54 protein-coding genes (2 of these 54 running past the window's edge) are annotated in these 55,027 nt (G+C 69.0%); 40 read left to right on the top strand and 14 right to left on the bottom strand.

The features are described 5' to 3' along the window. The 12 genes from Bsp3421_RS32605 to pyrF all read left to right on the top strand — a co-directional run. Positions 1 to 761: the 3' end of a S10 family peptidase gene (locus tag Bsp3421_RS32605; RefSeq protein WP_274001087.1), read on the top strand. It extends 862 nt beyond the left edge of the window; the window shows 761 of its 1,623 coding nt (coding positions 863-1,623); its start codon lies off the left edge, out of view; its stop codon occupies positions 759 to 761. A 79-nt stretch (positions 762 to 840) separates the two neighbouring features. Further along, positions 841 to 1,239 carry an EF-hand domain-containing protein gene (locus Bsp3421_RS32610; RefSeq protein WP_274001088.1) on the top strand — a complete coding sequence of 133 codons (399 nt, stop codon included), beginning with the start codon at positions 841 to 843 and terminating at the stop codon, positions 1,237 to 1,239. Positions 1,240 to 1,592: 353 nt separating this feature from the next. After that, a complete protein-coding gene (locus Bsp3421_RS32615; RefSeq protein WP_274001090.1) occupies positions 1,593 to 2,498 on the top strand; it encodes an IclR family transcriptional regulator in 906 nt (301 codons plus the stop codon). Then, positions 2,495 to 3,496, top strand: coding sequence for a 2-dehydro-3-deoxygalactonokinase (locus Bsp3421_RS32620; protein ID WP_274001092.1), 1,002 nt, complete (start codon positions 2,495 to 2,497; stop codon positions 3,494 to 3,496). Before Bsp3421_RS32615 ends, Bsp3421_RS32620 begins: the two co-directional genes overlap by 4 nt. A gap of 26 nt (positions 3,497 to 3,522) precedes the next feature. Further along, positions 3,523 to 4,203 (top strand): 2-dehydro-3-deoxy-6-phosphogalactonate aldolase, encoded by a 681-nt coding sequence (locus Bsp3421_RS32625; RefSeq protein WP_274001094.1) that lies wholly within the window; start codon positions 3,523 to 3,525, stop codon positions 4,201 to 4,203. Beyond that, positions 4,200 to 4,979, top strand: a complete 780-nt coding sequence (locus Bsp3421_RS32630) for an SDR family oxidoreductase (protein ID WP_274001096.1) — start codon at positions 4,200 to 4,202, stop codon at positions 4,977 to 4,979. Before Bsp3421_RS32625 ends, Bsp3421_RS32630 begins: the two co-directional genes overlap by 4 nt. 117 nt (positions 4,980 to 5,096) lie before the next feature. Beyond that, positions 5,097 to 6,092: an arabinose ABC transporter substrate-binding protein gene (locus tag Bsp3421_RS32635; RefSeq protein WP_274001097.1), complete on the top strand. Its 996-nt coding sequence runs from the start codon at positions 5,097 to 5,099 to the stop codon at positions 6,090 to 6,092. 64 nt (positions 6,093 to 6,156) lie between these two features. Further along, positions 6,157 to 7,668 (top strand): L-arabinose ABC transporter ATP-binding protein AraG, encoded by a 1,512-nt coding sequence (gene araG / locus Bsp3421_RS32640; protein WP_274001098.1) that lies wholly within the window; start codon positions 6,157 to 6,159, stop codon positions 7,666 to 7,668. 79 nt (positions 7,669 to 7,747) lie between these two features. Continuing rightward, on the top strand, positions 7,748 to 8,758 hold the full coding sequence (araH, locus tag Bsp3421_RS32645) for an L-arabinose ABC transporter permease AraH (RefSeq protein ID WP_274001099.1): 1,011 nt from the start codon (positions 7,748 to 7,750) through the stop codon (positions 8,756 to 8,758). Between the two features lie 27 nt (positions 8,759 to 8,785). Beyond that, the gene (locus Bsp3421_RS32650; protein ID WP_274001100.1) at positions 8,786 to 9,565 is read left to right on the top strand and encodes an SDR family NAD(P)-dependent oxidoreductase; all 780 of its coding nucleotides are present in this window, start codon (positions 8,786 to 8,788) and stop codon (positions 9,563 to 9,565) included. 50 nt (positions 9,566 to 9,615) lie between these two features. Continuing rightward, complete coding sequence (locus tag Bsp3421_RS32655) at positions 9,616 to 10,674, top strand: aldose 1-epimerase (protein WP_274001101.1); 1,059 nt, start codon at positions 9,616 to 9,618, stop codon at positions 10,672 to 10,674. 41 nt (positions 10,675 to 10,715) lie between these two features. Further along, positions 10,716 to 11,549 (top strand): orotidine-5'-phosphate decarboxylase, encoded by an 834-nt coding sequence (gene pyrF, locus Bsp3421_RS32660; protein ID WP_274001102.1) that lies wholly within the window; start codon positions 10,716 to 10,718, stop codon positions 11,547 to 11,549. Between the two features lie 9 nt (positions 11,550 to 11,558). Here the strand turns inward: pyrF and Bsp3421_RS32665 are convergent, their stop codons facing one another. The 3 genes from Bsp3421_RS32665 to thiL are packed head-to-tail and all read right to left on the bottom strand — an operon-like array spanning position 11,559 to position 13,696. Beyond that, positions 11,559 to 12,059 (bottom strand): CinA family protein, encoded by a 501-nt coding sequence (locus tag Bsp3421_RS32665; RefSeq protein WP_274001103.1) that lies wholly within the window; start codon positions 12,057 to 12,059, stop codon positions 11,559 to 11,561. Between the two features lie 31 nt (positions 12,060 to 12,090). Next, on the bottom strand, positions 12,091 to 12,669 hold the full coding sequence (locus Bsp3421_RS32670; protein WP_274001104.1) for a phosphatidylglycerophosphatase A family protein: 579 nt from the start codon (positions 12,667 to 12,669) through the stop codon (positions 12,091 to 12,093). Then, on the bottom strand, positions 12,659 to 13,696 hold the full coding sequence (gene thiL / locus Bsp3421_RS32675) for a thiamine-phosphate kinase (protein WP_274001105.1): 1,038 nt from the start codon (positions 13,694 to 13,696) through the stop codon (positions 12,659 to 12,661). The genes Bsp3421_RS32670 and thiL overlap by 11 nt, the downstream gene beginning before the upstream one ends. 138 nt (positions 13,697 to 13,834) lie before the next feature. Here thiL and Bsp3421_RS32680 point away from each other — a divergent pair, with 138 nt between their 5' ends. From Bsp3421_RS32680 to Bsp3421_RS32690, 3 genes are all read left to right on the top strand, one after another. Then, positions 13,835 to 16,135, top strand: a complete 2,301-nt coding sequence (locus Bsp3421_RS32680) for an NADP-dependent malic enzyme (RefSeq protein ID WP_274001106.1) — start codon at positions 13,835 to 13,837, stop codon at positions 16,133 to 16,135. A 330-nt stretch (positions 16,136 to 16,465) separates the two neighbouring features. Then, positions 16,466 to 16,897, top strand: a complete 432-nt coding sequence (locus Bsp3421_RS32685; protein ID WP_274001108.1) for a ribonuclease — start codon at positions 16,466 to 16,468, stop codon at positions 16,895 to 16,897. 16 nt (positions 16,898 to 16,913) lie between these two features. Further along, positions 16,914 to 17,477, top strand: coding sequence for a barstar family protein (locus Bsp3421_RS32690; RefSeq protein WP_252982145.1), 564 nt, complete (start codon positions 16,914 to 16,916; stop codon positions 17,475 to 17,477). A gap of 86 nt (positions 17,478 to 17,563) precedes the next feature. Here Bsp3421_RS32690 and Bsp3421_RS32695 read toward each other — a convergent pair whose 3' ends face one another. Genes Bsp3421_RS32695 through speE form a run of 3 tightly spaced genes read right to left on the bottom strand, consistent with a single transcriptional unit; the run spans position 17,564 to position 19,648 of the window. Further along, positions 17,564 to 18,328 carry a 16S rRNA (uracil(1498)-N(3))-methyltransferase gene (locus Bsp3421_RS32695; RefSeq protein WP_274001109.1) on the bottom strand — a complete coding sequence of 255 codons (765 nt, stop codon included), beginning with the start codon at positions 18,326 to 18,328 and terminating at the stop codon, positions 17,564 to 17,566. Next, on the bottom strand, positions 18,325 to 18,741 hold the full coding sequence (locus Bsp3421_RS32700) for a VOC family protein (protein ID WP_274001111.1): 417 nt from the start codon (positions 18,739 to 18,741) through the stop codon (positions 18,325 to 18,327). The genes Bsp3421_RS32695 and Bsp3421_RS32700 overlap by 4 nt, the downstream gene beginning before the upstream one ends. Positions 18,742 to 18,790: 49 nt before the next feature. Next, positions 18,791 to 19,648: a polyamine aminopropyltransferase gene (speE, locus tag Bsp3421_RS32705; RefSeq protein WP_274001112.1), complete on the bottom strand. Its 858-nt coding sequence runs from the start codon at positions 19,646 to 19,648 to the stop codon at positions 18,791 to 18,793. A 259-nt stretch (positions 19,649 to 19,907) separates the two neighbouring features. Between speE and tkt the strand changes: the two genes are divergently transcribed. After that, positions 19,908 to 21,935, top strand: a complete 2,028-nt coding sequence (tkt, locus tag Bsp3421_RS32710) for a transketolase (protein ID WP_274001113.1) — start codon at positions 19,908 to 19,910, stop codon at positions 21,933 to 21,935. A gap of 105 nt (positions 21,936 to 22,040) precedes the next feature. Further along, entirely contained in the window at positions 22,041 to 23,051 is a 1,011-nt protein-coding gene (gene gap / locus Bsp3421_RS32715) for a type I glyceraldehyde-3-phosphate dehydrogenase (RefSeq protein ID WP_274001115.1), read from the top strand. Between the two features lie 96 nt (positions 23,052 to 23,147). Here gap and Bsp3421_RS32720 read toward each other — a convergent pair whose 3' ends face one another. The 3 genes from Bsp3421_RS32720 to Bsp3421_RS32730 all read right to left on the bottom strand — a co-directional run bounded on the left by Bsp3421_RS32720 (position 23,148) and on the right by Bsp3421_RS32730 (position 25,621). Then, positions 23,148 to 24,341, bottom strand: a complete 1,194-nt coding sequence (locus Bsp3421_RS32720) for an MFS transporter (protein ID WP_274001117.1) — start codon at positions 24,339 to 24,341, stop codon at positions 23,148 to 23,150. Between the two features lie 98 nt (positions 24,342 to 24,439). Beyond that, the gene (gene cynS, locus Bsp3421_RS32725; RefSeq protein WP_274001119.1) at positions 24,440 to 24,907 is read right to left on the bottom strand and encodes a cyanase; all 468 of its coding nucleotides are present in this window, start codon (positions 24,905 to 24,907) and stop codon (positions 24,440 to 24,442) included. 54 nt (positions 24,908 to 24,961) lie between these two features. Then, positions 24,962 to 25,621 carry a carbonic anhydrase gene (locus Bsp3421_RS32730; RefSeq protein ID WP_274001120.1) on the bottom strand — a complete coding sequence of 220 codons (660 nt, stop codon included), beginning with the start codon at positions 25,619 to 25,621 and terminating at the stop codon, positions 24,962 to 24,964. A 124-nt stretch (positions 25,622 to 25,745) separates the two neighbouring features. On the opposite strand from Bsp3421_RS32730, the gene cynR reads away from it, so the two are divergent. Next, the gene (gene cynR / locus Bsp3421_RS32735; protein WP_274001121.1) at positions 25,746 to 26,624 is read left to right on the top strand and encodes a transcriptional regulator CynR; all 879 of its coding nucleotides are present in this window, start codon (positions 25,746 to 25,748) and stop codon (positions 26,622 to 26,624) included. A gap of 12 nt (positions 26,625 to 26,636) precedes the next feature. On the opposite strand, the gene Bsp3421_RS32740 is transcribed toward cynR, so the two are convergent. Continuing rightward, positions 26,637 to 27,329 (bottom strand): FadR/GntR family transcriptional regulator, encoded by a 693-nt coding sequence (locus Bsp3421_RS32740; protein ID WP_274001122.1) that lies wholly within the window; start codon positions 27,327 to 27,329, stop codon positions 26,637 to 26,639. A 243-nt stretch (positions 27,330 to 27,572) separates the two neighbouring features. Between Bsp3421_RS32740 and Bsp3421_RS32745 the strand changes: the two genes are divergently transcribed. The 3 genes from Bsp3421_RS32745 to Bsp3421_RS32755 are packed head-to-tail and all read left to right on the top strand — an operon-like array spanning position 27,573 to position 30,483. Next, positions 27,573 to 28,901 (top strand): C4-dicarboxylate transporter DctA, encoded by a 1,329-nt coding sequence (locus Bsp3421_RS32745; protein WP_274001123.1) that lies wholly within the window; start codon positions 27,573 to 27,575, stop codon positions 28,899 to 28,901. A 44-nt stretch (positions 28,902 to 28,945) separates the two neighbouring features. After that, entirely contained in the window at positions 28,946 to 29,956 is a 1,011-nt protein-coding gene (gene alc, locus Bsp3421_RS32750; protein WP_274001124.1) for an allantoicase, read from the top strand. A gap of 11 nt (positions 29,957 to 29,967) precedes the next feature. Then, a complete protein-coding gene (locus tag Bsp3421_RS32755) occupies positions 29,968 to 30,483 on the top strand; it encodes an ureidoglycolate lyase (protein ID WP_274001126.1) in 516 nt (171 codons plus the stop codon). A gap of 102 nt (positions 30,484 to 30,585) precedes the next feature. Here the strand turns inward: Bsp3421_RS32755 and fur are convergent, their stop codons facing one another. After that, positions 30,586 to 31,014: a ferric iron uptake transcriptional regulator gene (gene fur / locus Bsp3421_RS32760; RefSeq protein ID WP_274001128.1), complete on the bottom strand. Its 429-nt coding sequence runs from the start codon at positions 31,012 to 31,014 to the stop codon at positions 30,586 to 30,588. Between the two features lie 154 nt (positions 31,015 to 31,168). On the opposite strand from fur, the gene Bsp3421_RS32765 reads away from it, so the two are divergent. The 9 genes from Bsp3421_RS32765 to Bsp3421_RS32805 all read left to right on the top strand — a co-directional run bounded on the left by Bsp3421_RS32765 (position 31,169) and on the right by Bsp3421_RS32805 (position 40,252). Then, the gene (locus tag Bsp3421_RS32765; RefSeq protein WP_274001129.1) at positions 31,169 to 31,957 is read left to right on the top strand and encodes an outer membrane protein assembly factor BamE; all 789 of its coding nucleotides are present in this window, start codon (positions 31,169 to 31,171) and stop codon (positions 31,955 to 31,957) included. A gap of 60 nt (positions 31,958 to 32,017) precedes the next feature. After that, on the top strand, positions 32,018 to 32,824 hold the full coding sequence (dapB, locus tag Bsp3421_RS32770; RefSeq protein WP_274001131.1) for a 4-hydroxy-tetrahydrodipicolinate reductase: 807 nt from the start codon (positions 32,018 to 32,020) through the stop codon (positions 32,822 to 32,824). Between the two features lie 11 nt (positions 32,825 to 32,835). Then, positions 32,836 to 33,507: a MotA/TolQ/ExbB proton channel family protein gene (locus Bsp3421_RS32775; RefSeq protein WP_274001133.1), complete on the top strand. Its 672-nt coding sequence runs from the start codon at positions 32,836 to 32,838 to the stop codon at positions 33,505 to 33,507. Between the two features lie 25 nt (positions 33,508 to 33,532). Further along, positions 33,533 to 33,970 carry an ExbD/TolR family protein gene (locus Bsp3421_RS32780; protein WP_274001135.1) on the top strand — a complete coding sequence of 146 codons (438 nt, stop codon included), beginning with the start codon at positions 33,533 to 33,535 and terminating at the stop codon, positions 33,968 to 33,970. A gap of 146 nt (positions 33,971 to 34,116) precedes the next feature. After that, on the top strand, positions 34,117 to 36,711 hold the full coding sequence (gene leuS, locus Bsp3421_RS32785; RefSeq protein WP_274001137.1) for a leucine--tRNA ligase: 2,595 nt from the start codon (positions 34,117 to 34,119) through the stop codon (positions 36,709 to 36,711). A gap of 22 nt (positions 36,712 to 36,733) precedes the next feature. Then, the gene (locus Bsp3421_RS32790; RefSeq protein WP_274001138.1) at positions 36,734 to 37,288 is read left to right on the top strand and encodes an LPS-assembly lipoprotein LptE; all 555 of its coding nucleotides are present in this window, start codon (positions 36,734 to 36,736) and stop codon (positions 37,286 to 37,288) included. A gap of 40 nt (positions 37,289 to 37,328) precedes the next feature. After that, positions 37,329 to 38,417, top strand: coding sequence for a DNA polymerase III subunit delta (holA, locus tag Bsp3421_RS32795; protein ID WP_274001140.1), 1,089 nt, complete (start codon positions 37,329 to 37,331; stop codon positions 38,415 to 38,417). Positions 38,418 to 38,539: 122 nt separating this feature from the next. Next, entirely contained in the window at positions 38,540 to 39,811 is a 1,272-nt protein-coding gene (locus Bsp3421_RS32800; protein ID WP_274001141.1) for a glutamate-5-semialdehyde dehydrogenase, read from the top strand. 18 nt (positions 39,812 to 39,829) lie between these two features. After that, positions 39,830 to 40,252 (top strand): CopD family protein, encoded by a 423-nt coding sequence (locus tag Bsp3421_RS32805; RefSeq protein ID WP_274001142.1) that lies wholly within the window; start codon positions 39,830 to 39,832, stop codon positions 40,250 to 40,252. Between the two features lie 96 nt (positions 40,253 to 40,348). Here Bsp3421_RS32805 and Bsp3421_RS32810 read toward each other — a convergent pair whose 3' ends face one another. Next, entirely contained in the window at positions 40,349 to 41,206 is an 858-nt protein-coding gene (locus tag Bsp3421_RS32810; protein WP_274001143.1) for a MurR/RpiR family transcriptional regulator, read from the bottom strand. A 294-nt stretch (positions 41,207 to 41,500) separates the two neighbouring features. Here Bsp3421_RS32810 and edd point away from each other — a divergent pair, with 294 nt between their 5' ends. The 6 genes from edd (at position 41,501) to Bsp3421_RS32840 (ending at position 47,482) form a co-directional block, all read left to right on the top strand. Next, positions 41,501 to 43,354 carry a phosphogluconate dehydratase gene (gene edd / locus Bsp3421_RS32815; RefSeq protein WP_274001144.1) on the top strand — a complete coding sequence of 618 codons (1,854 nt, stop codon included), beginning with the start codon at positions 41,501 to 41,503 and terminating at the stop codon, positions 43,352 to 43,354. 17 nt (positions 43,355 to 43,371) lie between these two features. Continuing rightward, positions 43,372 to 43,998 (top strand): bifunctional 4-hydroxy-2-oxoglutarate aldolase/2-dehydro-3-deoxy-phosphogluconate aldolase, encoded by a 627-nt coding sequence (eda, locus tag Bsp3421_RS32820; RefSeq protein WP_274001145.1) that lies wholly within the window; start codon positions 43,372 to 43,374, stop codon positions 43,996 to 43,998. Positions 43,999 to 44,559: 561 nt separating this feature from the next. Next, positions 44,560 to 44,892, top strand: a complete 333-nt coding sequence (locus Bsp3421_RS32825) for a type II toxin-antitoxin system RelE/ParE family toxin (RefSeq protein WP_274001146.1) — start codon at positions 44,560 to 44,562, stop codon at positions 44,890 to 44,892. Beyond that, positions 44,885 to 45,220 (top strand): helix-turn-helix domain-containing protein, encoded by a 336-nt coding sequence (locus tag Bsp3421_RS32830; RefSeq protein WP_274001148.1) that lies wholly within the window; start codon positions 44,885 to 44,887, stop codon positions 45,218 to 45,220. Before Bsp3421_RS32825 ends, Bsp3421_RS32830 begins: the two co-directional genes overlap by 8 nt. 377 nt (positions 45,221 to 45,597) lie before the next feature. Next, the gene (locus Bsp3421_RS32835; protein ID WP_274001150.1) at positions 45,598 to 46,962 is read left to right on the top strand and encodes a GntT/GntP/DsdX family permease; all 1,365 of its coding nucleotides are present in this window, start codon (positions 45,598 to 45,600) and stop codon (positions 46,960 to 46,962) included. 13 nt (positions 46,963 to 46,975) lie between these two features. Continuing rightward, positions 46,976 to 47,482, top strand: coding sequence for a gluconokinase (locus tag Bsp3421_RS32840; RefSeq protein ID WP_274001152.1), 507 nt, complete (start codon positions 46,976 to 46,978; stop codon positions 47,480 to 47,482). A 58-nt stretch (positions 47,483 to 47,540) separates the two neighbouring features. On the opposite strand, the gene Bsp3421_RS32845 is transcribed toward Bsp3421_RS32840, so the two are convergent. Beyond that, a complete protein-coding gene (locus Bsp3421_RS32845) occupies positions 47,541 to 48,206 on the bottom strand; it encodes a TetR/AcrR family transcriptional regulator (protein WP_274001154.1) in 666 nt (221 codons plus the stop codon). A 276-nt stretch (positions 48,207 to 48,482) separates the two neighbouring features. On the opposite strand from Bsp3421_RS32845, the gene Bsp3421_RS32850 reads away from it, so the two are divergent. Next, the gene (locus Bsp3421_RS32850) at positions 48,483 to 49,946 is read left to right on the top strand and encodes an NAD(P)/FAD-dependent oxidoreductase (RefSeq protein ID WP_274001156.1); all 1,464 of its coding nucleotides are present in this window, start codon (positions 48,483 to 48,485) and stop codon (positions 49,944 to 49,946) included. An 86-nt stretch (positions 49,947 to 50,032) separates the two neighbouring features. Here Bsp3421_RS32850 and purB read toward each other — a convergent pair whose 3' ends face one another. Then, positions 50,033 to 51,421 carry an adenylosuccinate lyase gene (gene purB, locus Bsp3421_RS32855; protein WP_274001158.1) on the bottom strand — a complete coding sequence of 463 codons (1,389 nt, stop codon included), beginning with the start codon at positions 51,419 to 51,421 and terminating at the stop codon, positions 50,033 to 50,035. A gap of 151 nt (positions 51,422 to 51,572) precedes the next feature. On the opposite strand from purB, the gene Bsp3421_RS32860 reads away from it, so the two are divergent. From Bsp3421_RS32860 to Bsp3421_RS32870, 3 genes are all read left to right on the top strand, one after another. After that, entirely contained in the window at positions 51,573 to 52,526 is a 954-nt protein-coding gene (locus Bsp3421_RS32860; protein ID WP_274001160.1) for a LysR substrate-binding domain-containing protein, read from the top strand. Positions 52,527 to 52,701: 175 nt separating this feature from the next. After that, positions 52,702 to 53,988 (top strand): Glu/Leu/Phe/Val family dehydrogenase, encoded by a 1,287-nt coding sequence (locus Bsp3421_RS32865; protein WP_274001161.1) that lies wholly within the window; start codon positions 52,702 to 52,704, stop codon positions 53,986 to 53,988. 204 nt (positions 53,989 to 54,192) lie between these two features. Then, positions 54,193 to 55,027, top strand: the 5' portion of a protein-coding gene (locus Bsp3421_RS32870; protein WP_274001162.1) for a glutamate/aspartate ABC transporter substrate-binding protein. It continues 59 nt past the right edge of the window; only the first 835 of its 894 coding nucleotides appear in the window; it begins with the start codon at positions 54,193 to 54,195; its stop codon lies off the right edge, out of view.

Consider the following 55,027-nt stretch of genomic DNA (forward strand, 5'->3'; position numbering starts at 1 on the left):
TCAGCTGCGCGGGCTACGCACCGAGCTACGGCGAGGTCGGCGCGTACTACCGGCTCGACAACCCGAACCCGGGCGACCCGGCGCAGTACGCGGACCAGATGCGGCTCCTGACGGCCGGCACCTACGTCCCGGCGGTGAACGCCTATCTCGCGAGCAACACGCCGCCGAGCGCGGCGCTCGTGACGACGATGGCGAACGCGACGGGCGCGCAGGCCGCGCTGTGGAGCGCCGACTTCAACCTGCTGCCGACGACCTACGACAACAGCTACCAACTGGCGTTGATCCCGGGCACGCTGATCGGCCGCTACGACGCGCGCGTGAACGTGCCGGTCAACAGCCCGCTGGCCTCGGAGGGTGATCCGTCGAGCACCTTCATCACGCAGCCGTTCACGAGCACGATCGGCACCTATCTGCCCAACGTGCTCAAGTACTCGGCGAAAACGGCCTATGCTGTAGAGAGCAACGCGATCAACACCTGGGACTGGAGCCACGACGGGCTGGCTATGCCGGACACGATTCCCGACCTGGCCGCGGCGCTCACGCTCAACCCGTCGCTCAAGGTCCTGTCCCTGAACGGATATCACGATCTCGCGACGCCGTTCTATCAGACGGAGCTGGATCTGGCCCGTCTCGGCACGCAGCCCAACCTGACCTTCCAGCACTACTCGGGCGGACACATGATCTATCTGGACGACACGTCGCGGCCGCTGGAGAAGGCGGACCTGGTGGCGTTCTACCAGGCGGCGCCCGCCGCGCGCTGACGCCCCGGCCGGCCGACGGACGCGCGCGCGGCGCGCGCCGTCGCACGGCCGACGACCTCATTTCCAATTGGAGCCTGACATGAAGAAACAATCGCTCATCGCCTGGTCGGCATTGTGCGTCGCGGGTCTGGCCATGGTCCCGGCGGCGCGTGCGCAGGACAGCGCGGACGCCGCGCCGGATCGCGCCGCCCAGGCGCAGCTCGGCGACCCGTACGTGCCGCCGGCGGCGCGCAAGCCGACGGCCGGCACCCAGACCACCGGCGCGGCGCTGCATGCGCAAGTGGTGGACAAGCTCGCGCGCCAGTTCGCCGCCGCCGACTCGCGCAACACCGGCAGCGTGACCGAGGCGCAGGCGCGCGCGGCCGGCCTCGGCTACGTCGCGAACAACTTCAAGCAGATCGATACGAACCGCAGCGGCCGCGTATCGTTCGCCGACGTGCAGCGCTACATGCAGACGCAAAGCGCGACGCAGAAATAAGCGCCGCATCGCTGCCCCTCGATGAACCCCTGGGGCGAACGGGCTCTGCCGCACCAGCGGCAGGGCCCGTTTTCATTGTCCCCCGATTTTTCGCGCGTACGATCGAAAATCCCAATATCTGACCAATCCATTCAGATATTGGATATCGAAATGACGCCCCCTACAATCCGGAGCACATCGAACTGCTTCGGTGGATTCGCGCCGCGCGGCGCGCCCGAGGCCGCATATGGAGATCGATCCATGACGCTTGCCGGGCCGCTCGCCCATCACCAGCCGCGCATCGCGCCCGCCCTCCGGCGACGCGATGCGACGCGCGGACGCGGGTCTGATCTCCGACGGAGTCCATTCGCATCATGAACAAATCCCATGTGACGCTTGCCGTGAACGGCGCCGCCCAATATCACGTCACGCCCGACGACGCGCTCGCCGACAGCATCGGCGCGACCGGCACGCCGCTCGACCTGGCGGCGCAGCAGGCCGGCACGCAGACCTTGCTGCGCGGCCTCGCGATCCTCGAAGCGGTCGCGGGCGGCGCGCGCGACATGCGCGCGATCGGCGCGGCGCTCGGCACGACCCGCAGCACCACGCACCGGCTCGTCAGCAGCCTCGTGCAGGCGCGCTACCTGCGCCAGGTGCAGGGCGGCTACCTGCTCGGGCCGAAGCTGATCGAACTCGGCACGATCGCGCTCGAGCAGATGCCGCTCACGGCCGTCGCGCGGCCGCACCTCGAGGCGCTCGCGGAAGCCACGCTCGACACCATCCACCTCGGCGTGCGCGACGGCGACGACGTGCTGTACATCGACAAGATTCCCGGCACGCGCGGCCTGGAAATGCGCTCGCGGATCGGCCACCGGATGCCGCTCGCGTCGACCGGCATCGGCAAGGCGATGATGCTCGACCTCGAACCGCAGGTCTGGGGCGACCTGTTCGACGCGTCGAAGCGCGCGCTGGCCGGCGTCAACTTCAAGCCCGACCGGCGGCCCGACACGCACACCTTCCTGCAGCGCATGGCGCATTACGCGGCGGGCGGCTACACGTTCGACCTGGAGGAGAACGAAACGTCGATCCGCTGCGTGGCCGCGCCGGTGCGCGACGCGTCGGGCGCGATCGTCGCGGCGCTGTCGGTGGCGAGCACGATTCCGTACATGCCGCTCGACCGCATGGACGAACTGATTCCGCTCGTGCAGCGCGAGGCGCGCGCGATCTCCGCGGATCTCGGCTGGAGCGCGCCGCAGACGACGCGCCGGATCAAGCGATGACGGCCCACGCCCGCGCCGCGGCGCCCGCGCTGATCGGCCTCGACTGGGGCACGACCTCGCTGCGCGCCTACCTGTTCGACGCCGACGGCGCGGTCATCGAGACCGATGCGCGCGCGGCCGGCGTGATGCGCCTGCCGCGCGCGGCCGATGCGCACGCGTTCGACGCGGTGTTCGAGGCGGTCTGCGGCGCGTGGCTCGATCGCGCGCCCGGCGTGCCGACGCTCGCGGCCGGCATGGTCGGCAGCGCGCAGGGCTGGCGCGAGGCGCCTTACGTGGCCGCGCCCGCCGATGCCGATGCGCTCGCGGCCGCGCTGGTGCGCGTCGAGACCACGCGCGGCGCGTCGTTCGCGATCGTGCCGGGCGTGCTGATGCCGGGCGCGCTGCCCGACGTGATGCGCGGCGAGGAAACCCAGATCCTCGGCGCGCTGGCGGGCGATCCGTCGCTGGGCGGCGACGCGGACGGCGCGCTGATCGGGCTGCCGGGCACGCACGCCAAATGGGCGTGGGTGCGCGGCGGCCGGATCGAACGCTTCCATACCTACATGACGGGCGAGCTGTTCGCGGCGCTGCGCGATCACACGATCCTCGGCCGCACCATGCAGGCGGATGCGCCGCCCGACGAGGCCGCGTTCCGGCGCGGCGTCGCGGTGGCCCGCGAGGCGCGCGACGCGGGCCTGCTCGCGACCGCGTTCAGCACCCGAACGCTGGGCCTGACCGGGCGGCTCGCGCCGTCCGCGCAGCCCGACTATCTGTCCGGCCTGCTGATCGGCCACGAACTGCATGCGCTCGACGCGATGCTGGCCGGCCACGCCGCGCCGCTCGCGCGCCAGCCGCTGCGCCTGATCGGCGAACCCGCGCTGTGCGCGCGCTACCGGATCGCGCTGGCCGAGTTCGGCTGCGCGGGCGCGCGCGTGGTGGAGCACGCGGCCGAGGCCGGCCTGTGGCGCGTCGCCGTGCAGGCGGGGCTCGTCGACGCGGCGCGCTGCGCGACCCAATGAGCCGTCTTTCCCGAGGATCCTAAACGATGTCAGCCGAACCGAACCTGCCCGCGCCGTACGCGCCGCACGCGGGCCTGATGCAAGCCTTCGCCGCGTGCCCGCTGATCGCGATCCTGCGCGGCGTCACGCCGGGCGAGGCCGCGCAGCATGGCGTCGCGCTGTACGAAGCAGGTTTCCGTCTCATCGAGGTGCCGCTCAATTCGCCCGAACCGCTCGCGAGCATCGCCGCGCTGCGCGCCGCGCTGCCGGCCGATGCGCTGATCGGCGCGGGCACCGTGCTGCGCGTCGAGCAGGTCGATGCGGTGCGCGACGCGGGCGGCGCGCTGATCGTGATGCCGCACGCGGACCTCGACGTGATTCGTCGCGCGAAGGCGCTCGGGCTCGCGTGCACGCCCGGCGTCGCGACGCCGACCGAGGCGTTCGCGGCGCTCAAGGCCGGCGCGGACGCGCTGAAGATGTTCCCGGCCGAGCTGCTGGGCCCGGTCGCGGTGAAGGCGTGGCGCGCGGTGATCGACGCGGCGGTGCCGCTCGTGCCGGTGGGCGGCGTGACGCCCGACAACCTGGGCCCGTACCTGGCCGCGGGCGCGAACGGCTTCGGCCTCGGCTCGGCGCTGTACCGGCCGGGCCAGGCGAGCGCGGCGACCGCCGCGCAGGCGCGCGCCTACGTCAACGGGCTGCGCATCGCCCGGCGCGGGGCGGCGCGATGAATCGCCTCGCGGGCAAGACGGCCTTCGTCACCGGCGCGGGACGCGGAATCGGCGCGGCGATCGCGCTCGCGTTCGCGCGCGAGGGGGCGGCCGTCGCGCTCGCGGAACTCGATCACGCGTGCGGCCGGGAGACGGCCGCCGCGATCGAGCGCGCGGTGCCCGGCGCGCGGGTGCGCGCGCTCGGCGTCGACGTCACGCGCGCGGAGGCGGTGCGCGACGCGGTGGCCGAGACGGAGCAGGCGTTCGGTCCGCTCGACATCCTCGTCAACAATGCGGGCGTCAACGTGTTCAGCGAGCCGCTCGCGCTCAGCGAGGACGACTGGCGCCGCTGCTTCGCGGTGGATCTCGACGGCGTCTGGAACGGCTGCCGCGCGGCGCTGCCGGGCATGACCGAGCGCGGCCGCGGCAGCATCGTGAACATCGCATCGACGCACGCGTTCTCGATCATCCCGGGCTGCTTTCCGTACCCGGTCGCGAAGCACGGCGTGCTCGGGCTCACGCGCGCGCTCGGCATCGAATACGCGCCGCGCAACGTGCGCGTGAACGCGCTCGCGCCCGGCTACATCGACACCGCGCTCACGCGCGACTGGTGGGACGGCCAGCCCGACCCGGCGGCCGCGCGCGCGCGCACGCTCGCGCTCCAGCCGATGCGGCGCATCGGCCGGCCGGACGAAGTCGCGATGACGGCCGTCTTCCTCGCATCCGACGAGGCGCCGTTCATCAACGCGACCTGCATCACGATCGACGGCGGGCGCGCCGCGCTGTACCACGATTGAGCCGAGCCGGCGGCCCGACGGGGCCGCCGCACCCGGCGCGCGACGGCCGCGCGCGCGCCGGGGCCGACAGAAAGAAGCGGCCGGATCCGATTGGATTGAGACAAGGAGACAGGCGAGATGAAACGCAGAGTGTTTGTGACGCTGGCGGCCGCATGCGCGGTGCTGGCGGGCGGCCCCCTCGCGCACGCGGCGGACCCGGTGAAGATCGGCTTCCTGGTCAAGCAGCCCGAGGAGCCGTGGTTCCAGGACGAATGGAAGTTCGCCGAGCTGGCCGCGCAGCAGAAGGGCTTCACGCTCGTGAAGATCGGCGCGCCGTCCGGCGAGAAGGTGATGAGCGCGATCGACAACCTCGCCGCGCAGAAGGCGCAGGGCTTCATCATCTGCACGCCCGACGTGAAGCTGGGCCCGGGCATCGTCGCGAAGGCGAAGTCGCACGGGCTCAAGCTGATGACCGTCGACGATCGTCTCGTCGACGGCGCGGGCAAGCCGATCGAGGCGGTGCCGCACATGGGCATCTCCGCCTACAACATCGGCAAGCAGGCCGGCGAGGGCATCGCCGCCGAGATCAAGCGGCGCGGCTGGAACATGAGCGAGGTCGGCGCGATCGACATCACCTACGAGCAGCTGCCGACCGCGCACGACCGCACCGCGGGCGCGACCGACGCGCTCGTCGCGGCGGGCTTCCCGAAGGCGAACGTGGTCGCCGCGCCGCAGGCCAGGACCGACACCGAGAACGCCTTCAACGCGGCCAACATCGCGCTCACCAAGAATCCGCAGTTCAAGCACTGGATCGCCTACGGTCTCAACGACGAGGCGGTGCTGGGCGCGGTGCGCGCGGCCGAGGGGCGCGGCTTCAAGGCGGCCGACATGATCGGGATCGGCATCGGCGGGTCCGACTCCGCGCTGAACGAGTTCAAGAAGCCGCAGCCCACGGGCTTCTACGGCACCGTGATCATCAGCCCGAAGCGCCATGGCGAGGAAACCACCGACCTGATGTACGCCTGGATCACCACGGGCAAGGCGCCGCCCGCGCTGACGCTCACGAGCGGCATGCTCGCGACGCGCGACAACGTCGGCGAGGTGCGCGAGAAGATGGGGCTGGCGTCGAAGTAAGGGACGGCCGCGCGCGGCCCTCGCGGGCGGCGCGCGGCCCGGGCATCGGGACAGTGGAGGCGACGTGACGGCGGCACTCTGTTTTGACAATATCGGCAAGCGCTTTCCCGGCGTGCGCGCGCTCGACGGCATTTCGTTCGAGGTGCACGCGGGGCAGGTGCATGGCCTGATGGGCGAGAACGGCGCGGGCAAGTCGACGCTCCTGAAGATTCTCGGCGGCGAGTATCAGCCGGACGCGGGCAGCGTGCGGGTCGACGGGCAGGCGGTGCGGTTTCCGAGCGCCGCCGCGTCGATCGCGGCGGGCGTCGCGGTGATTCACCAGGAACTGCAGTACGTGCCCGATCTCACCGTGGCCGAGAACCTGCTGCTCGGCCGGCTGCCGAGCCGCCTCGGCTGGGTGCGCAAGGGCGACGCGCAGCGCTTCGTGCGCGAGCGGCTCGCGGCGATGGGCGTCGACCTCGATCCGCGCGCGAAGCTGCGCCGGCTGTCGATCGCGCAGCGCCAGATGGTCGAGATCTGCAAGGCGCTGCTGCGCAACGCGCGCGTGATCGCGCTCGACGAACCGACCAGCTCGCTGTCGCACCGCGAGACCGAGGTGCTGTTCAAGCTCGTCGACGATCTGCGCCGCGACGGCCGCGCGCTGATCTACATCTCGCACCGGATGGACGAGATCTACCGGCTGTGCGACGCCTGCACGATCTTCCGCGACGGTCGGCTGGTCGCGTCGCACACCGCGCTCGCCGGCGTGTCGCGCGACACGCTGGTGAGCCAGATGGTCGGGCGCGAGATCAGCGACATCTACCATTACGCGCCGCGCCCGCTCGGCGAGGTGCGGCTCGCGGTGCGCGCGCTCGATGGCGAGGCGCTGCGCGAGCCGGCGAGCTTCGAGGCGCGCGCGGGCGAGATCGTCGGCTTCTTCGGTCTCGTCGGCGCGGGGCGCAGCGAGCTGATGCGGCTCGTCTACGGCGCCGATCGCAAGCGCGGCGGCGCGCTGCTGCTCGACGGCGCGCCGATCGACGTGAAGCGCACCGGCGACGCGATCCGGAACGGGATCGTGCTGTGTCCCGAGGACCGCAAGGAGGAAGGGATCATCGCGATGGCGACGGTCGCGGAGAACATCAACATCAGCTGCCGCCGCCACACGCTGCGCGCGGGCATGTTCCTCGACCGGCGCCGCGAGGCCGAGACCGCCGAGCGCTTCATCGCGCTCTTGCGGATCAAGACGCCGAGCCGCCGCCAGAAGATCCGCTTCCTGTCGGGCGGCAACCAGCAGAAGGCGATCCTGTCGCGCTGGCTCGCGGAGCCGGACCTCAAGGTCGTGATCCTCGACGAGCCGACGCGCGGCATCGATGTCGGCGCGAAACACGAGATCTATCAGGTGATGTACGAACTCGCGGCGCGCGGCTGCGCGATCGTGATGGTGTCGTCCGAGCTGCCCGAGGTGCTGGGCGTGTCGGATCGCATCGTCGTGATGCGCGAGGGGCGCATCGCGGGCGAACTGGCGCGCGCGCAGGCGAGCGAGCAGGCGGTGCTGAACCTCGCGCTGCCGCAGGGGCCGGCGGCGCGCGCCGCGTGATGGCAGGCGGCCCGCGCGCGACGCGGGCATGAACGGACGATACCGCGCGGCAGGGCCGCGCGACGCAGGAGCGAGAACCATGCAAGTCAGAGAAAACCTTCCGCAAGCCGCGCCGCATCCGGCCGCCGACGATGCCCGGCCCGCGCGCCGGCACGCCTGGGGGCAGCTGCTGGGCGACTACAGCCTGATCGCGATCTTCGTGGTGATGTTCGCCACGATGTCGCTGACGGTCGATCACTTCTTCTCGATCGACAACATGCTCGGCCTCGCGCTGTCGATCTCGCAGATCGGCATGGTCGCGTGCACCATGATGTTCTGCCTCGCGTCGCGCGACTTCGACCTGTCGATCGGCTCGACCGTCGCGTTCTCGGGGGTGCTGTGCGCGATGGTGCTGAACGCGACCGACAACACCTTCGTCGCGATCGTCGCGGCGGTCGCGGCCGGCGCCGCGATCGGCTTCGTCAACGGCGCGGTGATCGCCTATCTGCGGATCAACGCGCTGATCACCACGCTCGCGACGATGGAGATCGTGCGCGGGCTCGGCTTCATCGTGTCGAAGGGGCAGGCGGTCGGCGTGTCGTCGGACACCTTCATCGCGCTGGGCGGCCTCACGCTGTTCGGGGTGTCGCTGCCGATCTGGGTCACCCTGCTGTGCTTCATCGTGTTCGGCGTGATGCTGAATCAGACCGTGTACGGTCGCAACACGCTCGCGATCGGCGGCAATCCCGAGGCGTCGCGCCTCGCCGGGATCAACGTCGAGCGCACCCGGGTGTGGATCTTCCTGGTCCAGGGCGCGGTGACCGCGCTCGCGGGCGTGATCCTCGCGTCGCGGATCACCTCCGGCCAGCCGAACGCCGCGCAGGGCTTCGAGCTGAACGTGATCTCCGCGTGCGTGCTGGGCGGCGTGTCGCTGCTCGGCGGGCGCGCGACGATCTCGGGCGTCGTGATCGGCGTGCTGATCATGGGCACGGTCGAGAACGTCATGAACCTGCTCAACATCGACGCGTTCTACCAGTACCTCGTGCGCGGCGCGATCCTGCTCGCGGCCGTGCTGCTCGATCAATTGAAGAATCGCGGCGCGCGCGACTGAACGCGCGCCGCTCCCAGGAGACCCGGCATGACCCCAGAAGCTTCCGTCCGCGACGCGCGCTATCCGAGCCTCGTCGACCGCGCCGTGCTGATCACGGGCGGTGCGACCGGCATCGGCGCGGCCTTCGTCGAGCATTTCGCGCAGCAGGGCGCGCGCGTCGCGTTCGTCGACCTCGACGCGCAGGCGGGCGATGCGCTCGCCGCGCGGCTCGCCGGCGCGCGCCATGCGCCGCTGTTCGCCGCCTGCGACCTGACCGACACCGGTGCGCTGCGGCGCGCGGTCGAGGCCGCGCGCGCACGCTGCGGCCCGCTCGCGGTGCTGGTCAACAACGCGGCGAACGACGTGCGGCATGCGCTCGCGGACGTGACGCCCGCATCGTTCGACGCGGGCATCGCGGTGAATCTGCGGCACCAGTTCTTCGCCGCGCAGGCCGTGATCGACGACATGAAGCAGCTGGGCGGCGGCTCGATCATCAATCTCGGCTCGATCAGCTGGATGCTGAAGAACGGCGGCTACCCGGTCTATACGATGGCGAAGGCGGCGGTGCAGGGGCTCACGCGCGGCCTCGCGCGCGAGCTGGGGCCGTTCGGGATCCGCGTGAACACGCTGGTGCCGGGCTGGGTGATGACCGACAAGCAGCGCCGCCTGTGGCTCGACGATGCGGGGCGGGCGGCCATCCAGGCCGGCCAGTGCCTGGGCGCCGAGCTGCTGCCCGCCGATCTCGCGCGCATGGCGCTGTTTCTCGCGGCCGACGACAGCCGCATGATCACCGCGCAGGACCTGGTGGTGGACGGCGGCTGGGCCTGAACGCCGCACCGGCCGGGCCCGGCCGACTGCTGACTGACGAGGAGCTTCTGATGACCGGCACCGCCTCCCGCGCCTTCGATTCGACCACGCAGACGCGCCGCGCGCGGCTCGCGGCCGCCGCGCAACCCGTCAGCCCGGGTCCGCAGACGGCCGCGGTCGCGCAAGGCGTCGGCGCGCCCGATGCGTCGGTCGTCACGCTCGCGACGCCCGAGCTGCGGCTCGACGTCGCGCCGCACCTGGGCGGCGGCGTCACGCGTTTCGACTGGCGCGGCGACGGCGCGCCGACGCCGCTGTTCCGGCACTGCGCGACGCCGCGCGAGGACACCGATCCGAACGCGCTCGCCTGCTATCCGCTGCTGCCGTATTCGAACCGGATCGGCGACGGGCGCTTTCGCTGCGACGGCCGCGAGGTCGAGGTGGCGCGCAACCGCGCGGACGAGCGCTGGCCGATCCACGGTGACGGCTGGCTCGCGCGCTGGCGGGTGGAGGCGGCGAGCGACACCGCGCTGCAGCTGTCGCTCGACCGGCGCGACGGGCGGCCGTACGCGTACCATGCGACCCAGGTATTCACGCTCGACGGCGCGCAGTTGTCGATCACGCTCGCGATCGAGAACGTCGGCCGGCAGCGGCTGCCGTTCGGGCTCGGGCTGCATCCGTTCGTGGTGCGCGACGACGCGACGGAACTCGCGGCGGCGGCGAGCGGGCTGTGGCTCGCGCGGCCCGACTGGCTGCCCGAGCGGCACGTGAGCGTGCCGCCCGCCTGGCAGTTCGGGATCGCGTATCCGCTGCCCGAGCAGCTCGTGAACCACGCGTTCACGGGCTGGGGCGGCCGCGCGACGATCGCGTGGCCGCGCCGCGGCCTGGCGCTGACGGTGTCGGCCGACACCGACTGCTACGTGCTGTATACGCCGCGCGGCGAGGATTTCTTTTGCTTCGAGCCGGTCGACCATCCGATCAATGCGGTGAACCTGCCGGGCGGCGCGGCCGCCCACGGGATGACGCTGCTCGCGCCCGGCGAGCGGCTCGCGCGCCGGTTCAGCTTCGGCGTCGCGCGCACCGATGCGCGCGCGGCGTGGCACGCGCGCGAGGCGGGGCGGCGGGGCGGGTAAAATACGGGCTTCCTCCAACTGGTTTGCCGCGAGTGCCCGTCATGTCTTCCCCGCTTACTTTCATCGATTCGCTGCGCGCCGCGTGGCAACGTACGGATTCGCTGCTGTGCGTCGGTCTCGATCCCGAGCCGAGCCGTTTTCCCGCCCAGTTCGCGAACCAGCCGGACGCGATCTTCGATTTCTGCCGCGAGATCGTCGACGCGACCGCACCGTACGCGAGCGCCTTCAAGCCGCAGATTGCCTATTTCGCCGCGCACCGCGCGGAAGACCAGCTCGAGCGGCTGATCGCGCACATTCACCTGCAGCATCCGGGCCTGCCCGTGGTCCTCGACGCGAAGCGCGGCGACATCGGCAGCACGGCCGAGCAGTACGCGCGCGAGGCGTTCGAGCGCTATCGCGCGGACGCGGTCACGGTGAATCCATACATGGGTTTCGATTCGATCGAGCCGTACCTGAGCTATGAGGATCGCGGCGTGATCGTGCTGTGCCGTACCTCGAATCCGGGCGGTTCGGACCTGCAGTTCCTCGACACGGGCGGCCGCCCGCTGTACCAGGTGGTCGCGGAGCTGGCGGCGAGCAAATGGAATGCGAAGACGGGCCAGCTCGGTCTCGTGGTCGGCGCGACCTTCCCGAACGAGATCGAGGTCGTGCGCGGGCTGGTCGGCGACATGCCGCTGCTGATCCCGGGCGTCGGCGCGCAGGGTGGCGACGTGCGCGCGACCGTCATGGCGGGTCGTACCGCGGACGGCTCGGGGATGATGATCAATTCGTCGCGCGCGATCCTCTACGCGGAGTCGGGCGAAGACTTCGCCGAAGCGGCGGCCCGCGTCGCGCAGCAGACCCGCGACGCGATCAACGCGCACCGCCGCGCGTGACGCCCGCGCTCAGCGCTCCTGCTCGTCGAGCAGCGTGAGCAGCCCGCGCAGCGCGTGCGCGGCCGCCTGGGTGCGGATCTGCTCGCGGTCGCCCTTGAAGATCACGGTTTCCACCGTGGTGTGCAGCCGGTTGCTCCAACCGAACGACACGGTGCCGACGGGCTTGTGCTCGGAGCCGCCGCCGGGCCCGGCGATGCCGGTGACCGACAGCGCGACCTGCGCGCGGCTGTTGCGCAGCGCGCCTTCGGCCATCGCGCGCGCGACCGGCTCGCTGACGGCGCCGTGCCGCTCGATCAGCTCGGGCGGCACGCCGATCATCTCGCTCTTGGCCTGGTTCGAGTAGGTGACGAAGCCGCGCTCGAACCAGCCGCTGCTGCCCGAGATATCGGTGACCGCGGCGGCGATCAGGCCGCCGGTGCACGATTCGGCGGTGGCGAGCATCAGGTGCTGGTCGCGCAGTTGATTGCCTGCGCGGATCGCAAGCTGGTGGACGACGGAATCGGTGGGCATCGCAAGGGTTCCGGGGTCGGTGGACGGTGCGTCAGTTGATGGTCGAGCGCCACAGCGCGATCACGAGCAGCGTCATGAACGCCGCGACGAGATCGTCGAACATGATGCCTAAGCCACCTTTCAGGTTGCGATCGAAATAGCGGATCGGCGGCGGCTTGACCATATCGAAGAAGCGGAAGACGAGGAACGCGCCCAGTTGTTCCAGGAAGGTCGCGGGCGCGACGAACAGCAGCACGAGCCAGATCGCGACGATCTCGTCCCAGACCGCCGGGCCCGGATCGGCGATGCCCATCCGCTTCGCGGTGAAGCCCGTCATCCAGATGCCGGCGACGAAGCCGACGACGATCAGCGCCCACCACTCGGGCACGGTCAGGTAGCGGTTCAGCGCGACGAACGACAGCCAGCCGAACAGCGTGCCGAAGGTGCCGGGCATGAACGGCGCGAGGCCGCTGCCGAAGCCGAGCGACACGATGTGCACCGGATGCGAGAACATGAAGCCGACGGTTGCGCGGCGGCGCGCGACGCGCTGCACGTCGGGGCCCGCCGGGTCGGGGCGGGCGGGCGCGGGCGGCGCGTCGGGGGCAGGGGACTGCGTCGGGTCAATGTGCATGAAAGTGGTCGAAGCCGTGCAACGAAAGGGACAGCGGCGCGCCTTGGGCGTCGCGCCAGGTGATGGCGGGCGCGTCGGCCGGCGCGGCCAGGCCGCTCATTGTACCGATCCGGGTGACCGCCACGCCCGCCTGCGCGCCGGCCGCCTCGATCGCGGCGCGCGCGGCGGGCGCGGCGGTGAAGCACAGCTCGTAGTCGTCGCCGCCCGCCAGCGTGCAGCGCTGTTGAATGCCGGCGGGCAGGGTCGCGAGCGCGGCCGAGCGCGGCACCGCGTCGATCGCGATGTCGGCGCGCAGGGTCGAGCGTTCGAGAATATGCAGCAGATCGCCTGCGAGGCCGTCGGAGATGTCGAGCGCCGCGTGCGCGACGCCCGCGAGCGCGAGGCCGAGCGCGATGCGCGGCTCCGGCCGCTCGAGCGCGCGCCGGAACGCGGCGGCTTCGGCCGCGCCCGCGGACCATTCGCCGCGCGCGACGCCGAGGCCCGCGCGCGCGTCGCCGAGCGTGCCCGACACCCACACGTCGTCGCCCGCGCGCGCGGCGTCGCGCCGCAGCGCCGCGTCGGGCGCGACGTCGCCGAACACGGTCACGCACAGGTTCAGCGGGCCGCTCGTGGTGTCGCCGCCGATCAGCTCGCAGTCGTAGCGGTCGGCCAGTTCGAACAGCCCGTCGGCGAACGCGGCGAGCCAGTCGGCGTCGGCGCGCGGCAGCGCGCAGGCGAGCGTGAACGCGCGCGGTTGCGCGCCCATCGCGGCGAGGTCCGACAGGTTCACCGCGAGCGTCTTGTGGCCGAGCGCGTGCGGATCGATGTCGGCGAAGAAGTGCCGGCCTGACACCAGCATGTCGGTCGAGATCGCCAGCAGGCGGCCGTCGCGCGGCGCGAGCAGCGCGCAGTCGTCGCCGATGCCGAGCGCGGCGCGCGCGCGCGGCCCGCGCGCCCGGCGCGCGAAGAAGCGGTCGATCAGGGAAAATTCGGAGAGCGGGGCGGCGGTCACGGCGGACGGATTCGCAAGCGTTGACGGGATGGACATTGTAAGGCTGTCCTACGGGTTTGCCCGGGGCGTTTCATGCGTTTTGGTCGCGGCAGTTGCACCCGAATCGACGGCTTTGTGCAAGGGATTGGCGCTACAATGTGCCGAACAGTTATTCTAATCCGGTCACACTGACTCATGCCCACGACGCCTTCCCAGAAAGTCGACCTGCGCGAAGCCGCACTCGATTACCACGAATTCCCCACCCCCGGCAAAATCGCAATTGCCCCGACCAAGCAGATGATCAACCAGCGTGATCTCGCGCTGGCGTATTCGCCGGGCGTCGCGTTCGCCTGCGAGGAGATCGTCGAGAATCCGCTGAACGCGGCGCGCTTCACCGCGCGCAGCAACCTGGTCGGGGTCGTCACGAACGGCACGGCGGTGCTCGGGCTCGGCAACATCGGGCCGCTCGCGTCGAAGCCGGTGATGGAAGGCAAGGCGGTGCTGTTCAAGAAGTTCGCGGGCATCGACGTGTTCGACATCGAGCTGAACGAATCCGACCCGCACAAGCTGGTCGACGTGATCGCCGCGCTCGAGCCGACCTTCGGCGGCATCAATCTCGAGGACATCAAGGCGCCGGACTGCTTCATCGTCGAGCGCGAATGCCGCAAGCGGATGAAGATCCCGGTGTTCCACGACGACCAGCACGGCACCGCGATCGTCGTGGCGGCGGCGGTCACCAACGGCCTGAAGGTGGTCGGCAAGGACATCAAGCACGTCAAGCTGGTCGCGTCGGGCGCGGGCGCCGCGGCGCTCGCGTGCCTCGACCTGCTGGTCGACCTCGGCCTGCCGATCGAGAACATCCTCGTCACCGACCTGGCCGGCGTGGTGTACAAGGGCCGCGCCGAGCTGATGGACCCGGACAAGGAACGCTTCGCGCGCGAGACCGATGCGCGCACGCTGGCCGAGGTGATGGTCGGCGCGGACATCTTCCTCGGGCTGTCGGCGGGCGGGGTGCTGAAGCCGGAGATGGTGAAGGGCATGGCCGAGCGCCCGCTGATCCTCGCGCTCGCGAATCCGACGCCGGAAATCCTGCCGGAGGCGGCGCTCGCGGTGCGGCCCGACGCGGTGCTCGCGACGGGCCGCACCGATTATCCGAACCAGGTCAACAACGTCCTGTGCTTCCCGTTCATCTTCCGCGGCGCGCTCGACGTCGGCGCGACGACGATCACGCGCGAGATGGAGATCGCCGCCGTCAACGCGATCGCCGAGCTCGCGGAGCAGGAGCAGAGCGACATCGTCGCGACCGCCTACGGGATCCAGGATCTGTCGTTCGGGCCGGCCTACCTGATTCCCAAGCCGTTCGATCCGCGCCTGATCGTCAAGATCGCGCCGGCCGTCGCGCAGGCCGCGATGGACGGCGGCGTCGCGACGCGGCCGATCGAGGATATGGACGCGTACAAGGTGCACCTGCAGCAGTTCGTGTACCACAGCGGCACCACCATGAAGCCGATCTTCCAGATCGCGCGCGGCGCGCCGGCCGAGAAGAAGCGCGTGGTGTTCGCCGAGGGCGAGGAGGAGCGCGTGCTGCGCGCGGTGCAGATCATCGTCGACGAGAACCTCGCGAAGCCGATCCTGATCGGCCGGCCGGCGGTGATCGAACACCGGATCCAGCGCTACGGCCTGCGCCTGACGCCGGGCGTCGATTTCACCGTGGTGAACACCGAGCACGACGAGCGCTACCGTGATTTCTGGCAGACGTACCACAAGATGATGGCGCGCAAGGGCATCAGCGAGCAGCTCGCACGCGTCGAGATGCGCCGCCGCACCACGCTGATCGCGTCGATGCTGGTCAAGAAGGGCGAGGCGGACGGGATGATCTGCGGCACGATCAGCACGACTCACCGTCACCTGCACTTCATCGACCAGGTGATCGGCAAGCGCGAAGGCTGCAGCGTGTTCGCGGCGATGAACGGCCTCGTGCTGCCCGGCCGCCAGATCTTCCTCGTCGACACCCATGTGAACGTCGATCCGACCCCGGAGCAACTGGCCGAGATCACGATCATGGCGGCGGAGGAAGTGCGCCGCTTCGGCATCGAGCCGAAGGTTGCGCTGCTGTCGCATTCGAATTTCGGCACGAGCAATGCGCCTTCGGCGCAGAAGATGCGCGATACGCTCGCGATCCTGCAGGAACGCGCGCCGCACCTGGGCGTCGACGGCGAGATGCACGGCGACGTCGCGCTCGACGCGGCGCTGCGCAAGGAAATCCTGCCGACCTCGACGCTCGAGGGCGAGGCGAACCTGCTGATCCTGCCGAACATCGATGCGGCGAACATTGCCTACAACCTGCTGAAGACGGCGGCCGGCAACAACATCGCGATCGGGCCGATCCTGCTCGGCGCGGCGCAGCCGGTGCATGTGCTGACCGAATCGGCGACGGTGCGGCGGATCGTCAACATGGCCGCGCTGCTCGTGGCCGACGTGAACGCGGTGCGCTGAGCGCCGGACAAAAAAAAGCGTGCCCGTGTGACGACGGGCACGCTGCCGGGCAAAGCGGGGGGGCCGCCGCCCGAATCGACTACACAATGTCTGGCCGCCCTCGGGCCGCGAGGAGTGACGGGGAGGCAGATACCCGTCATGACCAGCACTGCGGAAGCAATCTTATCCTCGTCGGGATAAAGATTACCCGAACGGGTGGTTTTTTGCGGCATTGTCTTAAGTTGTTTCCTTTCAATTCCCAAACGATCATTGATTCGAAAGGACAATAGCGCTACGCTTACGCCTTTCTTGGTCGTCAACCTCTTGATTTAACAGCGGGAACCCCGGTTCATGGCACGCAAGTGGCTCCGCAACGGCGCGCTCGCGTCCGTCTTCGCGATCGTCGCGATGGGTAACGTCGGCATCCCGACGGGCAGTCTGGTTTCCGCCGCCTATGCGCGGGAGTCCGTCTCGGCGAACGGGGCGGCAGGGCAGGTCGACACGGTCGGCACGGCCCGGTTGCCGCGCGAAGCCGTGGCGACGCTCGGCCTGATCGGTTCCGGCGGGCCCTATCCTTATCCGAAGGACGGTTCGGTGTTCGGCAACTACGAGCGTATTTTGCCGAAGATGAAGCGCGGCTATTATCACGAGTACACGGTGCCGACCCCGCGCGCGCGCAACCGCGGCGCCCGGCGCATCGTGTGCGGCGGGCCTCTGCGGCGGGTCGACACCTGTTATTACACCGACGACCACTACGCCAGTTTTAAACGTATTGTTGAATGACATCGGGATGAGCGGCATGAGCGACACCATCTACGCGCACGATACGTCGGCGGCGGATCTGTTCGCTGCCGGCGACGGCAACCTGTTTCAGCGCGTCATGCAGAAGCTGCATGCGGGCGCGCACGTCGGCAGTGCGCCGGCGGATGAAGCGAGCCCCGGGCTTTCAGCCAATGAGGAGCCTATGAGCCTTTTCAAGACCGTGCGACCGAACCTCGTGCAGTCGATCCGCGCGTTCCGCGTGCAGGATCTCGCTGACGAAGCGAATCAGCTCGGCCAGCATTTCCTGTATGCGTACTGCGGGAATGCGCAATCGAAGCAGGAAGTGCTGGAGACGATCGCGACCTCGTTCCTGTTTCCGAAGCATTTCGGCAAGAACTACGACGCGCTCTACGATTGCCTGACCGACCTCGTGCACAAGGCGGGCGCGCAGCCCGGCTTCGTGATCGTGCTCGAGGCGCTGCCGATCGCGCAGAAGTTCGACAAGGAAGGCCGCGAGACGCTGCTCGACGTGTTCCGCGAGGCCGCGGAATTCTGGGCCGAGCGCAAGGTCGCGTTCCGCGTGTTCTACTCGTTCGCGTAAGCGGGCGGGCGCCGCCGCGCCGCGCTCCTTCGAAGGCCCGCTTGTCCGCGGGCCTTTTCACATGCACATCGGGCCGCCGCCGGCGGCTACCAGCCGCCCCAGCGCGCGGCCAGCGCGGCCAGCATCGCGATGCCGGCCGTCTCGGTGCGCAGCACGCGCGCGCCGAGCAGCAGCGACGTAAAGCCGCAGCCGCGCGCGGCCTCCTCTTCGTCCGGCGACAGGCCGCCTTCCGGTCCGATCAGCAGCGTCACCTCGCCCGTCGGCGCATCGGCCGGCAATTGCGCGAAGCCGATGCTCGCGCGCGGCGACAGCATCAGCCGAAGTTCTCCGGGAGCGGGCTCGGCCGGCAGCTGCGCGAGCCAGGACGTGAGGTCGCGCACCGGCGCGACCTCGGGCAGGCGGTTGCGGCCGCACTGTTCGCAGGCGGCGCGCACGATGCCGCGCCAGTGCGCGACGCGCTTCTCGGCGCGCTCGCCCGACAGGCGCACGACGCCGCGCGCGGTCGACAGCGGCGCGACGCGCGCGACGCCCAGCTCCACGGCCTTCTCGATCAGCCAGTCCATCTTGTCGCCGCCCGCGATGCCTTGCGCGAGCATGATCCGGTAGGGCGCCTCGGCCTCGCGCGGCGAGAACGCGCCGATCCGCACGAGCGCGTCGCGCTTGCCGACTTCGATCAACTCGGCGTCGAACTGCCCGCCCGCGCCGTTGAACAGCGCAAGCCGTTCGCCCGGCGCGACGCGCAGGACCTGTACGTGGCGCGCGACGTCGGCGGGCAGCGCGAGCGTGGCGCCTTCCTGCAGCGCGAGATCGACGTGAAGGCGCGGCACCGACGCGGTGCTGGCGGCCGTCATGCGCGCAGATGGCGGGCGAGCGCCCACCGGTAGCCGTCGGGATCCTCGATCTGCGCGAAGCGATCGCCCCAGAACTGGTCCTGCGGCGCGCTCACGCCGGTCGCGCCCGCGTCGAGCGCGCGCTGATAGACCGCGTCGACGTCGTCGACATACAGATAGAACGACTGCGGCGCGGGGGCGCCGGCGGAGCGCGGCGAGCGGGCCGTGGTGCCGAACGCGCCTTCCGGCGCGAACATCAGCACCTGCTGGCCGCGATACGACATCTCCGCATGCATGATCGCGCCGTCCTCGTCGATCAGTTCGCGGGTGTCGAAGCCGAAGGCCGCGTGATAAAACGCGAGCGCGGCCTGCGCGCTGCGCACCGTCAGGTACGGGGTCAACCAGGGGACGCCGGCCGGACGTGGGTCGGTCATGGGTGTTTCTCCAATGGAGCGGCCGGGCCGCATCAAGATGGAACGCGGGTCAGCGCTGAATCCCGAGTGTATCGCGCAGCGGATGCGGCAGCGCGAACAGCGCCGGATGCAGGCGGGCGTCGTAGTAGCGCAGGCCGTCGATCTGCCGTTCGGCGAGCCGTTCCGCGACATCGTGCGCGAACAGCGCAGCCGCGTCGAGCGCGTCGCTCGCGATCGCCATCAGCCAGGGCGAGCCGTACAGCGGCACGCTCGCGCACAGCGGCGTCACCACCGCGAAGGCGGCGCGCAGGTCGGCGAGCAGCGCGCCGATGCGCGCCGCGTGGAACCAGGGCGAGCCGAGGTGGACCGACAGCGTGCCCTGCGGCGTCAGGATCCGCTTCAGGCGCGCGTAGAACGCCGGCGTGTACAAGCCCGCGGCCGGCGAATCGGGCGGCGTGAGATCGAACACGACGAGATCGAAATGTTCGCAGGCGGCGTCGACGTAGCGGGCGGCGTCGCCGATCACGAGTTCGACGCGCGGATCGTCGAGCGCGCCCTGGTGCACCGCGTCGAGGTAGCGCCGCGCCATCCGCACGACGTCCGGATCCAGTTCGGCGATCACGATCCGCTCGATGCCCGGATGCTTGAGCAACTGGCGGGCCGCGCCGCCGTCGCCGCCGCCCAGCACGAGCGCCTTGCGCGGCGCGGGGTGCGCGAGCGCGGCCGGATGCGTCATGCATTCGTGATAGATGAATTCGTCGCCGACCGAGGTCATCGGCCGGTCGTCGAGCGTCAGCAAGCGGCCGAGCTGCGGCGTGTCCCAGACCTCGATGCGCTGGAACGGCGAGACGACCCGCGCGAGCCGCCGCGCGTTCGGGAAGCCGTAGACGGTGTCGGGAGTCGGATGGAAAAGCAGCGTGGTGCGCACGAAAGGACGGGGGCGAGGCGGCGGACGGTTCCGATTCCTGAATTATAGAAGGCGACCCCGCGACCCGGAAAGCGGGTCGGATGCCCGCGCCGATCAAGGCGGCGCGCGGGGCATCTGATAAAATGCGTGGCTTTGCAGCCCTGTCCGTTTGCTCGTCCGCTTCGCGTCCCTCCGGCGCCGCACCGCGCGCCGGGACCGGCTGTCCAGCGAGCTTCCGGATGCCGCACCCCGTTTTTTCGACTCGTTCTCCGGACTCGACATGACGACCTCGTCTCCCGCCTCAACCTCCCTGATGGCCAACGCCATCCGCGCGCTCGCGATGGATGCCGTCCAGCAAGCCAACTCCGGTCACCCGGGCATGCCGATGGGCATGGCCGAAATCGGCGTCGCGCTGTGGTCGCGCCACCTCAAGCACAATCCGGCGAACCCGCACTGGGCCGACCGCGACCGCTTCGTGCTGTCGAACGGCCACGGCTCGATGCTGCTGTACGCGCTGCTGCACCTGACGGGCTACGACCTGCCGATCGAGGAGCTGAAGAACTTCCGCCAGCTGCACTCGAAGACCCCGGGCCACCCGGAATACGGCATCACGCCGGGCGTCGAGACGACCACCGGCCCGCTGGGCCAGGGCCTCGCCAACGCGGTCGGGATGGCGCTCGGCGAAGCGCTGATGGCCGCCGAGTTCAACCAGGCCGATGCGAAGATCGTCGACCACCACACCTATGTGTTCCTCGGCGACGGCTGCCTGATGGAAGGCATCTCGCACGAGGCCTGCTCGCTCGCGGGCACGCTGAAGCTCAACAAGCTGATCGCGCTGTACGACGACAACGGCATCTCGATCGACGGCGACGTCGTCAACTGGTTCCACGACGACACGCCCAAGCGCTTCGAGGCATACGGCTGGAACGTGATCCCGAACGTGAACGGTCATGACGTCGACGCGGTCGACGCGGCGATCGCCAAGGCGAAGCTGTCGGACAAGCCGACGATCATCTGCTGCAAGACGGTGATCGGCAAGGGCGCGGCGACCAAGGCGGGCGGCCACGACGTGCACGGCGCGGCGCTCGGCGCGGAGGAGATCGCGAAGACGCGCGAGGCGCTCGGCTGGAAGTGGGCGCCGTTCGTGATTCCGCAGGAAGTCTATGCGGCGTGGAACGCGAAGGAAGCGGGCGCGCGCACCGAGCACGACTGGGATGCGGCGTTCGCGCAGTACCGCGCGAAGTATCCGCAGCAGGCGGCCGAATTCGAGCGCCGCATGGCGAACCGGCTGCCGGCCGACTGGGCCGAGAAGGCGGCCGCGATCATCGCGGGCGCGAACGAGCGCGCCGAGACGGTCGCGACCCGCAAGGCGTCGCAGCAGGCGATCGAGGGCCTCGCGGCCGCGCTGCCCGAGCTGCTCGGCGGCTCGGCCGACCTGACGGGTTCGAACCTGACCAACTGGAAGGCGTCGAAGGCGGTCCGCGCGAACACGGAAGGCCCGGGCGTGCAGTACGGCAATCACATCAACTACGGCGTGCGCGAGTTCGGCATGAGCGCCGCGATCAACGGCCTCGCGCTGCACGGCGGCCACAAGCCGTTCGGCGGCACCTTCCTGACCTTCTCCGACTACAGCCGCAACGCGCTGCGCGTGGCCGCGCTGATGAAGGTGCCGTCGATCTTCGTGTTCACGCACGATTCGATCGGCCTCGGCGAGGACGGCCCGACGCACCAGTCGATCGAGCAGGTCTCGAGCCTGCGGCTGATCCCGAGCCACGACGTCTGGCGTCCGGCCGACACGGTCGAGACGGCGGTGGCGTGGACCCACGCGATTGCCGCGGATCGCCCGTCGAGCCTGATCTTCAGCCGCCAGAACCTGGCCTTCAATCCGCGCACCGACGCGCAGATCGCGAACATCGAGAAGGGCGGCTACGTGCTGCGCGACTGGGACGAGGAGATCGTCGCGCGCAAGATCATCCTGATCGCGACCGGCTCGGAAGTCGAGCTGGCGATGAAGGCGGTCGAGCCGCTCGCGCAGCAAGGGATCGCCGCGCGCGTCGTGTCGATGCCGGCCACCACGGTGTTCGATCGCCAGGACGCCGAGTACCGCGAGCGCGTGCTGCCGCACGGCGTGCGCCGCGTCGCGATCGAAGCCGGCGTGACGAGCTTCTGGCACAAGTACGTCGGCCTCGAAGGCGGCGTGGTCGGGATCGACACGTTCGGCGAATCGGCGCCGGCCGGCGTGCTGTTCAAGCATTTCGGCTTCACGGTCGAGCACGTCGTCGAGACGGCCAAGGCGACGCTCGCGTAAGCGGCCGCCCCGCCTCCACCCCATTGCGCGCGGCGGGCGGCCCCACGCCCGCCGCGCGACGTGAAGCTGCACGAAACGAATTTTTTCAGCCATCAGGAGATAGACATGACGATCCGCGTTGCAATCAACGGATACGGCCGCATCGGCCGCAACACGCTGCGCGCGTTCTATGAAAACGGCAAGAAGCACGATCTCGAGATCGTCGCGATCAACGACCTGGGCGATGCGAAGACCAACGCGCACCTGACCCAGTACGACACCGCGCACGGCAAGTTCCCGGGCGACGTGTCGGTCGACGGCGACTACCTGGTCGTCAACGGCGACAAGATCCGCGTGCTGGCGAACCGCAACCCGGCGGAACTGCCGTGGGGCGAGCTGGGCGTCGACGTCGTGCTCGAGTGCACGGGCTTCTTCACGACCAAGGAAAAGGCCGGCGCGCACCTGAAGGGCGGCGCGAAGAAGGTGATCATCTCGGCGCCGGGCGGCAAGGACGTCGACGCGACGATCGTCTACGGCGTGAACCACAACGTGCTGAAGGCCGAGCACACCGTGATCTCGAACGCATCGTGCACGACGAACTGCCTCGCGCCGCTCGTCAAGCCGCTGAACGACAAGATCGGCCTCGAAACGGGCCTGATGACGACGATCCACGCGTACACGAACGACCAGGTGCTGACGGACGTCTATCACGAAGACCTGCGCCGCGCGCGTTCGGCCACGCACAGCCAGATCCCGACCAAGACGGGCGCCGCCTCGGCGGTCGGCCTCGTGCTGCCGGAACTGAACGGCAAGCTCGACGGCTACGCGATCCGCGTCCCGACCATCAACGTGTCGATCGTCGACCTGTCGTTCATCGCGAAGCGCGACACGACGGTCGAGGAAGTCAACGCGATCATGAAGGAAGCATCGGAAGGCGCGCTGAAGGGCATCCTCGGCTACAACGACGCGCCGCTCGTGTCGATCGACTTCAACCACAACCCGGCGTCGTCGACCTTCGACGCGACGCTGACCAAGGTGTCGGGCCGTCTCGTGAAGGTGTCGAGCTGGTACGACAACGAGTGGGGTTTCTCGAACCGCATGCTGGACACCGCGATCGCGCTCGCGAACGCGAAGTAAGCCCGCCGCGCCGTCCGGCCGCCGCATGCGCGGCGCGCCGGCGCGCGGATCCGCCCGGCCCGGCTGCCCGCCGCGCCGGGCTTTTTTTCGTCCGCGCTAGGACGTCGCGCGGCGCGCGCCGAGGCGCTGCGATGCGCCCCACAGCGCGACGAGGCCGCCCGCGATGAGCGCGCCCGTGATGCATACGCCGCGCCAGCCGTCGGCGCCGAACGCGGCGCTCGCCGCGCCCGAGCCGAGCGCGCCGCCGATGAAATAGCTGGTCAGGTAGATCGTCGTCACGCGGCTGCGCGCGTCGCCGGCGATCGCGTAGATCACGCTCTGGTTCGAGATGTGCAGACCCTGCACGCCGACGTCGAGCAGCAGGATGCCGGCGATCAGCGCCGCGAGCGAATGCGCGCCGGCCGCGATCAGCGCGAACGAGGCGAGCACGGCGGCCGCGAACAGCCCGGTCGCCGCATTGCCGTGGCCGCGGTCGACGAGCCGTCCCGCCGAGGTCGCGGCGAGCGCGCCCACCGCGCCGACGATCCCGAACAGGCCGATGCGGCCTTCCGAATACCCATACGGCGGCTGGCTCAGCAGGAAGGTGAGCGCGGTCCACAACAGGCTGAAGCAGGCGAACACCAGCGCGCCGTAGGCGGCGCGCAGCGCGATCAGCGGCTGCGCGCGCACCAGCGCGACGAGCGAGCGCAACAGCGCCGGATAGTCGACGCGCGCGTCGCGGCGGTCCTGCGGCAGCCTGGCCGCGAGCACGCACGCGAGCGCGGCCACCAGCAGCGCGGCGACCACGTAGACCGCGCGCCAGCCGAAGCCGTCCGCGAGGGCGCCCGACACGACGCGCGCGAGCAGGATGCCGAGCAAGAGGCCGCTCATCACGGTACCGACCGCGCGGCCGCGCGAGCGCGCGTCGGCGAGCGAGGCCGCGAACGGCACCAGCAGCTGCGTCGAGCAGGTGACGAAGCCGAGCGCGACGTGCGCGCCGACGAACCACGCATAGCGGGTGCTGAACGCGACCGCGAGCAGTGCGATCACGTTGGCGGCGAGCAGCCGCACGATCAGGGTGTGCCGGTTGAGCACGTCGCCGAGCGGCACGACGAACAGCAGGCTGGCCGCGTAGCCGAGCTGGGTCAGCGTGACGAGGTAGCCGAGTTCGGCCGTCGTGCGGCCGAAGCTGTGCGCGATCGCGGCGAGCAGTGGCTGAGCGTAATAGAGATTGCCGATCACGATGCCGCACGCGCAGGCGAACAGCAGCGTCATGCCGCGGGTCAGCGGCGCGGGGGAGGGAGAGGACATGGACGCGTGGCGAATGAAGAGACGGGGCGGCCGCCCGGCCATGCGGACCGGGCGGGACGAGGTTCGACGGCGCGAGGCGGGCGGCGCGCCCGCCGCGTTCAGAACGGCCGGGTCGGCAGGTACTTGCCGTCGAGCGTGATGACCGCGCGCGAGCCGCCTTCGGGGTCGTCGACCTTCTTGATGTCGAGCTTGAAGTTGATCGCGCTGATGATGCCGTCGCCGAACTGCTCGTGCACGAGCGCCTTCAGCGTCGTGCCGTAGACCTGCAGGATCTCGTAGAAGCGGTAGATGGTCGGATCGGTCGGCACGCCGTCCGGGATGCTGCCGCGCAGCGGGATCGTCTGCAGCAGGCGGACGTCGTCGTCGTTCAGGCCGAGCCGCTGCGCGACGCGTTGCGCGGCCTCGGCGGGCAGGGCGTGCTGGCCGAGCAGCGCGGCGGTGACGAACGCGATGCTCAGCCCCGTGCCTTCGTTGATCTGCTCGAAGCTCAGGTTCAGGCGTGTCTTCGCGTCGATGATGCGCTCGGTCAGGGCGGCGCGGGCGGTCTGGCTGTGCTGGGATTGCATCGTGGCTCCTCGTGGGTGAGTGAAGGGTGAACGGTGAAACGTGAAACGCGAGGCTCAGGCCGCGGCGTGGAGCGGCGGCGGCGTGGCGTGAACCCGGGGATGCTCGGCGAGCGCGACGAAGCGTCGCGTCGCGCCGTCGAGCGCCTGGATCGCACCGGTTTCGATGTCGTAGATCCAGCCGTGCAGCATGACGCGCCCCTGTTCGAGCGCGAGCCGGACCGCGGGGTGGGTCGCGAGGTTCGCGAGCTGGGCGACCACGTTGTCGCGCACCATCGCGTCGACCCGCGTGCGCTCGTCCGGATAATCGCGCGCGCCGTGCACGGCCTTCGCGGCGTCCGCGTGGCGCAGCCAGCCGCGCACCGCGGGCAGGTGGTCGAGGCAGCGGCAGGTGGCGAGCGCCGTCATCGCGCCGCAGTCGGAGTGGCCGCAGACCACGATGTCCGCGACGCCGAGCACCGCGACCGCATATTCGACCGAGGCCGACACACCGCCCGGCTCGGGGCCGTAGGACGGCACGATGTTGCCGGCGTTGCGGATCACGAACAGGTCGCCGGGCTCGCGCTGCGTGACCAGCTCGGGCACGAGCCGGCTGTCCGAGCACGAGATGAACAGCGCGCGCGGCTGCTGGCTGGCCGCGAGGCGGCGGAACAACGCGGAGCGCGCGGGAAACGCGTCGCGCTGGAACTTCAGGAAACCCTCGATGATGTCTTGCACGCTGACCTCCAGGACGGGAATCGGTAACGGGTGGATAGAGCATGCGGGAATCCAGTCATAGCGTCCAAGACCGGTTTATTATTGTTTGTATAGGCAGAACCAATACCTCTAACCCGGACGCGCCATGCTGCTCAGACACATCCGCTATTTCCTCGCGGTCGCGGAACACGGCAATTTCACGCGCGCGGCCGACGCGCTGCACGTCTCGCAACCCACGCTGTCGCAACAGATCCGCCAGCTCGAGGACGCCCTCGGCGTGCCGCTGTTCGACCGTTCGGGGCGCGGCGTGCGTCTCACGGAATTCGGCGAGGTGTACCTGCGGCACGCGCGTGCGGCGTTGCGCCAGCTCGATGCGGGGCGGCGCGCGCTGCACGATGTGGAGGACCTGCAAAGCGGCTCGCTGCGGCTCGCGATGACGCCGACCTTCACCGCCTATCTGGTCGGGCCGCTCGTCGAGCGCTTCCACGCGCGCTATCCGAAGCTCACGCTGTCGATCCGCGAGATGCCGCAGGAGCAGATCGAGGCGCTGCTGCTCGAGGACGAACTCGATCTCGGCTTCGCGTTCGAGCCGGTCCAACTCGCCGACATCGACGCCCAGCCGTTGTGGGAGGAGGCGCTCGCGCTGGTGGCCGGCCCGGGCCATCACCAGGCGCGCCGGCAGCGGCCGCTCGCGCCGGCGGATCTGGCCGACGAGCCGCTGATCCTGCTGAGCCGCGCCTTCGCGACCCGCGTGAACATCGACCAGTATTTCGCCGCGCACGGGGTCGCGCCGCGCGTGGCGATCGAGGTCGAATCCTTGAATGCGCTGCTCGAGATCGTCGGCGGCGACCGGCTCGCGACCGTGCTGCCCGCCGCGGTCGCCGCGCGCCACGCGGGGCTCAGCGTGGTCGAGCTGACGCCGTCGCTGCCGCGCCGTACCGCGGCGCTGCTGACGCGGCGCGGCGCGTACCGCAGCGCGGCCGCGCGCGCGCTGGTCGCATGCCTGGAGGCGCTGGCGCTCTAGCGCGCCGCCGCTTCAGCGGTCCGGGGTCGGGAAGTGCACGCCGGCGCGCTGCGCGGCGTTCGTGATGTGCGCCTCGATCGCGCGCCCGGCGGCGGCGGGTTCGCGCGCGAGCAGCGCGTCGAGGATCGCGCGATGCTCGTGATAGGTCGACTGCATCAGCTCGCGCCGGTAGAACGGCATGCGCTGGCTTTCCTTCATGATGTCGGCGCTGCCGCGCAGGATCGACTCGATCGCCGCGTTGCCGGCCAGGCTCACGATCCGCATGTGGAACTCGAAGTCGAGCTGCGACGCCTCGTCGAGCGCCTGGTTCGCGAGCGCGATCTGCAGCGCGGCGAGATTGTCCTCGAACCAGGCGAGGTCGTGGTCGCTGACCGCGAGCGCCGCCATCCGCGCGGCGAAGCCTTCGAGCGCGTAGCGCATCTGGTAGGTGTCGGGCGGCGACGACTGCTCGGCGAAGCGCCACGCATGGGCGACGCCCGCCTGCGCGCTCTCGACATAGACGCCCTTGCCGGGCCGGATCGTCAGCATGCCGAGCGCTTCGAGCGTGGTCAGCGCCTCGCGCAGCGAGGCGCGGCTGATCGCCAGCTCCTCGGACAGCTGGCGCTGCGCGGGCAGCAGGCAGCCGACGGGGTAGACGCCGGTCTCGATCCGGTCGCGGATCGTGGCGATGGCGGCGTCGGTCACGGTGTGCGGAACGTTCTTCATGAAGGCAGGGAGTCGGCGGTCTGACCGGCATTGTAATCCGGTGGCCGCCAAGCGCCGCCGGGGTTCGGGAAAGCGATGATTCAACAGGCTTTTTTCGGACGAATATTGCTTGGCGGCACGCGGGTAATCCCTGAATTTTGCTGGCTTGACGCGACTATATCGGCTTCCTACTATCGTCCATAACATCACTGGTCCGACCAGTATGAACAGACGATTCCGCAACCGCTGGAATGGGAGAACGCCGTGTCGAAGTTTCTCAATTCGCTGTTTGGCCGGGTGGTCATCGCCCTGGTGATCGGGGTGGCGCTCGGTGCGTTCTTCCCGCATTTCGCGCAGTCGCTGCGGCCGCTCGGCGACGGTTTCCTGAAGCTGATCAAGATGGTGATCGGGCCGATCGTGTTCTGCGTGGTGGTCGGCGGGATGGCGAACGCGGGCGACCTGAAGAAGGTCGGTCGGGTCGGGCTGAAGGCCGTGATCTATTTCGAGGCGATGACCACCATCGCGCTCGGGATCGGCATCCTGCTCGCGTGGCTCACGCGGCCCGGCGCGGGCATGAACGTCGATCTCCATTCGCTCGACCCGGCCTCGCTCGCCGACTACGCGCGCAACGCGCAGAGCCTGAAGGACACGGCCGGCTACCTGCTCAAGATCATCCCGGACACCGCGTTCGATGCGTTCGCGCGCGGCGACATCCTGCAGATCCTCGTGTTCGCGGTGCTGTTCGGCTCGGCGCTGTCGCTGCTCGGCGAGCGCGCGCAGCGCGTCAACGCGCTGATCGAGGAGTTGTCGGGCGTGTTCTTCCGCGTGATGGGCTTCATCATCAAGCTCGCGCCGCTCGGCGTGCTCGGCGCGATCGCGTTCACGACCGGCAAGTACGGCGTCGCCTCGCTGAAGCAGCTCGGGATGCTGGTCGTGGTGTTCTACGCGAGCTGCGCGATCTTCGTCGCGGTGGTGCTCGGCCTCGTGATGCGGCTCGCGGGCTTCAGCGTGTTCAAGCTGATCCGCTATCTGCGCGAGGAGCTGTCGATCGTGCTCGGCACCGCCTCGTCGGACGCGGTGCTGCCGCAGGTGATGCGCAAGCTCGAATGGATGGGCATCAAGGATTCCACGGTCGGCCTCGTGATCCCGACCGGCTACTCGTTCAATCTCGACGGCTTCTCGATCTACCTGACGCTCGCGGTGCTGTTCATCGCCCAGGCCACCAACACGCCGCTGTCGATGCACGACCTGCTGGTGGTGCTGCTGGTGTCGCTCGTGACCTCGAAGGGCGCGCACGGGATCCCGGGCTCGGCGATCGTGATCCTGGCCGCGACGCTGTCCGCGATTCCGGCGATCCCGGTGCTCGGCCTCGTGCTGATCCTGCCGGTCGACTGGTTCGTCGGGATCGCCCGCGCGCTGACCAACCTGCTCGGCAACTGCGTCGCGACGGTGGTGGTCGCGGTCTGGGAGCGCGATATCGACCGCGCCCGCGCGCACCGCGTGCTGAACCAGGAGCTGCGCTATGTGCCGTCGGGTGACGAAGCCGCGCCGGCGGGCGCGCTCGCGGGCGGCGACCACGCGCCCGCGCATTGAACGCCCCCCAACCATTCCTTCCTCAGAACGATTCAGGAGACGCCATGGCTGCCCCGATGCTGGACCCGAACGCGCCCGCGTTCACGCGCCGCTACATGAACCTCGCCGATCCGCGCCTGGGCGCGCAGGCGCTGTTCGCGAGCGACGAGTTCTTCGCGCCGAAGGAGCGGATGCTCAACCCGGAGCCGGCGGTGTTCATCCCCGGCAAGTACGACGATCACGGCAAGTGGATGGACGGCTGGGAGACGCGCCGCAAGCGCACGACCGGCCACGATTTCTGCGTGCTCAGGCTGGCCCGGCCGGGCGTCGTGCACGGGGTCGATCTCGACACCAGCCACTTCACCGGCAATTTCCCGCCGGCCGCGTCGATCGACGCGTGCGTGTCGGATGCCGAGACGCCGCCGGACGACGCCGACTGGCAGGTGCTGGTGCCCGCGACCACGCTGCAGGGCAACAGTCACCACTATGTCGAGGTCGACGACGCGCGGCCGTACACGCACCTGCGCGTGAACCTGTACCCGGACGGCGGGCTCGCGCGGCTGCGCGTGTACGGCCAGCCGCAGCGCGACTGGAGCCGGGCGGCGCGCGGCGAGGCGGTCGATCTCGCGGCGATCGAGAACGGCGCCTACCTGGTCGCCGCGAACAACCAGCATTTCGGGCCCGCCTCGCAGATGCTGATGCCGGGGCGCGGCGCGAACATGGGCGACGGCTGGGAAACCCGCCGCCGCCGCGAGCCGGGCAACGACTGGGCGATCATCGCGCTCGCGCGGCCGGGCGTGATCCGTCGGGTCGAGGTGGATACCGCGCACTTCAAGGGAAATTTCCCCGACCGCTGCTCGCTGCAGGCGGCGCGCGTCGCGGGCGGCACCGACGATTCGCTCGTCACCCAGGCGATGTTCTGGCCGGTGCTGCTGGGCGAGCAGCCGCTCCAGATGGACCATGTGCACGTGTTCGACAGCCTGCTCGCGGCGCTCGGCCCCGTGACCCACGTGCGCTTGAACATCTACCCGGACGGCGGCGTGTCGCGGCTGCGTCTGTGGGGCGATCCGGCTTGACGGCGGCGGCGATGGACACGCGGCGCATCCTGCGCATCGAGCCGCTGACGCGGGCGGCGTTCGCGCCGTTTGGCGACGTCATCGAACTGGAGGGCGCGCGCCGCTTTCCGATCAATGGCGGCACGACCGAGCGCTTCCACGATCTCGCGTCGATCGACGTGGCCGACGCAGGCGGACGGCCGCTCGTGAGCCTGTTCCGCGCGCAGCCGCGCGCGGAACCGATCGAGATCTCGATGATGGAGCGCCATCCGCTCGGCAGCCAGGCGTTCATTCCGCTCGCGGCGGTCGCGCGCTATGCGATCGTCGTCGCGCCGGCGGGCGGATTCGAGCCGGCGCGCCTGCGCGCCTTCATGGCCGAGGGCTGGCAGGGGGTGAATTACGCGAAGGGCGTCTGGCACCATCCGCTCCTCGCGCTCGACCGGGTCAGCGATTTTCTGGTCGTCGACCGCGGCGGCGGCCAGCCGAACTGCGACGAAATCGCGCTCGACGGGCCGTGGCGGCTCGTCGGCGGCGCGGCGCCCGCCTGAGCGGGGCGGGGGCAGGAACGTCACGAAAAGAAAAAAACCCGGTCGGCACGAGCCTGACCGGGTTTTTTTTCGGCAGCGCGCAGGCGCGGCTTTCTGTAAGCTTCAGTGCTTGCGATGCGGGCAGTTTTCCGTCGTGCAGGTGCCGTACATCGCGAGCGAATGTTCCTGCAGCTTGAAGCCGCGCTCCTTCGCGATCGACTGCTGGCGGCTTTCGATCTCCGCGTCGAAGAATTCCTCGACCCGGCCGCAATCGAGGCAGACCAGGTGGTCGTGGTGCGAGCCTTCGTTCAGCTCGAACACGGCCTTGCCGGATTCGAAGTTGCTGCGCGACAGCAGGCCCGCCTGCTCGAACTGCGTGAGTACGCGGTAGACCGTGGCGAGGCCGATGTCCAGCTCTTCGTGCAGCAGATTGCGATAGACGTCTTCTGCGGTCAGGTGGCGTACCGGGCTCTGCTGGAAAATTTCGAGAATTTTGAGGCGCGGTAGGGTGGCCTTCAGCCCGATATTTTTGAGATCGGTCGGATTGGTCATGGCTAGGCATCCCTAGAGTACAATGCAGGGCTCTAATAGTACCGGCTTTTAGCCGTTTCAGTCATCAGTGACAAAACTCGCGCGGCCTGCGCAACGGGCCAGCACGGTGAGGGACATGATTCCAACATCTCTTTTGCATTTTCAGCGGAACCGCATGCGGAGTGCCATCCTCGCCGCCGCCGCAGTTGCCGCGCTGGCCGGTTGCTCGTCGTACGACAGCGTCACGCAGCGCATCGCGCAAAGCATCACGCCGTATCGCATCACGGTTGTGCAGGGTAATTTCGTGTCGCAGGAAAAGGCCGCGCAGCTGCAGGCCGGCATGACGCGGGATCAGGTGCGCGCCTTGCTCGGTACGCCGCTCCTGGCCGACATGTTCCATGCGGACCGCTGGGATTACATCTTCTATTTCAAGCGCGGCTCGACGTCCGTCGTGCAGCAGCGCGATCTCGTGCTGACCTTCGGCGGCGACCGCCTCGCCAGCTGGACGGGCGGCGACAACCTGCCGTCCGAGCTCGAGCTGCTCGCCGACATCGACGGCGACAAGCGCGGCAAGAAGGCCAAGGCGGCCGCGCTGGCCGCGGCGAGCGGCGCGCAGGCGACGGCGGCCCAGCCGGCCGCCGCGCCGCAGCCGCAGGATCTCTCGAACGACGCGAACGAGCAGGCGGCCCGCGCGGCGAACCGCGCGACCAGCCAGGTCTCGGGCCAGGGCTCGGTGGGCGGCGGCCGCTTCGCGCCGTCCACGCAGACGGCGCCGAACGCGCCGACCCCGGGCGGGATGCCGCCCGGCGCGAGCCCGGCGATCCAGCCGCAATTCCAGTTCCATCGCCCCGCCCAGCCGGTGCCGAGCGACGCGGGGCAGCCGGTCGGCCCGCGCAGCACCGATACGCTGCCGAACCAGCCGCTCACCACGCCTGCCTCGGGCGCGGCGGGCACGGGCGGCTGAGCCGGCGTTCCATGATTGTCGGGCGGCGCGGCCGCCCGTCTTTTTTGCAGCAGGTAGCGCATGTCGTCGTACAACATTGCCATTGCAGGAGCGTCGGGCCGCATGGGCCGGATGCTGATCGAAGCGGTCCTGAACGATCCCGACGCACGGCTCGTCGGCGCGCTCGACCGTACGGGTTCGCCGCAGCTCGGCCAGGACGCGGGCGCGTTCCTCGGCAAGGACACCGGTATCGTGCTGACCGACGATCTCGAGCGCGTCAGCGCGGAGGCCGACTACCTGATCGATTTCACCCGTCCGGAAGGCACGCTCGTGCATCTCGAGGCCGCGCTGCGCCACGGCGTGAAGCTCGTGATCGGCACGACCGGCTTCACCGACGCGCAGAAGGCCACGCTCAAGGCCGCGGCCGAGCGGATCGGCATCGTGTTCTCGGCCAACATGAGCGTTGGCGTGAACGTCACGCTGAAGCTGCTCGAAATGGCCGCGCGGCAGTTCGCGCAGGGCTATGACATCGAGATCATCGAGGCGCACCACCGCCACAAGGTCGACGCGCCGTCCGGCACCGCGCTGATGATGGGCGAGGCGGTCGCAGGCGCGCTCGGGCGCTCGCTCGACGCCTGCGCGGTGTACGACCGTCACGGCGTGACGGGCGAGCGCGATCCGTCGACGATCGGCTTCTCGGCGATCCGCGGCGGCGACATCGTCGGCGATCACACGGTGCTGTTCGCCGGCACCGGCGAGCGCATCGAGATCACCCACAAGTCGTCGAGCCGGGTGTCGTACGCGCAGGGTTCGCTGCGCGCGGTGCGCTTCCTCGCGGACCGGCCGACCGGCCTGTTCGACATGCAGGACGTGCTCGGCCTGCGCTGATCCATCCACCGATGGCGACCCCGACCGGCATTCTCCATTACCTCGACAGCGGCGACGCGGTCACGCACGCGGTCGCCTACCTGCTGCTCGCGATGTCGGTCGCGAGCTGGTGCTTCCTGCTCGTGAAGGCCTGGGTGCTGGTGCGCGCGAAGCGCCAGGGCCCGGCCGCGCTCGCCGCGTTCTGGCACGCGTCCACGCTCGACGACGGGATCGCCGCGCTGCGCGCGGCGGATCGCGAGCGGGTGTTCGCGCCGCTCGCCGAGGCCGCGCGCGACGCGGCGGCGGCCCGCGACGCCGAGCCGCAGGCGCTCGCGGCGCGCGTCGAGCGCGGCGAACGCGTGCTGCGCGCGCTGCGTCACGCGCTGCGCCGCTCGCAGCGCCGGCTCGAATTCGGCCAGGTGCTGCTCGCGTCGATCGGCAGCACGGCGCCGTTCGTCGGGCTGCTCGGCACCGTCTGGGGCATCTACCACGCGCTCGGCAGCATCGCGGCGAGCGGCCAGGCGCAGATCGAGAACGTCGCGGGGCCGGTCGGCGAGGCGCTGATCATGACCGCGTTCGGGCTCGTCGTCGCGATTCCTGCCGTGCTGGCCTACAACATCCTCGGCCGGCTCGTGCGCCAGCTCGTCGAGGATCTCGACGGCTTCGCGCGCGACCTGCACGTATTCGTCTGCGGCGAGGCCTGAGCGGCCCGCGCGCACGGAGATTGCCATGGCATTCGGCGGCCTCGACCACCAGGACACGGCGGCGCCGATCGCGGACATCAACATGACGCCGCTGATCGACGTGATGCTCGTGCTGCTCGTGATCTTCATCCTGACCGCGCCGCTCCTGACCCACGCGATCCGGCTCGATTTGCCGAAGGTCGCGGCCGCGCCGTCGCGCGACACGCCCGAGGTGATCACGCTGTCGATCGACGGCGCGGGGCGGCTGTTCTGGAACGACGAACCCATCGCGTCCGACGCGCTCGCCGCGCGCTTCCGCGCGGCGGCGGCGGGCGCCGCCGCGCCCGAGCTGCGCCTGCGCGCCGAGCGCTCGACCCGCTACGAGACGATCGCGCAGGTGATGGGCGCCGCGCAGCAGGCGGGCCTTTCACGCATCGGCTTCGTGACCGAGCCGCCGGCCGCGCCGGCTCCGGCGTCGCGCTGAGCGCGGATTCGCCGCACGGGCGGCCGTGCCGGCCGGCGCGGACGGTATAATCGACGTTTTCCCCGCCCGCCGGGGATGCGCGACTTTCGATCCACTCCGCCGCGTGCGCCAGGCGCGCGCCGCTCCAAGCCTAGTCCGACCACACCATGCACGAAAGATACGTACCCGCCGACGTTGAAGCCGCCGCCCAGAGCGACTGGCGCGCAGTCGATGCCTACAAGACGACGGAAGACTCGCAGAAGCCGAAGTTCTACTGCGTGTCGATGCTGCCGTACCCGTCAGGCAAGCTGCACATGGGGCACGTGCGTAACTACACGATCAACGACGTGATGTACCGCTACCTGCGCATGAACGGCTACAACACGCTGATGCCGATGGGCTGGGACGCGTTCGGGATGCCGGCGGAGAACGCGGCGATGGCGAACGGCGTGCCGCCCGCGCAGTGGACCTACGACAACATCGCGTACATGAAGAAGCAGATGCAGTCGATGGGCCTCGCGGTCGACTGGTCGCGCGAGGTCACGACCTGCAAGCCGGATTACTACCGCTGGAACCAGTGGCTGTTCCTCAAGATGCTCGAGAAGGGCATCGCGTACAAGAAGACCGGCACCGTCAACTGGGATCCGGTCGACCAGACCGTGCTCGCGAACGAGCAGGTGATCGACGGGCGCGGCTGGCGCTCGGGCGCGCTGATCGAGAAGCGCGAGATCCCGATGTACTACATGCGCATCACGCAGTACGCGGACGAGCTGCTGAACGACCTCGACGGCCTCGGCTGGCCCGAGCGCGTGAAGCTGATGCAGCAGAACTGGATCGGCAAGAGCTTCGGCGTGAACTTCGGCTTCCCGTACGAGCTGGACGGCGAGCGCAAGTTGTTGCGCGTGTTCACGACCCGCGCGGACACGATCATGGGCGTGACCTTCTGCGCGATCGCGGCCGAGCACCCGCTCGCGACCCGGCTCGCGCAGGATCGCCCCGAGCTGCTCGCGTTCATCGACGAATGCAAGCGCGGCGGTGTCGCGGAAGCCGACATGGCGACGATGGAGAAGAAGGGCGTCGCGACGGGCTTCGAGGTCAGCCACCCGCTGACGGGCGAGCCGGTCGAGGTGTGGATCGGCAACTACGTGCTGATGAGCTACGGCGAGGGCGCCGTGATGGGCGTGCCCGCGCACGACGAGCGCGATTTCGCGTTCGCGCGCAAGTACGGCCTGCCGATCAAGCAGGTGATCGCGGTCGAGGGCGAGACCTATTCGACCGAGGCCTGGCAGGAGTGGTACGGCGACAAGGACGCCGCCGCGTGCGTGAACAGCGGCAAGTACGACGGCCTCGGCTATGCGGCGGCCGTCGACGCGGTCGCGGCCGACCTGAAGGCGGGCGGCTTCGGCGACAAGCAGGTGACCTGGCGCCTGCGCGACTGGGGCATCTCGCGCCAGCGCTACTGGGGCACGCCGATCCCGATCATCCACTGCCCGTCGTGCGGCGACGTGCCGGTGCCCGAGGCGGACCTGCCCGTCGTGCTGCCCGAGGATCTCGTGCCGGACGGCTCGGGCAATCCGCTCGCGAAGTCGGAGGCGTTCGTCAACTGCGCGTGCCCGAAGTGCGGCGCGGCGGCGAAGCGCGAGACCGACACGATGGACACCTTCGTCGATTCGTCGTGGTATTTCTCGCGCTACGCGGCGCCGGATGCGACGAGCATGGTCGACGCCCGCACCGACTACTGGATGCCGATGGACCAGTACATCGGCGGCATCGAGCACGCGATCCTGCATCTGTTGTATTCGCGCTTCTGGACCAAGGTGATGCGCGACCTCGGCCTCGTCAAGTTCGGCGAGCCGGCGAAGAACCTGCTCACGCAGGGCATGGTGCTGAACGAAACCTTCTACCGCGAAGACGCGGCCGGCAAGAAGACCTGGTACAACCCGGACGACGTCACGGTGTCGCATGACGACAAGGGCCGGCCCGTCGGCGCGGTGCTCAATGCCGACGGCCAGCCGGTCGTGCTGGGCGGCATCGAGAAGATGTCGAAGTCGAAGAACAACGGCGTCGATCCGCAGGTGCTGATCGACCAGTACGGCGCCGACACCGCGCGCCTGTTCACGATGTTCGCGGCGCCGCCCGAGCAGCAGCTCGAGTGGTCGGGCGCGGGCGTCGAGGGCGCGAGCCGCTTCCTGCGCCGGGTGTGGAGCTTCGGCATCGCGAACGAGGCGGCGCTGCGCGCGCGCGGGTCGTTCGACGCCGCGCAGCTCGGCGACGCCGACAAGGCGCTGCGCCGCGAGATCCACAGCGTGCTGAAGCAGGCGGATTTCGACTACCAGCGCCTGCAGTACAACACGGTCGTGTCGGCCGCGATGAAGATGCTGAACGCGCTCGACGGCGCCAAGGGCGCGACGCCCGCGGTGCTGCGCGAGACCTACAGCGTGCTGCTGCGCGTGCTGTACCCGGTGGTGCCCCACGTCACGTACCAGCTGTGGCGCGAGCTGGGCTATGCGGACGAATCGGGCGCGCTGCTCGACGCGGCCTGGCCGAAGGTCGACGAAGCGGCGCTCGAGCAGGCCGAGATCGAACTCGTGCTGCAGGTGAACGGCAAGGTGCGCGGCGCGCTGACGGTCGCGAAGGACGCGAGCCGCGAAGCGATCGAGGCGGCCGCGCTGGCCGACGAGAGCGTCGTGAAGTTCGGTGAAGGCAAACCGGCGAAGAAGATCATCGTCGTGCCGGGCCGGCTTGTGAACGTCGTCGTCTGACAACGAACCAGAAGGAGCGAAGGTGATCCGCAGATCGTTTCTGATGCTCGCGGGCAGCGCTGTGCTGCTGTCCGCGTGCGGTTTCCAGCTGCGCGGGCAGCAGAACTACGTGTTCAAGCGCCTCGCGGTGACGGGCGCGCCGCCTGCCGTGGCGGCGCGGCTCACGCGCATGATCCAGGGCGGCAGCGATACCGTGATCGTCAAGACGGTCGCGGAAGCGGACGCGGTGCTGGGGGTCTCCGAATCGCGCGGCCAGAGCACGCTGACGCTCGACCGATACGGTTCTGTCCAGGAATACCAGCTGAACTACTCGTTGAACTACACGCTGACGAATCGCGACGGCGCGGTGCTGATCGCGCCGAGCGTGATCGCGCTGAATCGCGCGATGACGTACAACGCGCAGTTCACGAACGCGAAGGCGCAGGAAGCCGACATCCTGTTCGCGGACATGCAGAACGACGCGGTCGACCAGCTGATGCGCCGCTTCGCGATCGTCCGCACGCTGGAGCCGGCCGGGCCGGAGGACGCGGTGCCGGGCGTCGCGCCACGCGCGCCGCTGCCGCCGCCGCCGCTGTAAAGCGAGCGGCGTCTTTTCGACCGACCGAAGCCACGAACCGATGCAATTGCGACTGGACGCACTCGAGCCGCACCTCGCGAAGGGGCTCGCCGCACTGTATGTCGTGTACGGCGACGAGCCGCTGCTCGCGCAGGAGGCGTGCGACCGCATCCGCGCGGCCGCGCGCGCGGCCGGCTTTACCGAACGCAACGTGTTTACCGTCGAGCGCAGCTTCGACTGGAGCACGCTCCTGGGCGCGAGCCAGTCGATGTCGCTGTTCGGCGAGCGGCAGCTCGTCGAGCTGCGGATTCCGTCGGGCAAGCCGGGCAAGGACGGCGCCGAGGCGCTCAAGGCGCTCGCGGCCGCCGGCAATCCCGATGTGCTGACGCTCGTCACGCTGCCGCGGCTCGATGCCGCGACGCAGAAGTCCGCGTGGTTCACCGCGCTCGCGAATGGCGGCGCCGCGCTCAAGATCGACCCGGTCGAGCGCGCGCAGCTGCCGAACTGGATCGGTCAGCGGCTCGGCCTGCAGGGGCAGCGCGCCCCGGCGGGCGAGGAAGGGCGCCGCGCGCTGCAGTTCATCGCGGAGCGCGTCGAGGGCAACCTGCTGGCCGCGCACCAGGAAATCCAGAAGCTCGGCCTGCTCTATCCGCAGGGCGCGCTCACGCTCGAACAGATCCAGGACGCGGTGCTCAACGTCGCGCGCTACGACGTGTTCAAGCTCAACGAGGCGATGCTCGCGGGCGACGCGGGCCGGCTCGCGCGCATGATCGACGGCCTGAAGGGCGAGGGCGAGGCGCTCGTGCTGGTGCTGTGGGCGGTCGTCGAGGAATTGCGCACGCTGCTGCGGATCAAGCGCGGCGTGGCGGCAGGCAAGCCGCTCGCTGTGCTGGTGCGCGAGAACCGCGTATGGGGGCCGCGCGAGCGGCTGATCGGGCCGGCGCTCGCACGCGTGTCGGAGCGCGTGCTCGAACAGGCGCTGGCGTTCGCCGCGCGGCTCGATCGTCAGGTCAAGGGCCTGTCCGGCGCCGCGCCGCACGGTCGCGACGCGCCGCCGCCGGACCCGTGGGACGGCCTGTTCCAGCTGGCCATGACGGTGGCGGGCGCGCAGGCCGCGCCACCGGCTGCGGCATCGCGTCGCCCGGGCTGAGCGGGCTTCGCGCGACGCGCTTACAATCGCGATAGCGACGGCGCGCGGGCTGTCCGAAGCCCGCGCCCCTTTCCCCCCAATCGTTTGTGCCGCATGTCGCGGCCCGCCTCTCGAGTTTCACGATGGATATCGATCAATACATGACGGACGTCGGCCGGCGCGCGCGGCACGCCTCGCGCGCGATGGCGCGGGCGTCCACCGCCGCGAAGAACGCGGCGCTTGCCGCGGTCGCGACGGCGATCGAACGCGACGCCGCGGCGCTCAAGGCCGCCAATGCGCGCGATGTCGCGCGCGCGCGCGACAAGGGGCTCGACGCCGCGTTCGTCGACCGCCTCACATTGTCCGACAAGGCGCTCGCGACCATGATCGAGGGCCTGCGCCAGGTCGCCGCGCTGGCCGACCCGATCGGCGAGATCAGCAACCTCAAGTACCGGCCGAGCGGCATCCAGGTCGGCCAGATGCGGGTGCCGCTCGGGGTGATCGGCATCATCTACGAATCACGCCCGAACGTGACGATCGACGCGGCGGCGCTGTGCCTGAAGTCCGGCAACGCGACGATCCTGCGCGGCGGCTCCGAGGCGCTCGAATCGAACACCGCGCTCGCCGGGCTGATCGCCGAAGGGCTGCGCGCGGCCGGCCTGCCCGAGGATGCGGTGCAGGTGGTCGCGACCGCCGACCGCGCGGCGGTCGGCAAGCTGATCACGATGACCGAGTACGTCGACGTGATCGTGCCGCGCGGCGGCAAGAGCCTGATCGAACGCCTGATCAACGAAGCGCGCGTGCCGATGATCAAGCATCTCGACGGCATCTGCCATGTCTATGTCGACGACCGCGCGGATCTCGCCAAGGCGCTGGCCGTGTGCGACAACGCGAAGACGCATCGCTACGGCACCTGCAACACGATGGAGACGCTGCTCGTCGCGCGCGGCATCGCGGCTGCCGTGCTGCCGCCGCTGGGCCGGCTCTATCGCGGCAAGGACGTCGAGCTGCGCGTCGACGCGGCCGCGCGCGCGGTGCTCGCCGAGGCGGGCGTCGGCCCGCTCGTCGACGCGACCGAGGAAGACTGGCGCACCGAGTATCTCGCGCCGGTGCTCGCGATCCGCGTGGTGGACGACCTCGACGCGGCGATCGAGCACATCAATACGTACAGCTCCGCGCATACCGATGCGATCGTCACCGAAGATCACGATCGCGCGATGCGGTTCCTGCGCGAAGTCGATTCGGCGAGCGTGATGGTCAATGCGTCGACGCGTTTCGCGGACGGCTTCGAGTTCGGGCTCGGCGCGGAGATCGGCATCTCGAACGACAAGCTGCATGCGCGCGGGCCGGTCGGGCTCGACGGGCTCACGTCGCTGAAATACATCGTGCTCGGGCACGGTGAAGCGCGTCAATAAGGGGAGGCGAGTCGACCGATGGCCATGCTCTGGGTCAAGACCTTTCATATCGTGCTGATCGCCGCGTGGTTCGCCGGCCTGTTCTACCTGCCGCGCATCTACGTGAACCTCGCGATGGAAACCGAGCCGGCCGCGGTGCGCCGGCTGCTGATCATGGCGCGCAAGCTGTTCCGCTTCATGAGCTTCATCGCGGTGCCGGCGCTCGCGTGCGGGTTGTGGCTGTGGCTCGCGGTCGGCATCGGCCAGGGGCAGGGCTGGGTGCACGCGAAGCTCGCGGTGGTCGTGCTGCTGCTTGTCTACCACGCGTATTGCGGGCACCTGCTGGCGGTGTTCGAGCGCGGCGAGAACCGACGCTCCGACAAGTGGTATCGCGTGTTCAACGAACTGCCGGTGCTCGGCATGCTCGTGGCGGTCGCGCTCGCGGTGATCAAGCCGTTCTGAGCCTGGTTCGTCCCATGTTGTTCAAGGCGGCGCCCGCGGGGCGCCGTCTTGCGTTTACGTCGGCGATATCAAGCCGACGGCGCGGGAGCGCGGGCCTCAGCCTTTCGTGTCCTTCGCGTCGGGGTCGATGCGGCGCCGCGTGATCGCCTCCTTCGCGCGGCCGAGCCGGTCGACCAGCTCGGGGCCGCGCTGCAGCGCGACGCCCACCGCGAGGATGTCGCCGATCGCGAGGTGCGACACGCGCGAGGTCATCGGCGAGAACACGTCGGTCTCCTCGGCGATGTTGGCTGCGAGGCTCACGGTCGCGAGCTTCGCGAGCGGCGAATTGCTGTGGGTGATCGACACCACCTGCGCGCCGCACGCGCGCGCGGAGCGCGCGGCGTCGACGATGTCGCGGGTGCGGCCCGTGTTCGAGATCGCGACCACCACGTCGCGCGGGCCGAGCAGCGCGGCCGACATCGAGAAGGTGTGCGGATCCGAGTAGGCGACGCTCGGCACGCCGAGCCGGAAGAACTTGTGCTGGATGTCCTGCGCGGCGATCCCCGAGCCGCCCGCGCCGTAGAACTCGATGCGCGCCGCGTTCGCGAGCAGCGCGATCGCCTCGGCGACGCTGCTCGCCGACAAGCTGTTGCGCACCTCGATCAGCGCGCCGATGGTGCGGTCGAACACCTTGCCGATGATGCCGGGCGCGGGCTCGTCGGGCTCGACGTCGCGATACACCGAGGGCACGCCGGGCGCGATGCTCTGCGCGAGCCGGATCTTGAATTCGCGAAAGCCGCTGCAGCCGAGCGCATGGCAGAAGCGCGCGATGGTCGGCTGGCTCACGCCCGCGCGCGCCGCGAGATCGGTCATCGACAGGTCGAGCACTTCGCGCGGCGCGGCCAGCACGTAGTCGGCCAGCTTGCGCTCGGACGGACGCAGTTGCGCGCGTAGCGCTTCGATTCGAGGGAGCATGAGGCGACGGAGAAAAAAGGGTTCGGGTGGGCGCTAGTATCGCAGGTTGTATTGTAGAAAATCTACAAGCCCGGATCGTGATTTGTTCGGCGCGCTCATTGTCGTAACCTAGGGTTTTTACTTAGTAATTGGCCGTATTTATTGGGCTGTTGGCTGATTCATCCCAATCCGCGCTGCACTGCTAGATTGCGATTCTGTAGTTTTTCTACTAGACTCGACGCGTTCGATCGCCGATGGCGACGTCCCCACGATTCCAGCCTGCCGGCCACGGCCGGACCTAGAGGAGCGCTCAGCATGGCCTCGCTGCACCCCACCCTCGCGACAGTGACCGAGCGCGTGATCGCGCGCAGCCAGCCGACCCGGTCGGCCTACCTCCGGCGCATCGACGATGCGCAGGGGCGCTTTCCGGCCCGCGGCGCGCTGTCCTGCGCGAACCTCGCGCACGGTTTCGCCGGCCTCGAGGGCAACGACAAGTTTGCGATCAAGGCGATCCGCGAGCCGAACATCGGCATCGTGTCCGCCTACAACGAGATGCTGAGCGCGCATGCGCCGTACAAGAGCTATCCCGATCTCATCAAGGCCGCCGCGCGCGAGGCGGGCGGCGTCGCGCAGTTCGCGGGCGGCGTGCCGGCGATGTGCGACGGCGTGACCCAGGGCAACCCGGGCATGGAACTGTCGTTGTTCTCGCGCGAGGTGATCGCGATGAGCACCGCGGTCGCGCTGACCCACAACATGTTCGACGCGGCGCTGTGCCTCGGTATTTGCGACAAGATCGTGCCAGGCCTGCTGATCGGCGCGCTGCAGTTCGGCCACCTGCCGACCATCTTCGTGCCGGCCGGTCCGATGACGAGCGGCCTGTCGAACGACGACAAGGCGAAGATCCGCCAGCAGTTCGCGACCGGGCAAGTGGGCCGCGACGCGCTGCTGGAGGCCGAATCGGCGGCATACCACGGGCATGGCACCTGCACCTTCTACGGCACCGCGAACAGCAACCAGATGCTGATGGAGGTGATGGGGCTGCATCTGCCGGGCTCGGCCTTCGTGCATCCGCACACGCCGCTGCGCGACGCGCTGACGGCGCAGGCCGCGCGGCGCGTGCTGGAACTGACCGTCGAGCGCGGCCACTACACGCCGATCGGTCACGTGGTCGACGAGAAGGCGGTCGTCAACGGGATCGTTGCGCTGCTCGCGACGGGCGGCTCGACCAATCACACGATGCACCTCGTCGCGATTGCGCGCGCGGCCGGCATCCTGATCGACTGGGACGATTTCGACGCGCTGTCGGCCGCGGTGCCGCTCCTCGCGAAGATCTACCCGAACGGCAAGGCCGACGTGAATCACTTCCACGCGGCGGGCGGCATCGCGTTCCTGGTGCGCAACCTGCTCGAAGGCGGGCTGCTGCACGGCGACGTGACGACCGTCGCGGGCAAGGGGCTCGCGCACTACACGCACGAGCCGAAGCTGCTCGACGGCGCGCTGCAGTGGGTGCCGGGCGTGGCCGAGAGCCAGGATCCGAAGGTGCTGCGGCCGATCGGCGAGCCGTTCCAGGCGGACGGCGGGCTGCGTCTGATGCAGGGCAAGCTCGGGCGCGGCGTGATCAAGATTTCGGCGGTCGCGCCCGAGCACCGCACGGTGCGGGCGCCTGCGATCGTGTTCGATTCCCAGGAGGCGGTGCAGGCCGCGTTCGATCGCGGCGAGCTGCAGCGCGATTTCGTCGCGGTGGTGCGCTTCCAGGGCGCGCGTGCGAACGGCATGCCCGAACTGCACCGTTTGACGCCGCTGCTCGGGGTGCTGCAGGATCAGGGCTTCCACGTCGCGCTGGTGACGGACGGCCGGATGTCGGGTGCATCGGGCAAGGTGCCTGCGGTGATCCACGTGTCGCCGGAAGCCTTGCTCGACGGTCCGCTCGGCAAGCTGCAGACGGGCGATCCGCTCGTGATCGACGCCGGGGCGGGCGTGCTCGACGTCGAGCTCGACGCGGCCGAGTGGGCGGCGCGCCCGCTCGCACGACCGGCGCACCAGGCGGACAACGAGGTCGGCTTCGGCCGTGAACTGTTCGGCGTGTTCCGCGCGGCGGCTGCGCCCGCCGAGCAGGGCGCGTCGGTTTTCGGGGCGCTGGTCGGCGAAGCCGCCGGCGTTCGCGCATGAACCAAGGAGTCGCATAGATGAAGACGATAGGCGAGATCGTGAAACTGGGCCCGGTGATTCCGGTGCTCGCATTCGAATCGGTGGAGCAGGGCGAACAGGTGTCGCGCGCGCTGCACGCGGGCGGCGTCAAGGTGCTCGAGATTACGCTGCGCACCGCGGCGGGGATTGCCTCGATCGAGCGCGCAAGCCAGCTCGCGGACGACATCGTCGTCGGCGTCGGCACGATCACGAAGCCCGAGCAGTGCGCGCAGGCGAAGCGCGCGGGCGCGCAGTTCGGCGTGTCGCCGGGGCTCACGCGGGAGATTCACGAGGCCGCGCGTGATGCGGGTCTGCCCTTGCTGCCGGGCGTGATGACGCCGACCGACATCATCGCGGCGCTCGAACTCGGCTACGAGATCGTCAAGTTCTTCCCGGCTCAGCAGGCGGGCGGCGTGCCGATGCTGCAGGCGTTCCACGGGCCGTTCCCGGAGCTGAGGTTTTGCCCGACGGGCGGCATCAGCGCGGCCTCCGCGCCGGACTTCCTGACGCTGCCGAATGTCGTGTGCGTGGGCGGTTCGTGGCTCACGCCGAAGGCCGCGCTCGTTGCGCAGGACTGGGCCGAGGTCACGCGCCTCGCGCAGGCGGCGAGCCAGCTCGCGCGCTGAGCGCGCGCGTCGCACCGGCAACGCAGATGCGCCGTCGCGTGGCCGATCGGCCCGACGACGCGCGTTTTGACCCTGCGTTGCGTTTTACCGCCGCGCTGGCTCGATGGGCATGGCGCGGCGGAATCCCTGCGCGCAGGGCGGCTGATTCGAGCCTGGCCGAGCGCGCCAAGTTTTTACATTCTTCAGCTTTCTCGGTCGCATCCGCCGATTTCGAGACCAGGCTCATCACCGCGCCAGGGCGGCGCACCGCCGCCGCGGCACCCGCCACGCGCGGATTTCCCCGGATGCCTTGCCAGACCGACGCATGTCCGGCGTCGAGTTCCATTTCGCCCGCTGTCGACCGCCAATGCCCCTATGCGGCGGCATGCGCCATCCGGCCGACTGGTTGCGGGTGGTGCTTGCCTGTACGTTGAGACGGACCTGCCCGGGCGCTTCGACCTCTGTGGCAGGCGTGCTTGCACCTGTCTTCGGATCTGGCGCGCGCGGCCGTACGGGGGCTCCTGTCATGCAGGAATGCAGGAGCGATAGGTCGAATTGCGAAAAGATAGCAAATTTGCTAATATGGCATTCGATTGGACGATCGTTTACTACAACGAACGCGTGAAGCGCGATGTGCTTGCGTTCCCGGTCGGGATTCTGGCGGACTACCTCAGGCTGTTGGACCTGATGCAGGAGTTCGGCGCAGATCTGCGCATGCCGTACTCCCGCGCCATGGGTAACGGGTTGTTTGAACTGCGTCCAAAGGGTAGGGAAGGCATCGGGCGAGTGTTCTATTGCACGCATGTGGGGCGGCAAGTCGTCGTGCTGCACGCCTTCGTCAAGAAGACTCAGGAAACGCCGCCGCATGAGTTGCGGATAGCGCAAATACGTTTGAGAGAGGTTCGTCATGGCTGAGGAAAAAGCAGGAAAGCGTGTCCGCGCGGCGGGATTCAATCCGGTTCCGCATACGGCGGACGATACGGCACGTCTGCTTGCCGCCGGCGGGGTCAAGGAGGCGTACGACGCGCTGGAGGATGAATACACCGCGTTGCGCGCCATCCTGTCCGCGCGCCGGGATGCCGGGCTGACCCAGGCCCAGATCGCGGAGCGGATGGGAACGACGGCGTCGGCGGTGTCGCGCCTCGAGGCGTCTCTCGCCAGCGAAAAACATTCGCCGTCGTTCGCGACGCTCAGAAAATACGCCGCGGCTTGCGGCAAGCGTCTGGTGATTTCATTTGCTTGAAGGCGCGTCCCGGTGTCGCCGAGCGCGCGGCGTCGCGCCATTCCGCTGCGCTGAAAAGTCTGATCAATCGCAAGCCCCGCGCGATTCCGCGCCAGGATGCCGCGCCCGGGTTCTCGTCCGGTCCGTCCATCCTTCCTTCACCCCCTGGAAACCGGCTCCCCGTCCGGCTCCATGGCCCCGCCCCAATCCGCTAATGCTTGTTTCATAAGGGTTTTTGCCTATGGAACCGGTTCTATCATTGACGGCTAAACGAAAGTAGAATTCAGCGTCCTTACAGACGGGGTACGCTCGGCCTGTTTCGGAGACCTGCATAGATAGCCGGACACCACGCGCACGACGCGCGTCCGGTACAAACCATTCGCAAGGAGGAGTGCCTCATGGGGGCTGTCCAAGGCAGCATGCTGCTGATCTATACCGTGATCGCGATCGCGGCGCTGATCCTGATGATCGCGCGCTACAAGATCTATCCATTCCTGGTCCTCATCATTGTTTCGCTCGGTCTCGGTCTCGTCGTCGGCATGCCGATGGACAAGATCGTGAAGTCGTTCGAGACCGGCAACGGCAACACGCTCGGCCATATCGCGATCGTCGTCGGCCTCGGCACGATGCTCGGCAAGATGATGGCCGAATCGGGCGGCGCCGAACGCATCGCGACCACGCTCATCAGTTGGTTCGGCGAGAAGAACATCCACTGGGCGATGATGTTCGTCGCGATCATCGTCGGCCTGCCGGTGTTCTTCGAGGTCGGTTTCGTGCTGCTGATCCCGATCGCGTTCAACGTCGCGAAGCGCACCGGCAAGTCGCTGCTGCTCGTCGGCCTGCCGATGGTCGCCGGCCTGTCGGTCGTGCACGGCCTGATCCCGCCGCACCCGGCCGCGCTGCTCGCGGTCCAGCAGTACGGCGCCGATATCGGCAAGACGATCGCCTACGGCCTGATCGTCGGCGTGCCGACCGCGATCATCGCGGGCCCGCTGTTCGCGCTCCTGATCAACAAGTACGTGAAGTTGCCGGAGAACAATCCGCTCGCCGCGCAGTTCGTCGAGTCGCAGGCCACGGCCAACCGCACGCGCGAGTTGCCGAGTTTCGGCATCACGCTGTTCACGATCCTGTTGCCGGTCGGCCTGATGCTGATCGGCAGCTGGGCCGACCTGGTGTTCGAGCCGAAGAGCCTGCCGAACAACCTGCTGCGTTTCGTGGGCACGTCCGACGTCGCGCTGCTGATCGCGGTGCTCGTCAGCTTCTGGACCTTCGGCGCGAAGCAGGGCTTCAACCGCGACCAGATCCAGAAGTTCTGCAGCGAGTGTCTCGCGCCGATCGCCGGCATCACGCTGATCGTCGGCGCGGGCGGCGGGTTTGGCGGTATCCTGCGTGACAGCGGCATTTCGCAGCAGATCGTCGCGACCGCGTCGCAGGCCCATCTGTCGCCGCTCCTGCTCGGCTGGTTCGTCGCCGCGCTGATCCGTCTCGCGACGGGTTCCGCGACGGTTGCGATGACCACCGCCTGCGGCATCGTTGCTCCGATCGCGGCCGCCTCGGGCGCGGCGGTGAAGCCGGAACTGCTGGTGCTCGCGACGGGCTCGGGCTCGCTGATCTTCTCGCACGTGAACGACGGTGGCTTCTGGCTGATCAAGGAATATTTCGGGATGACGGTCGGCCAGACGTTCAAGACCTGGACGCTCTGCGAAACCATCATCTCGGTCGTCGGGCTGGCATTGACGATGCTGCTCGCGGCCGTTCTGTAAGAAGGGGTAGGGAATGATTCTGATCGCAATGGGCGTCTCGGGCGCGGGCAAGACGCGCATCGGCGAATTGCTGGCCGAGCGCCTCGGGTGCAGCTTCACCGACGGCGATACGCTGCACAGCGCCGCCAACAAGGAGAAGATGCACGACGGCATCCCGCTGACCGACGACGATCGCTGGCCGTGGCTGCGCGCGATCCGCGCGGTCATCGAGGAAAAGCGGCGGGCGGGCGAGACGGCCGTGTTCACGTGCTCGTCGCTCAAGCGCTCGTACCGCGACGTGCTGCGCGGCGGCGATCGCGACGTGCGTTTCGTCTACCTGCGCGGCACCTTCGAGGTGCTGCGCGAGCGGCTCGACGCGCGCACCGACCACTTCTTCAACCCGTCGCTGCTGCAAAGCCAGCTCGACGCGCTGGAAGTGCCGGGGTCCGACGAAGCGATCGAGGTCAGTATCGAGCTGACGCCCGAGCAGATCGTCGGCGAGGTCATGCGGCAGGTCGCCGAGTCGCAGCAGCGCGACTGACGTTTCGCAAGCGTCGCGCGACGCATCGATTGGAAGGCGCCCCTCGGGGCGCCTATTTTTATTCCGGGAACGCAGTGGCGCCGCTCGCGCCCTGGCGGGCGATGCCGTCGAGCAGCACCTCCAGCATCGTGTCGTGGACGTGCGTCGGATCGAGGTGCGCGTACAGCGGTGCGGCCTCGCGCACGAGCGGATGGCCGGCGGCGGGCAGCGCCGCGATTTCCGCGAGTTCGACGTCGTTGGCGGGCCGGGTCAGCCCACCCGTCTCGGCCGCCGCGAGCCCGATGACGCTCGCGTACCAGCCGACGCACACGCACGGCCGCGCCGCAGGCGCGATGCCGGCGTCGGCCAGCGCGCGGTGCACGGTCTCGATGTGGGCGAGATCGGCGGGGCCGGTGCTGACGTGGCGCAGCAGCAAGCCGAACGCAGCCGGATGCGCGAGCGCGAGCGCGCGGTACTGGCGTGCGAGATCGAGCAGGCGCGCGCGCCACGGCAGCGCGGGGTCGGCCGGCACGAGCGAGCGCGACAGCGCATTCGCGATCGCGCGGCTCAGGCCTTCCTTCGACTTGAAGTGATAGAGCACGCTCATCGGATCGCAGCCGATCGTCTGCGCGAGCTTGCGCACGCTGAACGCGGCTTCGCCGACCTCATCGAGCAGTTGCAGCGCGGCCGCGACGATCGCGTCCTTGTCGAGGCCGCGCGGGCCCTGGGCGGGTTTGTCCTTCATGGCGTGAAACGGCGGCGCGGCAGCGCACCCGGTCTGTAATCTTGACGAAAGCTATTCTACAACGTAGAATTATTTCTGCGGTGTAGAAATTGGGTGTCCCGGCCGCCTTCAAACGTGCTCGCGCACATGTCCGGGAATCATGCGGCTCCTTGCGGAGCTGCCGTCAACATGGCCTTCGCGCCGTCTCTTTCGTTGACACCCAAGTGGAACCGGCTGCCCCACCCGCGATGCCAGGATGGCAAATCGATGGCGGCCCAAGACCATGCAAGTGCGAACATGACTTCGAATGCTCCTTTGATCCTCGACGACGCGCGTTTCGGCGCGACGCGTCTGAATCTCGAATCCAGCAACTGGAACTGGTGCGATCCCGCGCGCTACGACGGCGTGCATCCGGCCAACTACTACGAGGCGTCGCTGTCGCGTTGGGATAACGCCGCGCCGCTCGCGTGCGACGTGTGTTGCGACGTGCTCGTGATCGGCGCGGGCCTGCTCGGCGCCTCGGCGGCGCTGCATCTCGCCGAAGCCGGTGTCGAGACGATCCTGGTCGACAAGCATCAGACCGGCTCGGCGGCGTCGGGCCGCAACGGCGGCCAGCTGACGCCGGGGCTTGCGCGCTGGGAAGCCGCGGACATGATCGAGCAGCTGTCGCACGACGACGCGAAGCGTCTGTGGCGCTTCGCGTCGTCGGAGTCGATGGAACTGATCGACGCGCTCGGCGCGCGCTACGCGCTGGACCTCGACCGCCAGCGCGGCCATGTCACGGCCGCGGTGCACCCGGGCCACATGAGCGCGCTGCTCGACGGCGCGGACGCGCGCCGCAGCCTCGGCGATGCGGGCGTCACGCTGGCCGGCAGGCACCAGCTGCGCGCCGAGTACGTGCGTTCGGCGCTGTACCACGGCGCGGCGATCGACGCGCTCGGCGGCCAGCTTCACCCGCTCGCGCTGGCGCGCGGCCTGGTCCACGGTTTCCGGCTGAACGGCGGCGCGCTGTACGAGGGCACCGAGGTGCTCAGTCTCGACGAGACGCCGCAAGGCGTGGTCGCGACGACGCCGGGCGGCACGATCACTGCGCGCAGGGGCGTGGTGCTCGCGCTGCACAACACGACGTTCCGGCTGCTCGACGACGGGGCCGCGACGACCGTGCCGTTCTTTACCTACGTGAGCGTGACGAAGCCGCTCGACGTCGACCTGGCGGAACTGATGCCGGCGGGCATGCCGGTGTACGACACGCAGTTCCAGATCGACTACTACCGGCCGGTGCGCGGCAACCGCCTGCTGTTCGGCGGCCAGGGTACCGGCAGCTGTTGGGCGCAGCCGGAGGTGATCGCATATCTGCTCGAGCGTCTGCGCACGGTATTCCCGCAGGCCGCCGAGGGTTTCGCGCTCGACTCCTGCTGGAGCGGCGTCAGCGATTTCACGTTGAACGGCGCGACCGACAGCCGCAAGACCGACAGCCGCAAGACCGACAGCCGCAAGACCGACAGCCGCAAGACCGACAGCCGCGTGCCGATGTACATGGTGCAGGGCTGGAGCGGTCATGGCGTCGCGCAGACGGTGCGGATCGGCAAGGCGATCAGCGACGACTTCGTCGGCCGCAACGACGACTTCTCGATGCTGACCGCGATCGACCATCGCGCGATTCCGCTGGGCCGTCAGCTGTCGCCGGTGGCGATCCCGGCCGCGAAGGCGGCGATGAGCGTGATGAGCGCGCTCAATCCGGGCAAGATGATTTCGTTCTGATCGCGGGCGGCCCGTCGTCACGCACCAATGAAAACGCCCGGCGCGCAAAGCGCCGGGCGTTTCGTCATGCGGGGAAACGTCGCGTGTCAGGCGATCCGCTTCGCCAGCTCGACGGCCTTGCCGATGTAGGAGCCCGGCGTCATCGCGAGCAGGTGGTCCTTTGCGTCCTGCGGGATCGCGAGGCCGTTGATGAAGACCTGCAGCGCGTCGCGCGTGATGCCCTTGCCGCGCGTCAGCTCCTTCAACTGCTCGTACGGATTCTCGATGCCGTAGCGGCGCATCACCGTCTGCACCGGCTCGGCCAGCACTTCCCAGCAGTTGTCGAGGTCGTCGTTCAGGCGCTGCGGATTCACTTCGAGCTTGTCGAGGCCGCGGATCAGCGAGTCGTAGGCGAGCAGCGAGTAGCCGAGCGCGACGCCGATGTTGCGCAGCACGGTCGAGTCGGTCAGGTCGCGCTGCCAGCGCGACACGGGCAGCTTGTCGGCGAGGTGGCGCAGCGTCGCGTTCGCGAGGCCGAGGTTGCCTTCCGAGTTCTCGAAGTCGATCGGATTGACCTTGTGCGGCATCGTCGACGAGCCGATCTCGCCCGCCTTGGTCTTCTGCTTGAAATAGCCGAGCGCGATATAGCCCCACACGTCGCGGTCGAGATCGAGCAGGATCGTGTTCGCGCGCGCGACGGCGTCGAACAGTTCGGCCATGTAGTCGTGCGGCTCGATCTGGATCGTGTACGGGTTGAACGCGAGCTTCAGGCGCTGTTCGATCACGTCGCGCGCGAAGCGCTCCCAGTCGAATTCCGGATAGGCGGACAGGTGCGCGTTGAAGTTGCCGACCGCGCCGTTCATCTTGCCGAGGATCTCGACCTTCTCGATGCGCTCGATCGCGCGCGCGAGGCGCGCCGCGACGTTGGCGATTTCCTTGCCGAGCGTGGTCGGGCTCGCGGGCTGGCCGTGCGTGCGCGACAGCATCGGCTGCTCGGCCTGCGCGTGGGCGAGCGCGACGAGGCGCTGGTGGACGGTGCGCAGCGCGGGCAGGATCACGTGCGTGCGCGCGCCGGCCAGCATCATGCCGTGCGAGGTGTTGTTGATGTCCTCGGAGGTGCACGCGAAATGGATGAATTCGCTGGCCTTCTCCAGTTCGGCCTGGCCCTTGACCGATTCCTTGAGCCAGTACTCGACGGCCTTCACGTCGTGGTTCGTGACGCGCTCGATGTCCTTGATGCGTGCGGCGTCGTGCGCGGTGAAGCGCTCGACGAGCTGCAGCAGGAACTGCTCGGCCGCCTCGGAGAAGCGCGGTACTTCGGCGAAGCCGGCGCGCGACAGCGCGATCAACCAGTGCACCTCGACGGTGACGCGGTGGCGCATGAACGCGGCTTCGGACAGCCACTCGCGCAGCGCGTCGGTCTTGCTGGCGTAGCGGCCGTCGAGCGGCGACAGCGCGGTGAGGGCGAAAAGGGTATCGGGACGGGTGTCGGACATGATCGGGCGGGGCGCGTGGCCGGTTCGAGCGTGAAGGGGAGAACCGCCAATTTTACCATCGGCGCGCGCCGGCCCCGCGATCGCGCGGCTTGGCGCGCCGCGCCGTAAAATGCGGGCTTCCCACTTGTCCGCACGCGCAGCAAAGGCCCGCATGGAACTGAAATGGCTCGAAGACTTCGTCTCGCTCGCGGAAACCCGCAGCTTCAGCCGCTCGGCCGAGCTGCGGCACGTGTCGCAGCCGGCGTTCTCGCGCCGCATCCAGGCGCTCGAGGCCTGGCTCGGCACCGAACTGATCGATCGTTCGGTCTATCCGACCCGCGTCACCCAGGCCGGGCAGGTGTTCTACGAGCAGGCGCTCGCGATGCTGTCCCAGGCGCACGAGGCGCGCACGCTGCTGCGCGGCCATGTGGTGGCGCCGGTGCCGACCATCGAGTTCGCGGTGCCGCACACGCTCGCGCTCACTTATTTCCCGCGCTGGCTGCAGCGGATCGAGGCGAAGATGGGCCAGGTGCATACGCGGCTGCGCGCGCTCAATGTGCACGACGCGGTGCTGTCGCTGGTCGAGGGCGGCTGCGACCTGGTGATGGCCTATCACCATCCGAGCCACCCGGTCGCGCTCGATCCGGCGCGCTACGACATGCTGACGATCGGGATCGAGCCGATCAGCCCGTTCTCCGCGCCGGCGCGCGCGGGCCGCGCCCGCTACGCGCTGCCGGGCGAGGCGGACGCGCCGGTGCCGTACCTGTCGTATACGCCGAACGCCTACCTGGGCCGGATGACCGAGGTGATCATCGCCAATGCGCGGATGCCGCTGTTCCTCGACAAGGTCTATGAAACCGACATGGCGGAGGGCCTGAAGGCGATGGCGCTCGCGGGCCACGGCATCGCCTTCCTGCCGCACAGCGCCGTGGAGGACGCGGTCGCGGGCGGCCGGCTGATCCGGCTCGACCGGCCGGCCAAGGGCGGCGCGGAGCCGTTCACGCTGACCATGGAGATCCGCTTGTATCACGACAAGGTGGCCGCGCAGGGCGACGAGCCGCGCCAGCGGCTGGTGCGCGCGCTGTGGGACGTGGTGCGCGACGAACTGGAGCGCGGCGCGCGCTGAGCGGTCCGGGCCCGCGCAATCGCGGGTCGATTGCCGCCGTTCGCGCGGCATGCACGGGGTTTTTCACGCAAAAGCCCGATCATGCAAGAAACGCATAATCGAATAAGCAAACGGCATTGGATTTCGCCAGGCGCTTTTTCGACAATGTGCGCACTCGTTGACCGTTGGAGAATCCATGTCTTCGCAATTGCAGTCCATCCCGTCCTACCTGCACGCCGACGATCTCGGCCCGTGGGGCAACTATCTGCAGCAAGTCGATCGCGTCGCGCCGTACCTCGGCTCGCTGTCGCGCTGGCTGGAAACGCTGAAGCGCCCGAAGCGCATCCTGATCGTCGACGTGCCGATCGAGCTCGACAACGGCACGGTCGCGCACTTCGAGGGCTACCGCGTGCAGCACAACGTGTCGCGCGGCCCGGGCAAGGGCGGCGTGCGCTACCACCAGGACGTGACGCTGTCGGAAGTGATGGCGCTGTCCGCGTGGATGTCGGTGAAGAACGCGGCGGTCAACGTGCCGTACGGCGGCGCGAAGGGCGGCATCCGCGTCGACCCGCGCAAGCTGTCGCGCGGTGAGCTGGAGCGCGTCACGCGCCGCTACACGAGCGAAATCGGCATCATCATCGGCCCGAACACCGATATTCCGGCGCCGGACGTCAACACCAACGAACAGGTGATGGCGTGGATGATGGACACCTACTCGATGAACCAGGGCCAGACCGCAACCGGCGTCGTGACCGGCAAGCCGATCGCGCTCGGCGGTTCGCTGGGCCGTAAGGAAGCGACGGGCCGCGGCGTGTTCGTGGTCGGTTGCGAAGCGGCGCAGAAGAAGGGCGTCGAGATCAACGGCGCGCGCATCGCGGTGCAGGGCTTCGGCAACGTCGGCGGGATCGCCGCACGGCTGTTCCAGGAAGCGGGCGCGAAGATCGTGGCCGTGCAGGACCACACCGGGACGATCCACCAGCCGGCCGGCCTGGATTCGGTCAAGCTGCTCGATCACGTGGCCCGCACGGGCGGCGTCGCGGGCTTCGAGGGCGCCGAGCCGATGCCGAACGACGAGTTCTGGACGGTCGAGACCGAGATCCTGATCCCGGCCGCGCTCGAGAACCAGATCACCGAGAAGAACGCGGCGAAGATCCGCACCAAGATCGTCGTCGAGGGCGCGAACGGCCCGACCACGACGGCCGCGGACGACATCCTGACCGCCAACGGCGTGCTGGTGATCCCCGACGTGATCGCCAACGCGGGCGGCGTGACCGTGTCGTACTTCGAATGGGTGCAGGATTTCTCGAGCTTCTTCTGGACCGAGGACGAGATCAACCATCGCCTGGAGCGCGTGATGCGCGAAGCCTTCACGGGCGTGTGGGCGGTGGCCGAGGAGCACAAGGTGTCGGTGCGCACGGCGGCGTTCATCGTCGCGTGCAAGCGGATCCTGATGGCGCGCGAGCTGCGCGGTCTGTACCCCTGATCAATCGACGACGATCACTTGATGCTGCGGCCGGAAGGCTGCATCATGTCCCTTTCGCGGGCGGCGCCGGTTCCGGCGCCGCCCGTTTGCGCATGCGGGCCCCGGGTCCGCCGCGCACCCGCACCGAAGTATGGTTAAAAGCATTACTTTCAGAAAAATTACTTTGATAAACTGGCGCGGGTTTTCGCCAAGGAGATGACCACAATGAAGTTCCAGAAAGCAATTCTGATGGCCGCCGCGCTCAGCGCCTTTGCTGGCGGCGCCATCGCGCAGGAGACCGGCACGCTCAAGAAGATCAAGGATACAGGCGTGATTGCACTGGGTCACCGCGAATCTTCGATTCCGTTCTCGTATTACGATGAAAAGCAGCAGGTGGTCGGCTACTCGCGCGACTTCCAGATGAAGGTCGTCGATGCGGTCAAGAAGAAGCTGAGCCTGCCCAACCTGCAGGTCCGCAACATTCCGGTGACGTCGCAGAACCGCATCCCGCTCGTGCAGAACGGCACGGTCGACATCGAGTGCGGCTCGACGACGAACAACCTCGATCGCCAGAAGCAGGCCGCGTTCTCCGACACGATCTTCGTGATCGGCACGCGCCTGATGACGTCGAAGGATTCGGGCATCAAGGACTTCCCGGACCTGAAGGGCAAGACCGTCGTGACGACGGCGGGCACCACCTCGGAACGCCTGCTGCGCGCGATGAACAACGAAAAGCAGATGGGCATGAACATCATCAGCGCGAAGGATCACGGCGAATCGTTCCAGACGCTGGAAACGGGCCGCGCCGCCGCGTTCATGATGGATGACGCGCTGCTCGCGGGCGAGCGTGCGAAGGCGAAGCAGCCGGGCAACTGGGTGATCGTCGGCACCGCGCAGTCGCAGGAAGCGTATGGTTGCATGATGCGCAAGGACGATCCGGCGTTCAAGAAGCTGGTCGACGACGCGATTTCGGACGTCGAGAAGTCGGGCGAGGCGGTGAAGATCTACTCGAAGTGGTTCGAGAACCCGATCCCGCCGAAGGGCCTGAATCTGAACTTCC

The sequence above is a fragment of the Burkholderia sp. FERM BP-3421 genome (genome assembly GCF_028657905.1).
Taxonomy (GTDB): Bacteria; Pseudomonadota; Gammaproteobacteria; order Burkholderiales; family Burkholderiaceae; genus Burkholderia.

Bases quoted from the DNA above. Each gene is read 5' to 3' on its own strand.
- Bsp3421_RS32685 (WP_274001108.1), top strand. From the start codon at position 16,466: ATGGCACGCAAGTGGCTCCGCAACGGCGCGCTCGCGTCCGTCTTCGCG.
- Bsp3421_RS32830 (WP_274001148.1), top strand. From the start codon at position 44,885: ATGGCTGAGGAAAAAGCAGGAAAGCGTGTCCGCGCGGCGGGATTCAAT.
- Bsp3421_RS32680 (WP_274001106.1), top strand. From the start codon at position 13,835: ATGCCCACGACGCCTTCCCAGAAAGTCGACCTGCGCGAAGCCGCACTC.
- Bsp3421_RS32665 (WP_274001103.1), bottom strand. From the start codon at position 12,059: ATGCCCACCGATTCCGTCGTCCACCAGCTTGCGATCCGCGCAGGCAAT.
- purB (WP_274001158.1), bottom strand. From the start codon at position 51,421: ATGTCCGACACCCGTCCCGATACCCTTTTCGCCCTCACCGCGCTGTCG.
- Bsp3421_RS32775 (WP_274001133.1), top strand. From the start codon at position 32,836: ATGGCGACCCCGACCGGCATTCTCCATTACCTCGACAGCGGCGACGCG.
- Bsp3421_RS32630 (WP_274001096.1), top strand. From the start codon at position 4,200: ATGAATCGCCTCGCGGGCAAGACGGCCTTCGTCACCGGCGCGGGACGC.
- Bsp3421_RS32765 (WP_274001129.1), top strand. From the start codon at position 31,169: ATGCGGAGTGCCATCCTCGCCGCCGCCGCAGTTGCCGCGCTGGCCGGT.
- Bsp3421_RS32635 (WP_274001097.1), top strand. From the start codon at position 5,097: ATGAAACGCAGAGTGTTTGTGACGCTGGCGGCCGCATGCGCGGTGCTG.
- Bsp3421_RS32620 (WP_274001092.1), top strand. From the start codon at position 2,495: ATGACGGCCCACGCCCGCGCCGCGGCGCCCGCGCTGATCGGCCTCGAC.
- tkt (WP_274001113.1), top strand. From the start codon at position 19,908: ATGACGACCTCGTCTCCCGCCTCAACCTCCCTGATGGCCAACGCCATC.
- Bsp3421_RS32810 (WP_274001143.1), bottom strand. From the start codon at position 41,206: ATGCTCCCTCGAATCGAAGCGCTACGCGCGCAACTGCGTCCGTCCGAG.
- Bsp3421_RS32860 (WP_274001160.1), top strand. From the start codon at position 51,573: ATGGAACTGAAATGGCTCGAAGACTTCGTCTCGCTCGCGGAAACCCGC.
- thiL (WP_274001105.1), bottom strand. From the start codon at position 13,696: ATGTCCATCCCGTCAACGCTTGCGAATCCGTCCGCCGTGACCGCCGCC.
- Bsp3421_RS32720 (WP_274001117.1), bottom strand. From the start codon at position 24,341: ATGTCCTCTCCCTCCCCCGCGCCGCTGACCCGCGGCATGACGCTGCTG.
- Bsp3421_RS32690 (WP_252982145.1), top strand. From the start codon at position 16,914: ATGAGCGACACCATCTACGCGCACGATACGTCGGCGGCGGATCTGTTC.
- fur (WP_274001128.1), bottom strand. From the start codon at position 31,014: ATGACCAATCCGACCGATCTCAAAAATATCGGGCTGAAGGCCACCCTA.
- eda (WP_274001145.1), top strand. From the start codon at position 43,372: ATGAAGACGATAGGCGAGATCGTGAAACTGGGCCCGGTGATTCCGGTG.
- Bsp3421_RS32835 (WP_274001150.1), top strand. From the start codon at position 45,598: ATGGGGGCTGTCCAAGGCAGCATGCTGCTGATCTATACCGTGATCGCG.
- cynS (WP_274001119.1), bottom strand. From the start codon at position 24,907: ATGCAATCCCAGCACAGCCAGACCGCCCGCGCCGCCCTGACCGAGCGC.
- leuS (WP_274001137.1), top strand. From the start codon at position 34,117: ATGCACGAAAGATACGTACCCGCCGACGTTGAAGCCGCCGCCCAGAGC.
- araH (WP_274001099.1), top strand. From the start codon at position 7,748: ATGCAAGTCAGAGAAAACCTTCCGCAAGCCGCGCCGCATCCGGCCGCC.
- Bsp3421_RS32865 (WP_274001161.1), top strand. From the start codon at position 52,702: ATGTCTTCGCAATTGCAGTCCATCCCGTCCTACCTGCACGCCGACGAT.
- Bsp3421_RS32740 (WP_274001122.1), bottom strand. From the start codon at position 27,329: ATGAAGAACGTTCCGCACACCGTGACCGACGCCGCCATCGCCACGATC.
- Bsp3421_RS32780 (WP_274001135.1), top strand. From the start codon at position 33,533: ATGGCATTCGGCGGCCTCGACCACCAGGACACGGCGGCGCCGATCGCG.
- alc (WP_274001124.1), top strand. From the start codon at position 28,946: ATGGCTGCCCCGATGCTGGACCCGAACGCGCCCGCGTTCACGCGCCGC.
- dapB (WP_274001131.1), top strand. From the start codon at position 32,018: ATGTCGTCGTACAACATTGCCATTGCAGGAGCGTCGGGCCGCATGGGC.
- Bsp3421_RS32610 (WP_274001088.1), top strand. From the start codon at position 841: ATGAAGAAACAATCGCTCATCGCCTGGTCGGCATTGTGCGTCGCGGGT.
- cynR (WP_274001121.1), top strand. From the start codon at position 25,746: ATGCTGCTCAGACACATCCGCTATTTCCTCGCGGTCGCGGAACACGGC.
- Bsp3421_RS32850 (WP_274001156.1), top strand. From the start codon at position 48,483: ATGACTTCGAATGCTCCTTTGATCCTCGACGACGCGCGTTTCGGCGCG.
- gap (WP_274001115.1), top strand. From the start codon at position 22,041: ATGACGATCCGCGTTGCAATCAACGGATACGGCCGCATCGGCCGCAAC.
- Bsp3421_RS32700 (WP_274001111.1), bottom strand. From the start codon at position 18,741: ATGACCGACCCACGTCCGGCCGGCGTCCCCTGGTTGACCCCGTACCTG.
- holA (WP_274001140.1), top strand. From the start codon at position 37,329: ATGCAATTGCGACTGGACGCACTCGAGCCGCACCTCGCGAAGGGGCTC.
- Bsp3421_RS32845 (WP_274001154.1), bottom strand. From the start codon at position 48,206: ATGAAGGACAAACCCGCCCAGGGCCCGCGCGGCCTCGACAAGGACGCG.
- Bsp3421_RS32615 (WP_274001090.1), top strand. From the start codon at position 1,593: ATGAACAAATCCCATGTGACGCTTGCCGTGAACGGCGCCGCCCAATAT.
- Bsp3421_RS32805 (WP_274001142.1), top strand. From the start codon at position 39,830: ATGGCCATGCTCTGGGTCAAGACCTTTCATATCGTGCTGATCGCCGCG.
- Bsp3421_RS32840 (WP_274001152.1), top strand. From the start codon at position 46,976: ATGATTCTGATCGCAATGGGCGTCTCGGGCGCGGGCAAGACGCGCATC.
- Bsp3421_RS32650 (WP_274001100.1), top strand. From the start codon at position 8,786: ATGACCCCAGAAGCTTCCGTCCGCGACGCGCGCTATCCGAGCCTCGTC.
- edd (WP_274001144.1), top strand. From the start codon at position 41,501: ATGGCCTCGCTGCACCCCACCCTCGCGACAGTGACCGAGCGCGTGATC.
- pyrF (WP_274001102.1), top strand. From the start codon at position 10,716: ATGTCTTCCCCGCTTACTTTCATCGATTCGCTGCGCGCCGCGTGGCAA.
- Bsp3421_RS32755 (WP_274001126.1), top strand. From the start codon at position 29,968: ATGGACACGCGGCGCATCCTGCGCATCGAGCCGCTGACGCGGGCGGCG.
- Bsp3421_RS32800 (WP_274001141.1), top strand. From the start codon at position 38,540: ATGGATATCGATCAATACATGACGGACGTCGGCCGGCGCGCGCGGCAC.
- Bsp3421_RS32670 (WP_274001104.1), bottom strand. From the start codon at position 12,669: ATGCACATTGACCCGACGCAGTCCCCTGCCCCCGACGCGCCGCCCGCG.
- Bsp3421_RS32655 (WP_274001101.1), top strand. From the start codon at position 9,616: ATGACCGGCACCGCCTCCCGCGCCTTCGATTCGACCACGCAGACGCGC.
- Bsp3421_RS32695 (WP_274001109.1), bottom strand. From the start codon at position 18,328: ATGACGGCCGCCAGCACCGCGTCGGTGCCGCGCCTTCACGTCGATCTC.
- Bsp3421_RS32625 (WP_274001094.1), top strand. From the start codon at position 3,523: ATGTCAGCCGAACCGAACCTGCCCGCGCCGTACGCGCCGCACGCGGGC.
- Bsp3421_RS32825 (WP_274001146.1), top strand. From the start codon at position 44,560: ATGGCATTCGATTGGACGATCGTTTACTACAACGAACGCGTGAAGCGC.